Raw genomic sequence first — 57,398 nt, forward strand, 5'->3', positions numbered from 1 at the left:
CGTGGGGGGGTGGGGCCCGCACCGCCCGACGACGGCACGTACCCGCCTACTCGAAGATGAACGTGCAACTGTTGGAGCTGATGGTGCTCCCGAACTCCAACTCGGGGACGGTGTTGCCGGACTCGGCGGTGAGCTCCTGCAGTTCGAGGATCGCTTGCATGTGTTCTCCCGGTGTTCTTCCCTGTTCTCCGGAACCCGTTGCCCCGGAAGCTCGACAGCCGTCAGGCGGTGCTGGGCAGGCCGGTCGATTCCGCCCACGTGACGGCCTTCCCGGACAGGCCCGCGGCGGCGGGATCCGCCGCACGGGCGTAGCTGTCCAGCGCCACCAGGACACCCGCCGTCCCGCTGGCCAGGTCCATCGACAGGCGCAGCAGCCGGTGACCGGGAAAGGCCACCGTCCGTCCCGCGCCCGTCGCGTCGCCGCGGCGCACGGCGTGCAGGGCCAGTCGGCGGACGTGGTCGGCACCGGCGCCCGCTGAGCCGGGCTGTCCCATGTTGCCGGCCTGCACCATCACCAGCCCGGCCCTGCCCTGGAGCAGTCCCGGCTCGACGATGAACGGGCTCCGGCACGCGCGGACCACCCCGGTCTGCCACGTCGCCAGACGTTCATCGGGCACCCGCCGCAGGTAGAGCGCGAGTGCTTCCGCCAGCCCACCGCTCCCCTCCCCCAGGTACGGCATCGAGCGGACGCCCTGGACCAGGGCGACCTCTCCAGCCGCGTCGACGCGGCAGTGTTCGAGGTCGGCCTCGATCGCCCGACCGGCCAGACGCAGGTAGGCGTCGTCCCCGGTGTCCTGGTGCCTGCGGAGGAAGAACAGGGCCGCACCGGCGAGTCCGTGCATGAGCCCGGCCCTCGCGCCGTCCGCGGCAGGCGTGACGTCGCCGGACGTGGACACGATCACGGCGAGCCGGTAGTCGATCGCGGCCAGCGCGTCCTGCCAACGGGAATCCCCTGTGACGACAGCCATGTAGCGGAGCACCAGCGCGATCCCCGCCAGGCCGTCGTGGAGGCCGACGGAGTTGACGTCCGCCGTCTTCTCCCCCGCCTTCTCCAAGATCTCGCACGCCTCCTGTTCACGACCCAGTCCGTGCAGCACCAGCGCGACGCCGTGGAGCCCGTCCCACAGGCCCGCGCGTGCCGGAGTGCGCCGAGCCGCCGCCAGGAGCCAGTCCACGTGGTGCTCCTCGACCGGACGTCCGGTCGAGGCAAGGGCGTACAGCACTCCTGCCGCGCCGTGAGCCATCGTGTAGCCGCCGTCGTGCAGCGCCCGGGGATCCCCTGGGAACAGGCGGTCCTGCCGCTCGGGAGTGGCCGAGGCGGCGATGGCTCGGGCCATCGCGTCGGTCAGGGACCGCATCTCCGCCCCCTGTGGATTCGCCGCCGCGTCGGCGAACTCGGTGTTGCGCCGGGACCCGAGGGGGGTCGCCGAGGGCGGGCGCAGGCGTTCGGCCAGGTCGGTGGTCACCTGCTGGGGCACACCGAAGATCTCGGTCACCGCTTCCGGCAGCTCCACGGCCTTCTCCGGGTCCAGGTCGAGCATCTGCGTCAGCGGCAGGAACACCGCCACGCGCAGGCAGTCGAGCGCGTAGAGGTCCCGCGACCTGCCGGACAGGGCGTGCTTGGCGACGAATCCGGGACAGGCGATCGTCGGTTCCGGGTCCAGCCCCGGCCGGTAGGCGACCTCGAAGTCGACCAGCGCGACACGACCGTCGGGACGCACCATGACGTTGCGCGGATGCAGGTCGGCGTAGACGTAACCCCTGTCGTGAATGGCGGAAATCGCTTTCCCGATCTGGTCGACGATGTCCAGCGCGGTGTCGACGTAAGCCCGGTATTCGTCCGCACCGGCACCACCCCTGGTGGCCGGGTTGTGGACCGACAGGAATTCCATCAGCGTCAGGCCTTCGACGTACTCCTGTGCGAGGAAGTGGTGTTCCCAGCAGGTGAAGACCTTCTCGGGCGTGGGGACGAAGTCGAGGTCGCCGAGGTCCTGGAGGGTCCGGTGCTCGCGGTGCAGGCGGGAAACCGCGTCGTGCCCGGCCCCGTCGAGCCCGGCGAACGGCCGCGCTTCGCGGAGGACGACCGCCTTGCCGGACGCCGGATCCTCGGCCAGGTAGATCCCGCCACCGTTGGAGAAGTGCAGCGCCTTCCGCACGGTGTAGGGCATGGGCCCCGTCGTTTCGGACTTGGCCATGAGCTGCTGTTCGGCCAGGTAGTCCGGGAGTTCCACCCACGGCGGCGTCCGGAAGGACGGTCCGCGGGAATCCGGGACGAGCGTGCCGTCCGGTCGACGCACGGCCAGCACCCGTCGACCTCGGTCGTCGACCGCGTACATCTCGTCGAAACCGCCGTACCGCACGTAGAGGGGACCGTTCCGCCACCGCAGGTCGCTCAGCACGTACGGCCCTCGTTTTCCCTCCAGGGCGGTGTTCAGCTCGTCGAGCACGGCACGCAGCTCCACCGGGTCGACGGGGTAGATGGTGATCAGCTTCCCGCTCCTCCCCCTTGGCGCGTTCTTGCTGTTCTGCCGCAGGTGCGTTTGTCGGCGGGTCAGCACCTTGAAGGGGACCGACCGGGCGAAGCAGTACTTGGCGACGATCTCGATCGCGGCGTCCGCGTCCGCCTGCGTGACCGAGACGTGCACCTTCCACCCCTGTTCGGGCAGGGTGGCGACCGACGGCCGGAAGAACGTCCACGTGCTGTCGTTCGTCATCACCCACCCGTCGGGTTCTCGACGCTCGACGAGGGCGTGCCCGTCCGCTCCGCTCACACCGGGGTGGTCGTAGAAGTCCAATCCGTGCTGGTAGTACCAGAAGTAGTCTTCCATGCTGCGAACCACACCTGTCGTGTTGCCGTGGAAGTGAGGCCTGGGAACGACGATGGCATTCGGGCTGGAGATCGTGGAACGCGGTTCCGGACTTCGGGCCGTGCACCAGTGTGCCGCCGCGCGCGGGCCGTCACAATCTCCCGAAGTCCGGTCTAACGACCTGGAAATTCGGCTAACAAAGCGTCTTACGTGGTTCAGCATGACCGCGGGCACGACCGCCACGACACCCCCGTTCGCCGCAGTTCCCCCGCGACGGCAGACCTGCGCTCCGTCCGCTCACGAGCGTCAGGTCGTCCGACCGACGGGCCTAGTCGCCTGCCGACGGGCGGCGCACACTCCCGATCTTCCGAACGATGTCGTCGGCGAAGAGCTGCGTCTCCTCCACGGTGTGAGCGCGGATCGCGCGGCTGAGCAAGGACATGGCGCCCAGGGCGCGCAGCACCGGGGGCATGATCAGCTCGACGGTGCAGTGGAACTCCGAGGTCTCCGCGGTCCGGGCGTTCGCCGACATCGTCCACCGGACCTGGATGGTCGCGGGCACGAGGTGGAACAGGTACACGCGGCTGCGCTCGGACAGCATCTCCACGCGGGACGGCTCCGCCGAGACCTCCTGGTAGTGCTGGATGATCAGGTGTCCGCCGATGGCCTCGACGTTGACGGTGCCGCGGACGCCGTCCTGCACGAACGTCCCCGCGGCGCGATGCCCCCGTGCGCACGCCTGGTACTCGGCGTCGGTCAGCGTGAAGAGCCAGTGCTCCAGGTCGACCTGGTCGATCGGGGCGTTCAGGGTCGCGTGTCCGGTGTGCTTCATGTTCTTCTCACCTTTGCTCGTCATGTGGGCATATTCGTGGAACAGCGCCATGCCGAATCCGGCAGCAATCGCTGTTTCCCTGGGAAAAATCAGAAGGGCAGTGTCATCGAGTAGCTAGCTAAACACCTGTTTGGCCAACTGTACCGCCAAGGAAAACAGTTGTAAAGTGTGAGCATGGAACCCACCGCGGACCGACACCGCAAGCCCAACCCGCGAGGCGCGGGCGGTGAACTGCGCGAGGAGATCGTCGGGGCGGCCACCCGTCTCGTGGAGGCCACCGCCGATCCGTCCGGCATCACCCTGCGGGGCGTGGCCCGTGAAGCCGGGATCACGGCGCCGTCGATCTACCCCCACTTCGACAACCTCGACGCCGTCATGGCCGCGGTCGTCGACCGGGCCTTCGACGAGCTTCGCTCGACCCTGGAGGTGGCACGAACCGACGACCCGGTGGAGCGACTGCGCGCGTTGTGCCGCGCGTACGCGTCCTTCGCCGTGGCCAACCCCCGGCTCTACGGCCTGTTGTTCAGCCAGGAGAAGGTGTCCGTCCTGCGCCAGGTCGAATCCGGCCTGCTGGCCCCGAAGTCGGTGGACACCATGCCCGGCGCCCACGCCTTCGCCCTGCTCGTCCACGCGATCAGCGCCTGCGTCGAGGTCGGCAGGTCCACCAGCACCGACCCGCAGCGCGACGCGACACTCCTGTGGACGGCGCTGCACGGCTACGTCACCCTGCTGCACTCCACGGCCGACTTCCCGTGGCCCGCGCGCGACAGCATGCTCGACCAGTACGCGGACCGCCTCGCCTTCCTCGTCCCGTGAGGACGCGGGAGGTGGAGCCTCAGGTCCGGCGGACGACCGACCGGTCGCGGTTCCGCTGCACGGTGTGGACCACGAACAACGTGAGGAGCAGCAGTCCCACGCCGATCCCCGTGCCGGACAAGGCGACGACGAGCTGGGTGGTGTCCTTCTGGATGCCCGGCCCCAGGTCGGTGGAGATGGGCTTGACCTCGGGGGCGACGGCGCCCGCGCGCTCCGACGGCAGCTCGGCGGTGAGGGCGGCGACGGGGTTGATCATGCCCGCGCCGACCTTGTGATCCCTGCCGTCGTGGTTGCCGGGGTGCTGGGCGGTCATCGTGAGCCGGTCCATGACCTGGCGGGCCGTGAGGTCGGGGAAGCGTTGGCGCACGAGCGCGGCGATGCCCGAGACGTAAGGCGCCGCGAAGCTGGTGCCCTGGATGGTCGTGAGGGCCCCGCGCTCGTCGGCGTTGGCGTTGGTCAGGCCCTGGCCCTTGGGGTCGAGGGTGATGATGTCCTCGCCCGGCGCGGCGAGGCTGATCCACGGGCCCCAGACGCTGAACTGGGACGGTTCGCCGCGGACGTCGATGGACGCGACCGACAGCACGTCGTCGCCGTACCAGGGCGGCGAGGCGATGACCTTGACCGTGTCGGTGTTCTGGTTGTCGTTCTGCACGGGGCAGCCCGTGCCGTCGGTGCCGAGGTTGCCCGCGGCGGTCACGATGACGACGTTCTTCTGGTTCACCGCCCAGTCGATGGCCGCCTGGAGCTTGCGCTCGCCGGTGCTCGGCGTTTTGGGGGTGTCGCAGGAGGTCAGCGAGATGTTGATGACGTCGGCGCCCTTGTCGACGGCGCGGACGATCGCCTTGGCGAGCGTGGTGACCTTGCCCGCGGTCTTGCGCGGGTCGGCCGGATCCTTGGACTCGTACCGGTCGCTGGTCTGCCGGATGGCGAGGATCTGGGCTTCCGGTGCCGCGCCGACGAATCCGGTCGAGTCGTCCTTGCTGGCCGCGGCGACGCCCGCCACCTCGGTGCCGTGACCGTCGCAGTCGGTGGTGCCCTTCTCGTCGACCACGTAGTCGCCACCGGCCTCGACCCGGCCCTCGAGCCGGGGGTGCACCTCGACCCCCGTGTCGATGATCGCGATCTTCACGCCCTTGCCGGTGGCGAACCGGTGAGCGTCCTCCAACCGCAGCACGATCTGCGCGTGCGGCTTCGACAACACCGAGCGGTTGCCGGTGTTGGACGCGATGCAGCCCTTGCTGTTCTTCGTGTACGTGGCGTCCGGTTCCGGCTCCGCGGGCGAGTCCAGCAGGCTCCGGTCGACGGGCGGCGGCACCGAGTTGGCCTGGGTCGACTGCGCCGCGGGCTGGGCGGCGGCCACGGCCGGGGCGAGCGACAGCGGGCCGGTCACGAGCAGCAGCGCGGTGGCCGCCGTGGCGCTCCCCTTCTTCAGGGTGCGGGAAACAGGCACGGTGGTGAGCATCCTCGCGGGAGTCAGGACGGAATCTATCGCTGAATGATTTTACCATGACCTATCGGCGATAAACCGTCAATGTGATCAAGATGAACCCGTGGGACCGCTAGTGTGCCGGTCCCATGGAATGGCTCAACCAGTTGCACACGGCGGCGGCGCACGGGATGGCGAGCGAGGTCGCGGCGATCCTGGGGAAGACCGATGACGTTGACGCGATCTCCGACGGCCGCACGGCGTTGTGGCGGGCGGTGTTCGCGAGGAAGCACGAGAACGCGGACCTGCTGCTGGCCGCGGGCGCGGATCCGACCCGTCCCATGATGTCGGGCTGGTCGCCCGCACGGCTCAGCCTCGCCACGGACCACCCGATCACCACCGACGAGGTCCTCACGCCGACGGAACAGGCCGCGATCGTCGAACGGGACCGCCTGGTCGCGGCACTCGGCAGGTACCCGGAGACGGGCGGCTTCAGCATCGCGTGCGTCGGCGGCATCGACTCCGACGAGGCGGTGCGGCGCCTGGAGGCCGAAGTCGTCGCGGCAGAAGAGGTTCCCGATCTCACGGACTGGTGGGACGAACCGTTCGGCGACGACACGGAGGTCGCGATCGGTTTCACCGACGTGCCGGGCGGGTGCGTCGTGGTGCAGCCCTGGGGCCGCGCGGCGTCACTTCCGGCGGTCACCCGTCCACTGTCGACGGACACGGTCGTCCACGCCTTGTACGACAACCCCAAGAGCGGCAGCCAGGGCAGCGTCGACCGCGACGGCACGACCGTGGACCGGGACCTGGTCCCCGGCGGTTGGAGCGCGGCAGGCAGCACGGCCGAGGTCTTCCTGGCACACCTCTACGCGGGCCGCCCCGTGGCGTACTGCTGCGCGTTCGTGGCACTGCGGCCGGAGAACGCCGAGGCGTTCACCAAGCCCGCCCGGTGGGCGATCCTGCCCGACCGGATCCGCTGGGACCTCTGACCCTATCGCCGACAGTCCTTGACTCTCTATCAGTGATAGGCAAGGCTGGGTGCCAGTTGCCTATCACTGAAAGGGGCGAACGTGGACACGACATCCAAGCCCTCGCTGAAGGTCCTCGTCTGCGGTGGCGGCATCGCGGGCCAGGCGGTGGCGTACTGGCTCGCGCGGGGTGGTCACGAGGTCGTGGTGGTGGAGCGCCACCCGGCGCTGCGCGCGACCGGCGCGCAGATCGACCTGCGCGGACAGGGAATCGACGCGGTCGAACGCATGGGGCTGCTCGACGCCGTCCGGAAAGTACTCGTGCACGAGCCCGGCGTGGCGTTCGTGGACGAGAACGGCAAGCGGTGGGGCGCGATCATGGCCAACACCTCCGGCAAGGGGCGTCAGACCTTGACGTCGGAGTACGAGATCATGCGCGGGGACCTGGTGCGCATCCTGCACGAAGCGGTGGAGGACGACGTGAAGTTCGTCTTCGGCATCGACGTCGAGAGCTTCGAGCAGGACGCGGACCGCGTCGTCGCGCGCTTCTCCGACGGGACCAGCGACGAGTTCGACGTCCTGATCGGCGCCGACGGCCAGGGGTCGCGCATCCGTCGCGACCTGTTGCCCGCCAACGGACCCGACCCGTACTGGCCGGTGGGGATCCACATGGCCTACTGGTTCATCCCGCGCGACGCGACCGACGACGACCTCAGGGAGACCTACAACGCGCCCGGTGGCCGCATGATCATGCGGCGCAGCCACAACGCCACCGAGACCCAGGTCTACTTCGCGCTCTGGGAACGGTCCGAGGAGGCCACGGCCGTCCACCGCCAACCGGTCGACCGGCAGAAGCGGTTCTGGGCCGACCGGTTCCGCGACGCCGGGTGGCAGACCGAGAGGTTCATCGCGGGCATGGGGACGGCCGACTTCTTCTACTCCCACGAGGTCACGCAGGTCCGCATCCCGACCTGGTCGCACGGCCGGGTCGCGCTCGTCGGCGACGCGGGCTACTGCGCCTCGCCCTACAGCGGCATGGGAACCTCCGCCGGACTGGTCGGGGCCTACGTCCTGGCGGGCGAGATCAACCGGAACCCCGGCGATCTCGCGACGGCGTTCGCCGACTACCAGGAAGCACTCCGGCCCTTCGTCGACAAGGTCCAGGCCGCGGTCAACCCGAAGGTCCTGCGATTCGGGTTCCCACGGGGCAAGCTCGGCGTCAACGCCCTCCTCACGATGGGCGCGGTGGGTACCTTCCTCAAGATCCCCGAACTCGCGGCCCGGTTCGCGAAGGAGGATCGAGGCGGCGCCTGGCCGCTACCGGACTACCCGGAACCGCGAACCGATCGAATCAAATGACCGACAGAACAGATGACAGGTGAGCCCTCGACCATGAAGACAATCGGACTGCTGGGTGGAATGAGCTGGGAATCCACCGTGACCTACTACCAGGAGCTCAACCGCGGCGTCCGGGCCAGACGCGGCGAACTCCACTCGGCGAAGTGCCTGATGGCCTCGGTCGACTTCGCGGAGGTCGCGAAGATGCAGGAACGCGGTGCGTGGTCCGAAGCCGGGGCGTACCTGGCCGGTTACGCGCGCGACCTCGAACGCGGTGGAGCCGAGTGCGTCGTGCTGTGCACCAACACGATGCACCGCGTCTTCGACGACCTGCGCGACGCGGTCTCGATCCCCGTCCTCCACATCGCCGACGGCACCGCGCGGGCGCTGACGAACGCGGGCGTCCGCAGCGTCGGCCTCCTCGGTACCCGGTACACGATGGAGCAGGAGTTCTACCGCTCCAGGCTTGTCGAGCACGGCTTGACGGTCGTCGTCCCCGACGAGCGCGAACGCGGGATCGTGCACGACGTCATCTACCACGAGCTGTGCCTGGGGAAGGTGCTGGACCAGTCCCGTGCCGCCTACCAGGAGATCGTCAGCTCGCTCGCGCGCAGGGGCGCGGAAGCGGTGATCCTCGGGTGCACCGAGATCGGGCTGCTGCTGAACGCGGACAACAGCCCGCTGCCCGTGTTCGACACGACGCTCCTGCACGTGGAGGCCGCGTTGGACTGGGCACTCGAGGAGTCCTGACCGACGGCAGCGGACCCGTGGGCCGCGACGACGTGCCACAGCACGTCATCGCGGCCTGATCGCGTCTCGCCCCGGCGCGGCCGAGCGGTGGTGGCGACCTCGGTCGCCACCACGTCGATCCTCCTCACGCGCCGACCAGTTCGCTCAACTCGGCGCGGGTGCGCACGCCGAGCTTGCGGTAGACGCGCGTCAGGTGCTGCTCCACGGTGCTGACCGTGACGCGCAGCGAACCCGCGATCTCCCGATTGGTGAAGCCCCGCAAGACCAACCGCGCCACCTTGGTCTCGGCCGCGGTGAGCCCACCGTGCTCGAACCGGTGCTCCTCCGGCACGTCGACTTCGTCGAGGCCCGGCTCATCGGCGGACATCTCGGCCAGCGCCAGCCCGCCGCCGCGCCCGCGGGCCAGCTTCACCGCGCGGCGCAACACGGACCGGCCGAGAACCACGTCACCCGCGACGCGGTGGCGTTCGGCCAGCACGGCCAACGTCCTCGCCTGCTCCAGCCTGTCGCCGCAGCGTTCCAGAACGGTCGCCGCCACACTCAGCAGGGCGTGGGCCTCGTCACCGGAGAGCGTCCCGGCTTGGGCGCGCAGCGCGAGCCCGCGCGTGCGGGAGTCCGACGCGGGGACGTGCGCGAGCTGTTCGACGGCCCACTCGTGGGCTTCCTCGAAGTGGCCGAGTTCGGTGAGCGCCTCGGCCAGGTCGACCCGCCAGGGCAGCAGTCCGGGCAGCTCCAACCCCCAGCCATTGAGCGCGTACCCGCAGGCGCGGAAGTCCGCGATGGCCGCTCGAACCGCGCCGGTGGCCAGGTGGTGACGACCGCGAGCACGCAGGCGCAGCAAGCCGTAGGGGGTGAGCGTGCAGTTCTCCGGCAGCGGCCGGAGCAGGTACCGGCCCACTTCCTCGTGCCTGCCCTGCTCGGTCAGCGCGAGCAGGCGCACACCGACGGCGAGCCCGGCGGGCACCGAATCCGCCTCGTCGTCCACCAGTGCGAGCGCCTCGGCGGCCTGGGCGACCGCGCCTCGCAGGTCGCCGCAGGACAACGCGTGCGCGGCGGCGGCACTGAGCACCGCCGTCCGGAATCGGGCGGGCAACTCGACACCGGCCAGTCTGGCGAACGCCTGTTCGTCGGGGTCGAACTTCTCGGTGGCCAGCAACGCGAACAGCGCCAGGTGCAGGAGTTCGAGGTCCACGGATCGTGCGATGACCTGCTCCACCAACTGCTGCGCGCACGCGACCACCAGTCCCACGGACCCGGTGCCCAACGCGGAGACCAGCTCGGCGGCGGCCCCGACCCACGGACGGCTCGCGACCACCCGCTCACAACCCGACCCCGCGCCCGTGCCGCGTGGGGCAGCGACGACACCGGGGTAGAGGTGGTGCGCCCAGACGCGGGCGATGGCCGGTTCCACCCGATCGGGACCGACTTCCTCGGCGAGGTCGAGCACCCGCGCGGCACCGTCCGGACGGCCCTGCCAGGCCAACCTGCGAGCGAGCAGAGCCAACGACGGGACGGACAGGTCAGCGGCGCCGATGCCCGCCAGGGCGTCGAACTGCCTGCCGACCTGGCTCGCGCCCAACCACCAGCGCACCTCGGCCAGCCGGACCTCGATCTCCGCCAACGGCGTTCCGCCCTCGTCCACCGCGCCGACCAACGCCGCGAGTATCGACAATTCCTGGTCCCGTTCCGCCAGACGCACAACTCCTCCTTCACACCTGCCGAATCCCGCGTTGGTACTCACTGCCCACAAATTGCCAATTGACCCCCAGAGCCCGATCACGAAACACGTCGAATTCCAGTCATAACTCTTACCTGGCTGCGATGGCCTTTTGCGGAGACCTCGAACTCGTCGATGCCCCATCACTGATAGGCTGCCAGGAGTGATGAAGTTGGACCGCGACACCATCGTGAACGAAGCGCTCACCCTCCTCGACGAGTTGGGGCTCGACGCGGTGAGCACCAGGCAACTGGCGAAACGCCTTGGCGTGGAACAACCTTCGCTCTACTGGCACTTCCGCAACAAGGCCTCACTGCTCGACGCGATGGCCGAAGCCGCCATCGCGAGCCACGCCACAGCACCGTTGCCAACGCCGTCGGACGACTGGCGCGACTGGCTCGCAGAGAACTCACGCAGCTTTCGGCGCGCGCTCTTGGCACACCGGGACGGCGCACGACTCCACGCCGGAACAACCCCTCAGGGCACGGACCTCTCCCGCGCCTTGCACAAATTGCAGTTCCTGGTCTCCGCCGGGCTTCCCGAGCACGACGCCCGAATCGCGATGCTCACCACCAGCCACTTCACGGTCGGCAGCGTCCTGGAGCAACAGGCGGAGGAGAACGACGACTCCGAAGGTCCCGGCCTGGACCGAGCGGAAGCGTTCGAAGCAGGTCTGGCCTTGATCGTCGACGGCGTCGCGAACCGACCCCGCTGACTCAGCCCCTGCGTCCGACGTCGCCGCGCGCGATCTTGGCGAGAGCGAGGAAGGCGATGACCACGACCGTGAAGAGACCCACGACCATCGCGGTTTCGTTGATGGCCGCCGTACTCCACACAGCGCCTGATTCGTCGACGACGGTGTAGGTGTCGGCGCCGATGAAGTACGGGACGAAACTCAGTCCCAAGGACGCGTAGATCAGCGTCGGCTGGACGAGTGAAACGTCGTTCACCGTCCGAATGCCCTGCGGAGCCCCGCTTTGCGCTCGACCGAGGATGAACGCCAGGATTTGGAAGTACAGATAGGTGACGAACCACCAGCCGAGGTAGTTGGTGTAGGGCACACCGAACACGCCGCCGCCGTCGTGCCACGTCCAGTTCCCCTCGACAGTCGAGGCCTGCGCGTCCGCGGCCACGTCGAACATGGTGATGACGGCAGCGGCCAGCATCGGCAGGATGACGAGGTTGACCTTGCCGACGCGCTCCCGCCGGTCGAGGCGTTCGTCAGCCCTGTCCAGCACGATTGACGCGCAGAGCCAACTGACGTAACCGAGTCCGAAGTAGACCGGGCCCACGAGAATTGGGACGTGCAGGAACTTCAGGTCTCCGTTGTAGTGGTAGTCGCCGAACGGAAACCCGGTCTCGACGCTCAGGTTCTCGAAGAAGTTGCTCACCACGAAGGTGACGACGAAGAAGGTGAGAAACCGCCTCCAACCGTAACGACGAAGCCCGTGCAGGAACGCGAACGGGATCGTGAGCGGCAGGACCACGGACGCGGCGGCCGTACCCGTGAGGGGCAGGAGCAACGCGACGAGCACAATCGCTACAACGAGTACCCACTGGACGACGTCCAGGACCTTTCCCCGGAACTGGGCGCCCGCCTGCGGCACCTGGACGTCGGTGGCGTGCGTCATCGCCATGACTTCGGCCTCGATTCTTTCGGAAGGCTGCAAAAGGACATGGCGGCATCACTGGTTCAGGCCCTCAGCCGGTTGAGGCCCTTGCCGTGTGCCACACCCGTACAGCAACCTTTCACTGATAGATTCCGATCATCTCCTATCACCGATAGGCTGTCAAGATGGCGAAGCTGAACCGCGAGATGGTGATCAACGAGGCGCTGGACCTGCTGGACGAGGTCGGCCTGGACGGCGTGAGCACCAGGCGCCTGGCGAAGCGCCTCGGCGTCGAGCAGCCTTCGCTCTACCACCACTTCCAGACCAAGGAGATGCTGCTCAACGCCATGGCGACGGCCGCGATGGCACCTCACTCCACGGCTCCGCTGCCGAACCCCGCGGACGACTGGCACGCGTGGTTCCTGGACAACTCGCGCAGTTTCCGCCGAACGCTCCTGACACGACGGGACGGCGCGAGACTGCACGCCGGAACCAATCCGCAAGGCGCGGACTTCTCCCGCGCCATCCTCAAGCTGCGGTTCCTCGTCGCGTCAGGACTGCCTGAACAGGACGCCCGGATGGCGATGCTCGCCGCCAGCCACTTCACGGTCGGCAGCGTCCTGGAGGAGCAGGCCGCCGCCGTCCAGGACACCACCACCGACGACGAACCGAACTTTGACCACGAGTCGGCGTTCGAAGCCGGGCTTGCACTGATCCTCGACGGCCTGACCACTCGCCGTCCTCGCGATGACCAGCCGTGAGCAGGTCGAGTTATTGGTCTCGCATCATCGCGACCGGCCTCAGCACCCTTCCCGGAAGGTGATCAGGATCGGCGTCGACTCGGTGTGCTTGCCGTCGGTCGCCCACAACTCCGAGTGGTACTCCCCCGCGGGCGCCGGTCCGATCGCCACACCGGCGAAGACGTTGATGATCGCGGAACCGGGCGGGTTCACGTGTGAGCCGGGAGGGAGGACGGACGAGCCCTTGAAGACCGCGTTCGGCGGCAGGTTCGAGATACCGGTCGTGATCGTCTTGGACCACTTGCCCACCACGGAGCCGATGAAGTAGGCACCCGGATGACCGAAGTCCGGGTCCACGCACATCCCCTGGTCGAACTTCTCCATGCTCCACGTCGCGGCGACCGCCGGAGCAGCGCCCGCCGCGACCAGTGCCAGGCTGGCCGCGACCGTCACCGTAGCCTTGAGTGCTCGCAAGGGTCCTCCTTCACGCAGAAGAGTTGTGCAATCACCGCCAGCAATGTCCCAGCGGATACCCTTCGGCCGGAAGCGACCATTCGACTCAGCGGACTGCGCGCCCGTCCGTCCACAGCAGACTGAGCACGGACCAGTCTCGCCCCCTGGGGCGGCACGGCTTGACCGACCTGCGGTTTCGGGCAGGCTGAAGCGCAGACACCGACGACGGTCACCGACTGCCCGAACGGCCAATGTTCGCCAAGAAAGACGTCTCGATTGGCTTCGCGCCTAGCCGACGAGCGACCCCGTCAACGGAGACCGGTCACGCTTCCACAGCACGCACAGCACTTCCTGGCGGCCGGGCGCGGCGACGTCGTTGTAGGCCTCCCACTCCTTCTGGGTGGGCACGAGGCCGGTGAAGCCGAGAGCGTCCTTCGCCTTGGGCTCGACGGCCTTGAACTGCTCGGTGCAGTAGTTCTGCGTGAAGTCGGCGAGCCACTGCGTGCCGGGGTAAGCGGTGTCCTTCGGCTTGTCCCACAGCGGGGTCGCCGCGGAGAAGAGCTGGATGCCGTGCGGGCCGTCGCACGGCGCCGTCGTTCGCACCGGCGAGCCCTGCATGAGGAAGTCCTTGGCGCACTGGGTGCCCGAGAGGTTCCACTCCGGCACGTCGCCGCCGCGGCCGAACATGGCGATTCGCCGCGATGGCAGGGGCGCGCCGACCGGCAGGGACGCCGGGGCGGTCCACTCGGTCGAGTCCTCCTGGCTCTGGCTCGCCGTCGGGCTGGACGTGGTGTTCTTGGGCTTGAGGGCCTGGTAGCCGGCGAACGCGACACCCGCGAGCATCGCGACGCCCAGCACGACCGCCGCGGTGACGATCACCGTGTTCTTCTTCTTGCCGTTGCGCGGCAACGGAACGGGCGCGGCGCCTTGGACGATCGCGGTGAGCATGTGCCGCGCTTGCGGGGCGGTCAGGCGGCGCGCCGGGTCCACGGTCAGCAGGCCGCGGATCACATCGGCGAGCGCGGGCGAGGCCCGGCGCAGCACCGGCGGCTCGTTCATGACCGCGTGCAGGGTCGACGCGGTGGAGGTGCGTTCGAACGGGCTGACGCCCTCGACCGCGTGCGCCATCGTGACGCCGAGCGCCCACAGGTCCGAGGCGGGTGAGGCTTCCCAGCCGCTCAGCCGGTCCGGTGACATGTACGCGGGCGACCCGACGATGCCGCCGTTGTGGGTGAGCCGCGGGTCGTCCATCGCTTGAGCGATGCCGAAGTCGGTGAGCTTCACCACGCCGTCCGGGCTCACCATGATGTTGCTGGGCTTGACGTCCCGGTGCACGATGCCCGCCTGGTGCGCGGTCTCCAGCGCCCCCAGCACCTGCAACGCGACGTTCGCCATCCACTCCGACTCACGCGGTCCGCGCCGCTGCACGATGGAGGCGAGGTCGAGCGCGTCGATCAGTTCCATCGCCAGGTAGATGCGCCCGTTCTCCCGGACGATGTCGTAAACGGTCACCACCGCGGGGTGGTTCAGCCGACCGGCCGTCCGCGCCTCCCGGAGCATGCGCTCCTCCAGCACCGCGAACTCCTCCGCGGCGATGCCCTGAGGCGGGTGCAACTCCTTGAGCGCGACCGCCCGGCCGAGCAACTGGTCCTGAGCACGCCACACAACGCCCATCGCACCGCGGCCGAGCTCGACGAGCAGCGCGTAACGGTTGGCAACGACCTGCTGTTGCTGCACGGATCAACCTTCCTGGACGCCCACGGACCCCGCGAGCACAACGACCGCGTCCCGCGACTGGCGCTCGCGCGGCAGAGCACTCACCCGTCTCCTGGTACCAGGAGGCGCTCGGTCACGTGGCTTGGCACTGTGGAACACCACAGCGATGCGACACGATGTCGGCTGGCGTTCGATGCCCTGCACGAACTGTCGAGCCGGCGGACATCATAACCGCCCTGTCAGCACCTTCATGACGTCACAAGATCCCATATTCGACGGCTCTGCCACCGATCAGCCTAACCGACCGCGTGTCCGCTGGAAATCTCCATCTGCTGCTACGTCCGGAACGGGCTGGGACCCCCCTGGGGCTCGGTATCAAGGACACCGAGGCCGACCCGGACTTCCTCCGTTCCCGAACTGAAGCCGGCAGGCTCGATCCACCGACCTCGGCCGGTGGATCGAGCCTGCCGTCGCCGCGGAGCCGCCGAACCGGGGTTGACCTTCAGTTCTTCGGGTCGAATACGTCGCAGGTGCCCGACCCGTAACCGAGGAAATGCTTCTGGTTGCCCAGCCAACCCCACCTGTCGGGGAAGTTGTTCCAGTTCGGCACATCACCGGTGTTCAGGTAGTGGTCGCCGATGAAGGCCCAGTGCCTTCCCCCGTTCTGCCAGTCGACCGTCCACACGTACTGATTCCCGGCGACGCCACACCGGCCGGACGTGTCCTTCGCCCAGGCCCAGAGAGCGACGCTGTCGCCGTTGCGGAGCGTGTAGATCTGATTGCTGCTCCGGTCGAGCACTTGAACCCCGCCCGACGGGGCCGAGGTGATCGTCGTGCAGGCGTACTGGAGGTTGTCGACGAACGGCTTGCACTGCCAGAGCCCGACACCGTCCGCACTCGCCGGACCCGGCGCCATCACGATCGCCAGCGCCATGGCCAATACGACGATCGGAAACCGAAGAACTCGTCGCCATCGAGGTTTCACGCTGTTCACCTGTTCTCTCCTGTCCGCTGTTGAACGAAGTGTTCTGAAGGTGGTGGCTTCGCCCACCGCACCGGCCGCCGCCGCCTTGGTCCTGGACTCGCGAAGACGGTGCGCTCCTGGCTCGTCAGGGCTTCACCATGTTTTGGCAATCGCCTGGTCAGCGGTCGTAAGACGGTGTGCGGGCGGAGTAGGAAGGGGCCCAGGGGGAGGTGGCGTCGTGGCGACGGAGCTGCGTGTGCTCGGACCGGTCGAGCTGCGGGTCGACGGTCGGGTGGTGGAGGTCGGTCACGCGCGGCAACGGTGCGTGCTGGCGGTCCTGCTGGTGGAGGCGAACCGGGTCGTCACGATGGAGCAACTGCTGGACCGGGTGTGGGCCGATCGGTTGCCCTACAAAGCACGCAACGTGGCGAGCAACTACGTGTCCCGGCTACGACGGGTGCTGACTGGTGATGTCGCCGTCGTGCGGCGGAGCGGTGGGTACGTGCTGGAGGTGGATCCGGAGGCGGTGGACCTGCACCGGTTCCGCCGGCTCGTGGAGCAGGCACGGGGGCGAGAAGACGCCCAGGCGCTGGCATCGCTGGAGGAGGCGGCGGGGCTGTGGCGAGGTGTGCCGTTCGCCGGCCTGGACACCCTGTGGCTGGCTGCCGTGCGCACCGGCCTCGAACGGGAACGCGTCGCCGCCCGGCTCGACCGCGTCGACGTCGCGTTGCGCTGCGGCAGGCACACCGAGGTGCTGCCCGAGCTGTCCGCGCTGGCAGAGCAGGACGACCTGGACGAACGCGTCGCCGCCCAGTTCATGCTCGCCCTGCACCGCGCCGGACGCACCGCCGCTGCCCTGGCCCACTACCGGCGTCTGCGCGCCCGGCTGGTCGAGCAGCTCGGCACCGAGCCCGCCTCTGCCCTGCGGGATCTCCACCAGCGCGTCCTCGACGCCGACCCCGCCCTCACCCCGTCCTCGGCAGTGATCAGCGGCACCGCGGCCAACGCGGAAAACCCGGTGCCCCGGCAGTTGCCCGCGTCACCATGGTGGTTCACCGGCCGCGGCGCCGAACTGACCCGCCTGGACCAGGCGTTGACCATCGAGCCGGAGCAGGGCCCGCAGCGAACCAGCACCACCGGTGCCACGGTGGTGATCTCCGCGATCGGCGGGGCGGGCGGGATCGGCAAGACCTGGCTGGCGCTGGCCTGGGCGCACCAGCGTGCCGAACAGTTCCCAGATGGGCAGTTGTTCGTGGACTTGCACGGGTTCAGCCCCACTCAGGAGCCGATGGCCGCTGATGTGGCGGTGCGCGGGTTCATCGACGCCTTGGGCGTCGACCCCGGCCGCGTCCCACCCGGCCTGGACGCGCAGGCCGCGCTGTACCGCAGCCTGGTCACCGGGAAGCGGGTGCTGATCGTGCTGGACAACGCCGCCACCGCCGGCCAGGTCGTGCCGCTGCTGCCGGGCAGCCCCACCTGCACCGTGCTGATCACCGGCCGCACCAGGCTCGCCTCGCTGATCGACCGGCACGACGTCCGCCAGTTGACCCTGGACGTCCTGGCCCGCACCGAGGCCCGCGCGCTGCTCGCCGCACGCCTCGGCGCCGACCGCGTCGCCGCCGAACCCGACGCCGTCGACGAGCTGGTCGACCTGTGCGGCGGCTACCCGCTCGCGCTGTCGATCACCGCCCGCACCGCCGCCACCCACCCCGGCATCCCACTGGCCGAGGTCGCCGCCGACCTGCGCGAGTTCGGATTGGAGATGCTCGACCACGACACCGACCCCGCCGCGAGCCTGCCCGCCGTCCTGTCCTGGTCCCTGCGAGCACTCACCGACGACCAACGCACGGTGTTCGCGCTACTGGGCATCACGCCCGGCCCCGACACCAGCCTGCCCGCCGTCACAGTCCTCACCGGACTGTCGTCGGCCCGCACGCGCAAAGCGTTGTCAGCGCTGGAAGAAGCGTCGTTGCTGGAGCGACGACCGGGCGGCCGGTGCGCGATGCACGACCTGATCCGAGCCTACGCCGCCACCACCGCCCGAGACCTGCCCGACGAAGTGCGGGAGGCGGCTCTCGTGCGCGTGGTGGACTTCTACCTGCACACCGCTTACGCCGCCGACCGCCTCCTGGCCCCCACTCGCCAGCCCTTGGACCTCGCTCCGCCCGCACCCGACGTGGAGCCACATCCGCTGCGCGACACCGAAACCGGACTGGCATGGATGAAGGCCGAGCACGTCACCCTCCTGGCCGCCCAGCGCGCCGCGCTCGCCCTCGGCCGCCACGACGTCGTCTGCCACTTCGCCTGGGCGCTGGACACCTTCCACTACAGGCAGGGGCACCGACGTGCCACGCTCGTCGCGTGGCAGGCTGCGGTGGAGGCCGCCGCCCATCTGCCCGACCCCACCACTCTCAGCCGCGCCCACCGGCTCCTCGGCTACGCGTGTTCCCGGCTGAGCCTGCACGACGAGGCCATCGAACACCTGGACAAGGCCCTCGCCCTGGCCGCGCACCACCACGACCCCATCGAACAGGCTCATACCAACCGGGCGCTCGCGTACGCGTGGGAACTGCGGGGAGACGACCGGCAGGCCATGGATCACGCACGAAGCGCCCTCGACCTCTACCGCACCCTGGGCCAACCGGTGCGGGAGGCCATCGCGCTCAACCAGGTGGGCTGGTACGCCGCACGCCTGAACGACTTCGACACCGCCCGCGACCACTGCCAGGCCGCTCTCACCCTGCACCGGACCCACCACAACCACGAAGGCGAAGCGGCCACCCTGGACAGCCTCGGGCTGATCGCCCACCGCACCAACGATCAACAGCAGGCAGTCACCCACTACCAGCAGGCACTCGTCCTGTACCGCGCACTCGAAGACGCCTACCGCGTCGCGGACACCCTGGACAACCTCGGCCACCCCCACATCGCCCTCGGGCAACACGACCGGACCCGCGCGATCTGGCAGGAAGCACTGGAGCTGTACCGGGAACAAGGCCGCGACCACGACGCCGCACGTGTACAACAGCAACTCGACGACTTTGGTTCGGTACTGGGATCGACTTCTGTATGAGCGTCGTCGAAACAAGGCGAACACCCTCGATAGGGTCCCGTGGGTGCCGTTCACTCTTGCTCACCCTGCGGCGATCCTCGCCTTTTCCCGCGGTCCACTGGTTCCGTCCGCACTGGTCATGGGATCGATGGCGCCAGACCTGACGTACTACGTCCCCCTACCGTGGCTCGATCCCACCCACACCCTGCTCACCCGCACCCACCACGCGTCGTCGGTGTTCTGGCTCGACCCGTTGCTAGCCCTGGCCCTGCTCGTGGTGTTCCACGTGCTGCTCAAGCGGCCCGTGGTGGCGCTCTTGCCTCCGGCCGCCGCGGGACGCGTGTGGCAGTCCGCGGAACGGTTCGTCTGGCGCCGGGCAACCGCGGTCTGGTGGATCGCCCTTTCGCTGATGATCGGCGCAGCGACCCACGTGGCGTGGGACCGCCTGAACGGCGCGTTCGGCGAGGAGCACTCGACAAAACTGGACCTGGCAGGCGGCGTGCTGGGCTTCGCCGCGCTCCTCGCCTGGACGTGGCGCTGGTGGCGGGTGACGTCGGCACAACCGATCCCGACCGGTCTACGGCTCCCGACCCGGCTCCGCACGGTGGTCTGGGGCGCATTGGTAGCAGCGCCGCTGGTGCTGGGCACTGTTGGCGCGGTGAGCGGTGTCCGGGAACTCATGGCGGCCAACGAGATGGACTACTCCGACCTCCCGCCCCACATCGTTCCGCCGACGTTCACCGCGACAGACATGGCGGAACTCGCTGTGAGGCGGTTCGCCGTGAACGGTGTCGCCACCATCTGCGTCGTACTGGCGATCTACGCCGTCGGCTGGCAACTGAGCCGTCTCGCCACGACCAGATCAGACCGGGGAGGAAGTACCAGCGCTTCCTTATATAAGTAGCACCTGTTAAAATCTGGTTCGTGCACGGGTTCGCGCCGGTTCCACACCGTCGACCCCACATCACTGACCGAGGTTAAGGACCAAAACGTGAAGGACGTGCTGGACGAACTGGCCGCCGCGCGCCGGACCATGGGCAAAGCCACCCTGCCCGCAGGCGACGCGTACACGATGGAGTTGCGACGTCGTTACGACGCGCCGGTCGACGAGGTCTGGCACGCCATCACCGACCCTGAGCGCCTCGGCCGCTGGATGAAGCCGGTCACCGGAGACCTCCGGCTCGGAGGATCGTTCGAGCTGGACGGCGGCGAGCACGGCGAGATCCTCCGGTGCGAACCGCCGCGGCTGCTACGGGTGTCCTGGCTCTTCGGGCCGGACGCCGACGAATGGCCGGGCACGAGCGAGGTCGAGGTGCGCCTGTCCGCGGGCCCTGCCGGGGACACCGAGTTCGAACTGGTCCACGCGGCGGCCGTCGGGGAGCCCATGTTCCCGACCTACGGCCCCGGTGCCGGTGGCGTGGGCTGGGACCTGCACCTCCTCACGCTGGCCCGGTTCCTGGCCGACGGTGAGACGCTCGATCACGAGGAGTTCCAGACCTCACCCGCGGGACGTGAGTTCGCCACGCGCAGCGCTGCGGCGTGGGGCGAAGCTCACCTGGCCGCGGGTGGCGATCCGGATCACGTGGCGGCCGCGGTCGAGGCCACCACCGCGTTCTACGTCCCCGGAAGCAACGAGCGCTGAAGTACATCCGGATCGACTTGCCCCGCGAGCAATTCGGCTAACCCGGTCGCCGGCGCGCCGGGTTGCTCAAGTACGTCGCGGCGAGTTCGCGGAAGGCCGTGACCAGTGGGCATCGGTCGGCGGCACGGGAAACGACGACGACCTGACCCGGCGCGACACCCTCCAGGGGGATCGTGGTCAGGTCGGGCCGAAGGCTGGACGCCCGGATGCCCGCGGGAGCGATGGACACCGCCTGGTTGGCCGCGATGAGTTCGAGCTTGTCCTCGATCGTCCGGACCAGGGGGCCGTCGGGCGCTCGACGACCGTCGGGTCGCGGATCGACGCGCCAGAAACGATTCCACTCCGGGTCGGGCATCCGCGGCAGCGGTTCGTCGGCGATGTCGTCGAGCGTGACCGACTCCTTGCCCGCCAACCGGTGGTCGAGGGACACCACCAGCACCCTGGGCTCCTCGTAGAGGACGGTCACGTGCAGCCCGTCGGTAGGGACCGGCAGGCGGGCCACGACCACGTCCACCCGGCGCTCCAGGAGCGCGGTGGCCGGTTCGTCCCAGGCCAGGTGCAGCGCGCGCACCTCGGTCCGCGGATACCGGTCGCGCATCTCCCGCGTCACGGGCGTGATGATGAGGTCGGTGGCGTACCCGATGGTGATCCACCCCGGCTGCGCGGCGGCGCGGGTGGACATCACCGTCCGGCTGACCGAGCGCAGCAGGACCTCGGCCTCGCGCTGGAACACCTTCCCGGCCTCGGTGAGCCTGCTGCCCCGCGTGGTGCGGTCGATGAGGCGGACGCCCACTTCCCGCTCCAGCAGACGGATCTGCCGACTCAGGGACGGTTGCGCCACCCGGAGGTCGGACGCGGCGCGGCCGAAGTGCTCGTGCTCGGCGACGGCGAGGAAGTACCGCACCCGGCGCATGTCCAAGTCCACGAAGGGCTCCGACGGGGTGACCATGGCGCGAACCCTAGCACCGACGACCACCGGCACACGGCTCGTCACAACGTCCTGATCAGCGGTGATGCCCGAAGTGGATCGACCGTTCCGCAACGGGTCTTTGCCCAGCCCCGACTCGCTGGTGGACAACTGGAGGTGAAGGTCGTCGTCGCGAGGCCAACGCCTTGAGAAGGAAGCGGAGCAATGAGCACGAACGCCACACCGGACACGGTCCTGGACGAGGAGGAGATCGAGCGCACCTTGAAAGGCATCGCGCGGCACGAAGCCGTGCTGGGCCCCGACCGTTCACCCCTCCTGAGGACTCCCGGCGACCACGGTCTCGAGTTCCACACCGTGTGGTTCCCCTCGCAGGACGGAGTACCCCTCGAAGCCTGGTACATCCCCTGCGAGGGGTCGAACAAGCTGATCATCGCCAACCACCCGCGCTGGTTCAACCGCTACGGCCTGCCCTCGCACCTGGAGCCGTGGAAGTCGGGCCTCTCGGAGAGCGGCAACGACGTCGAGGTCGACTTCGGACCCGACTACCGGATCCTGCACGACGCCGGCTACCACGTCCTGACCTACGACGAACGCAACTCCGGGCACAGCGGCGCGGCCAACGGCGGCGTGAACAGCGGTGGGCGCTACGAGGCGCGCGACGTCGTCGGCTCGCTCACCTTCGCGCGGAACAGCCCGGATCTGCGGGACCTGAGCATCGGATTGTTCAGCCGCTGCCAGGGCGCCAACGCCTCGATCTTCGCGATGGCCCGGCATCCCGAGCACTTTGACGGTGTGCGGTGCATGGTCGCCGCACAGCCGTTGTCGGTCGGCGTGCTGCTGCGGCAGACCCTGGAGAGGCTCGGACTCACCGACCGCATCGACGACCTGGACCGCGAGGTCAAGGCGATCTCGAGCTTCGAACTCGCCGAGATGTCACCGGTGGACGCGGCCAAGCACGTCACGGTGCCGACCTTCCTCTACCAGGTGCGCGACGACGTGCTGACCAGGCCGACCGACGTGCAGGCGATCTTCGACAACATCCCGGCCGAGAAGCACCTGCGGTGGATCCTCGGAACGACCCGCCGCTGGGACGGTTACCTGCACTTCCAACGGGAGCCCGAGCAGGTGTTGGAGTGGTTCGCGAAGTACCTGGACTGAACGAACGACCACCTCGTTCGCGCGCCGCACATCCGGCAGGCGCGACGACCTACCACCGTTTTCCGACAGGAGCCCAACCGTGACCACCACCGAACCGAGCCTCCAGACCGTTCTCCTCCGTCGCATGGACGAGTGGAAGAAAGCCTTCGAGGCCAAGGACGTCGACAGCGTGATGTCGTTCTACGCGGACGGCGACGACTTCAGCGCCTTCGACCTCATGCCGCCCATCGAGTTCCGCGGCGGTGAGATGTGGCGCGAGAACTGGGCAGGCTTCTTCGCCGTCTGCGAGGGACCGCTATCCCTGGAGTTCTCCAACGTCGAAGTGCACGCGTCGCACGACCTCGGGTTCGCGCGGCTCATGGTCCGCATGGTCGGCACCATGAACGGCGAGGGCCTGGACATGTGGGTGCGAACCACCAACTGCTTCCGCCTGATCGACGGCGAGTGGCTGATGATCCACGACCACGTCTCGATGCCGTCCGACCTCGCCACCGGCCGGACCCTCACGCACCTCTCCCCCACCAAGCCCTTCGGATAAGGGCAGGCCCCGCGGACGTCATCGGCCAACGAGCCCATCACGACGACGACCTGGTCTCCGCGGCCTGTGCGGGCCGCGCAGACCAGGTCGTGGCGGATCAGAAGTTGGTCAGGCTCACCGTGATGGAGGTGGGGGCGGTGTCCTGCACGTAGGACGCGAAGCTGGCCACGTCGTCGAACGCGAACCCGTAGGCGTTGCCGTCCACGGTGTTGAGGTGCATCGCCTCGGAGAAGCGGTTGCTGATCCGGTCCCGGTAGAACGACCCGCGGTCCGTGGTCGGCTGGGTCGTGCTGGTCAGCAGGGTCGACCGGTTGAACGCGGCGCCGAGGATGGCGGCGACCGGCCCGGTCCTGCCGTCGTTGGGCGCGCTGAGCGCTCCGTTGCAGTACAACAGATCCAGCGTCGACGGCTTGGCGAACGACGCGACGCCGTCGGAGAAGGTGAACCTGCCGTCGACGACCCGGCCGGTGAAGCTGCCCGCACCGGTGTTCACGGTCAGGGTCTCCGACGAGTACTTGTTCCACACCGCGTCGATGTAGGGGTCGAAGTAGTTCGCCGGGAAGATGCCGCTGTCGATGCCGTGTCCGGGCGCGATGATCCGCAGCTTGTCCTTGACGACCAGCTTGGCGAAGGTCGGGTCGGCCGCGACGTGGTCGAAGATCCTGTCGCGGCCGCCATCGACGAGACGTCCGGTGTCCTGAGTGGACGAACCGACGAGCTTGATGGCCAACGGGATGCTGAACATGTCGACCATCGTGGTGTTGCAGAACATGCCGCCGTCGTTGTGCGTGAACTCGATCCAGTCGTGCAGCACCGAGAAGCTCGGGTCACCCGACACCCAGCCGGCGGGGTGCTGGAGCGCGGCGTTGCCGTTGCCGTCGGTGACGACCTTGAACCTCACCTTGTCCACGATGGAGAAGTAGACGCGGCCCGACATGTTCGCCGGGATGGCGAGATGCGTGTCGCCGTCCTGCACCATCGGGATCGACAGGTCCGCGAACCCCTCGGAACCGTTGTTGGCAGCCGAAACCGGGGTGGCGGCACCGTCACGGGTGACGAAGACCTGCTGCCCGGACTTGAGGTCCGTTCCGACGATGTAGGCGTAGATCTGCTGGTTCGTGTACCGGTAGGTGTGGTTGACGATCGTGAGGGGCAGCGAACCACCGGCGGCCTTGGCGACGGCGTGACGGGGGGCCGCCGTCGCGAGGCTGCCGAACGCCGCACCCATCAGCGGTGCGCCCACCACAGCCGCGGACATGCCACCGAGGAAGGACCTTCTGCTCAACATTGTGTACGAATCTCCAGGGGACGAGGAGGAAATCGATCCTGCTGCTCGCAGAATGCCGAGGTCGATTTCCCATGTGCTTGTGCGGCCCCATCAGAGTCGACCGACCTTTGGCACGCAATGCCGCGAACGGCCCAGCGCACACGGCCGAATGGCCCTATTCAAAGCGTTGAACAGCACGATCAGATCACGGGCAGGCAACGAAAATGTGTGCCCGTGCAAACATGGAAAATGCATCTGCAAAGCGCCGAAGGCCATTTCGGGGCGGATAACACTTTTTCCACCACAGACTTCCGACCCTGCGGTACCCCTTTTCCGCCCCGTCAGAAACCGGGGAACACCCGGCGCAGGTCGTCGAGCGTGACGGTGCCCTCGGCGGTGACCCCGTTGTCGTACGGTGCCTTGAGACGGCCGGTGATCAGCCGGATCAACGCTTCCGGCGGCCCGTTGAACGTCGCCGAAGGCGACTCGAGGTGGCCCACGACGGTGACCGAGTCGTCGATCACCAGCCCTGCCCCTGGTATGGCGAGGGACACCGGACTGGCGAGCTCGGCGGGCTTCGCCAGGAAGCCCAGCATGAAGCCCACCGGCCCGGCCAGGAGTTCGAGCAGCACCGCGGCCGAGTCGGCGTCCACCCCGGCGTCCGGGTCGAAGGCCACGCGCACGTCCCACGAGTGGTTGGCCACCTCGCTGAGCCGCATGCCCAGCGCGGTCACCAGCGGAACCGGCTCCGGCAGGAAACCGAGGTCCACGGTCATCGACGAGCGCTGCTCGGGGGTGAGCGCCTCGACCGTGTCGAGCCAGCGGCCGTTGTGCTCCAGAAAACCCTCGACCTGCGCACGCGACGCGGACGCGTCCCAGCGGGCCCAGATCGTCTGGTTGTCCTGGGACTCCACAGTCTCCCCAGCGGCCCGCGCGATCGGCGCACGACCGATCTCCGCGCCACTGCCGAGGTGGGAGAAGGCCTGGGCGACGGTCCATTCCGCGGCACCGCTGGGAGCGGCCAACTGGTCGTCGGTGAGGCCGCGGGCGAGGTCGGCGAGCACGTCGTGCTCGGAACGCAGGGCGCTGATCGTGCGATCCACGAGTTGACTCATGCCGTGCTCAACCCCCGAATGGCCCCGCGTGTTCCGCTGATCCCCGGTCGCACGATCCGCGCCACCTCAGCACGACCAACGCATCTCGCACTCCTCCCCCCGCGTTACCTTGCGGCCAAACGATTCCATGTCGTAACGACACCGAAGAGCACGGCGATCACCCCGGTGAAGGGGGCAACGTGCGGTTCTGGGCTTTCCTCTCGTACTCGTGGTCAGACCGGCCGAAAGCGGTCGAACTCCACCGCAAGCTGGAGAGGTTCGTCGTGCCAGGCCACCTCCGGCGTGCCGTGGCCCAGCGGGGAACACCAGGCAGGCGCCTGCGTCCGGTGTTCCGCGACGACGACGAGATGGCCGTGTCGGGCCCGCTCACGGAGCGGCTTCGGGAGGCCGTCGACCAATCCCACAACCTGATCCTGCTGGCCTCTCCGGCATCCGCGCGGTCGCACTACGTCAACCTGGAGGTCGTGCACTTCCTGGCGCAACGTGATCCCAAACGCCTGATCGTCGTCGCCATCGGCGAGGACAAGACCGTGAAACCGGAGTTCCCCGCCGCCCTGGACGTCATCGACGAGCCGCTCTGGCTGGACCTGAGGGGCTCGCGAAAGCTGACCCGCCGCAACCTCGTGCGCATCGCCGCGGCGGTGCTCGACGTGGAGTTCGAGACGTTGTGGCGCAGGCACGTCCGCTACCTGCGGCGGCTCGCGGCGCTGTGGTGCGCGCTGCTGCTCGTCGTCGGTGTCGTGGTGGGCACGGCGATCGTGCGCCAGGCGGAAGCGGTGAAGCGCAGCCCCGAGCAGCAACGCGCGCAGTTCATCGAGTGGATGACTCAAGACGTGAAGTCGGTCGATCTGCCAATCAGCGAGGTCAAGCTGAACGTCACCCGTGTCGACGACCTCGACGACGACGGCTTGATGGAGTTCTTCGTCGTCAACGAGACCCCCGAGTTCTGCGGTTCCGGTGGGTGCGCGTTCGCCGTTTACCGGACCGCGTCGCCCGGCGTGTACGTGCGAGTCCTCGAACTGCTGGGCACCTCGACGGCCCGCGTGCGCCCCGTGCAGAACGGCCTGAAGGAGATCATCGTCAGCGAGCTCGCCGTGAGCAGGGAGCCGCTGTACACCGTGTACACGTTGCAGAACGGGAAGTTTGAGCTCAAGCAACACGAGTTCTGCGACGGACTGGTCTTCGAGGTGTGTGACGAACCTGCTGTGATCACGCCGGTACCGCAAGATCGCGCACCCGTTGTCGACCAGCGCGCCGTCCCCCTGGAACGACCGAAGGCGAATGCGCGCACCGTGCGGATCGGTGCCGTGGACACGGAGTACGAGCCGGGCAGCCACCCCTTGGAGGCCATGGGTCCAGTAGCCGGCGGCGAGTGGTACCTGGTCGAGGTGTGGAAGGGGTCGTGCGGATTCGTACCAGCCTCCGCCGTGCAGCCGCGCTGACGCCCTCCTCAGCCTCACAGCAACTCGACCGCGAGATCCCGCAGGCGCCACATGGCGGTGGGCGGTCTCCACAAGGTCCGCGTTACCGGGTCCTCACCGCAACGCCTCAACGACCCGGACGTCGCGCCTGCCGAAGGTATCTCGATCGAATCAGCGTTTATTCGAAGCAGATACTTCGAGAGCCCTACACGGGGAGGGCCGCGGCTCGCTCTGTACCGGATTCAGACTCACGATATGGGGATTATCATGATCAGGAAGGACACCAGCGCTCCAGCCACGCCTCCACCTCGCCTAACCCGGTCGCTACCGGCTCCCCGCACCAGTGCGCCGCGAAGGCGTCCTGCGTCTCCTGGTCCCCTCGGTCGACCCGTCCTCGATTGTCGGTTTTCACTGCTGGCCTTCGCGATGAGTCACCTACCCAACGCAGAATCGGTGCGACCACAGCGCCACCAAAGGGCAATGCGCTTCTCCCCGGATAACCTGCGCCGAGTCGGGCGGGAGCGGCCGCGATTGGTTAAACCCGGCGTCAACCGCCAGCGCGTCAACGCGTGTCCGAACACCGCCTTCGCCCGTTCATGCTCACGTGCCACCGCGTTCCCTCCCGTATGTCGATCTCAGCAGTCGAATCTAGATCACGCCTCGATGAGCTTGATGAAGTTTGGCCTTCACCCGGCGTCCTTGCTGGGTACATCGGCAGACCGCTGACACCATGAGCAGCGTCGGCTCGAGCAACGCCCACGGGCCATCGGGCAGGGCGCGCCGAGAGCGGCGCCCGGTTGGGCCGCGGTGGTGATCCCGTACAGCTCCACCAAGGATGCTGTTGCTGGCCGCCAGCGGTGCCCGCAACCGAGCTCAACGCTCCAATAAGACGGTAGATCGATTCAAGACTGGTCGTCCCGGCCTGCCCGTGCCGGGTTCCCGAGTCGCTGCCGCACCTCGGCCGCTCTGATCTGCTCGTGCCGCGAGTAGGTCGTGACCGCGGCGCCCACGACCGCGACGATCGCGAGGAGCACGCCGTGGGTGAGGCCCGGCACGCCGATCGGCGAACTCCAGCCGAAGCCGAGGTTCGAGGCCAGGGCCTGCACGATCACCGCGATCGTGAGCAACGGCGCTGTGGCGAACAGCAAGGTGTGCAGCATCGCCGCGCGAACGGTGAACTGATGCGCGCTGATCATGCGCCAGCACGCGTAGATGAGTGTGATCGCGCCAATAGCGCCCGGACCCACCGCTCCGTTCAGCATCTTGAGGCCAACAGTGGCCTCTTGCTCCGCGTAGGCCTGGTCATAGGTGACGGTTGGGCTGTCGCCGCCCAAGTCCAAGCACACGTGCCCCGGCCGCATCGGCTGACCGCCGCAGGTGGGCGGTCCCTCGAATGCGACGAACTGCGCCCACACGCACATCCCGAGGGAAGCAGCCAGGAAGATTCCGCCGAGCACGCGGAGCATTCCCGCACCTGTGCGTTGATCATGGTTCATGAGACGAAATGGTTTCCGGTCAAAGCGCGTGAGCCGATCATCGACATGGCGTTGAGCTTCCAATCACTCGATCAGGCGTAATTCGAATCGGATTCGCCGAACTGATCCGGCGCGCAGACCCACCGGCTGAACTGCGGAGAAGAGGACGCCCCGTCGTGCCCGACCCCTCGACGGGCACGACGGGGCACGGGGTCACCAGCGCTGTGCGGGACCGTCGTTGCGGTCGAAGGCGCGCAGGCCGAATTCAACGCTGTCATCCACGGCCCGGCCGGTGGTCTTGTTCACCAGGGTCACGGTGTTGTCACCCCAGACCGTCCCGTACCAGTCCTGGTACGCCAGCTCGTTGCACGGGAAGCTGCGCAGGCCGGCCTCGAAGCTGTCGTCCAGGCAGTTGCCGGTCGCCTTGTTCCTGATCTGGACCGAGCCGTCACCCCACGCCTGCACGAACCACGCCTGGTGGTCGTTGTGGTAGTCGGGCATGACACGAAGTCCGAACTCGCTGTCGTCGAGAACCCGACCGGTAGCGACGTTGTGGTACCGGTCGATGGCAGCGTCCTCAGCCGCGTTCGCGGTCGTCGCGGAAGCCATGGCGGCGAGCACCAGCGCGCCGGTGGTGATCGTCTTGCGCATCTTGTCCTCCTCGGTGTCCCGGCCGGGGTGGCCGGGTGTCACCACCGTGCCGACCGACCCCTGTGAGAACCCTGCGTACCTGGTCAGTGGCATAGCGTCACCCTGTCGAGCACTCCGGGCAGCTCCTGCGGGAGCCGATACACACCAGGTGGGGACCACACAGGCAGAGCCTGCGCCTGCCTTCGGCGTGCTGGGGGTCGTTCAGGCACGGGTCGCGGGCGAGGCGATCGACGTCGGCCAACCCCGTCAGCGCAGTGTGCTGGCGGCGCTGCTCGTCGACGTGAACCAGGTGGTGCCGATCGACGAACTGGTGGACCGGGTGTGGGGCGAGCAGCCGCCCACCCGCGCCAAGCACGCCCTGTACAGCCATCTCTCCCGCCTGCGCCACGTCGTCACGCCGGCGGGAGCGGCGCTCACCCGTCAGGCCGGGGGCTACCTGCTGACCGCCGACCCGGCCTCGGTGGACCTGCACCTGTTCCGTGAACTGTGCGCACGCTCCCGTGCGGGCGGCCACCAGCTCGACGCGGTCGACCAAGCGCTGGCGCTGTGGCGTGGTCGGGCGTCCGAAGGACTGGACACGCCGTGGTTCTCCGAGGTGGCGCGGCGGCTGGACCAGGAGCGCGTCGCCGCGGAACTGCACCGCAACGACCTGCTGCTGCGCCTGGGCCTGCACGCCGACCGGTTCGCCGACCTCGACGCCACCGCCACCGCGTACCCGCTCGACGAGCGCGCGGCGGGCCAGGTGCTGCTCGCGTGGTACCGCCGCGGTCGGCAAGCCGACGCGCTGGCCCACTACCGGGTGATCCACGCCCGGCTCGCCGAGGAACTGGGCACCGAGCCCGGTCCCCCGCTGCGCGAACTGCACCGGCGGATCCTCGCCGGGGACCCGCTGCTCGTGTCCGACCGGCCGGTACCGCGGCAGTTGCCCGCCGTGGCACCGCACTTCGTGGGTCGTGCCGCCGAACTCGCCGAGCTCGACCGGCACGACACCCCGCTGGTGGTGATCGTCGGTACCGGCGGCGCGGGCAAGACGGCGCTGGCGCTGCGCTGGGCGCACGACAACGCCGATCGTTTCCCCGATGGCCAGATGTACGCCGACCTGCGCGGATTCGACCCCACCAGCGAGCCCGTTTCGCCGGAGATCGTGGTGCGCGGGTTCTTGGAGGCGCTTGGCGTGCCCGTGCACAGCGTGCCATCCGGTGTGGAGGAGGCGGGCGCGCTCTTCCGCAGCGTGCTCGCCGACCGCCGCGCTCTGGTCGTGCTCGACAACGCCGCCGACGCCGCGCAGGTGCTGCCGCTGTTGCCCGGTGGCGCGCACTGCCTGACCTTGGTGACCAGCCGGGACCGGATGTGTTCCCTGGTCGCCAAGCAGGGCGCCGACCACCTCGGCGTCGGCGTGCTGACCGAGCCCGAATCCGTTGCGCTGCTGGGCGAACGGCTGGGGCGCGGCCGGGTCGACGCCGAGCCCGACGCGGTCACCGAACTCGTGGCGCGCTCAGCCCGGCTGCCGCTGGCGCTGTCGGTGGTGGCCGCCCGCGCCGCGGTGAACCGGAGCTTCTCCTTGCGAGCACTGGCCGACGAGCTGCGCGACGAGCACGAGCGCCTCGACGTGCTGGACGCCATGCTGGACGTGCGGGCGGTGTTCTCCTGTTCCTACCGGGTGTTGAGCCCGGACGCCGGGCGGTTGTTCCGCCTGCTGGGCCGTCACCCCGGTGTCGATGTGGACGTCCACGCGGCGGCTTCCACCGCGGGTCTCCCAGTGGCGCGGGTGCGCGTGCTGCTGGCCGAGTTGACGCGCCAGCACCTCGTCGAGGAGCGTGCGCCGCACCGGTACGGCACGCACGACCTGTTGCGCGCCTACGCCGTGGAACTGGCGAGTGCGTGCGACACCGAGGAAGTGCTGACCGCGGCCCGGTTCCGGCTGGTCGACCACTACTTGCACGCCGGCTACCACGCCGAGCGACGGCTGTCCCCGCACTGGCCTCCTCTCACCCTCCCGGCGCCGGGCGACGGTGTGGTGGCACGAGAGATCACCAGCTACGACAAGGCAATGGGGTGGTTCACCGTCGAGCACACCGCTGTACTCGCCGTCCTCGGGGACGCGGTGCGCCACGGCTGGGACGCGCACGCCTGGCAGCTCCCCTGGGTCCTCACCTCCTACCTCCACCGGCAGGGCCGGTGGAGGGAGAAGTCCGCCGCCCTGCGCACCGCGCTGGAGGCGGCCGAGCGGTTGGGTGACCAGGACGCCCTGGCCGCGACCCATCACCTGCTCGGCCGCACGGCGACCGCGTTGGGTGAGCGCGCTGACGCGCTCGACCACCTCAACCACGCACTGGCCCTGCACCGGGCACGCGGCGACGAGGTCGGCCAAGCGGTGGTCCGCTTCTCGCTGGCCTCGGAGTACGAACAGCGCCACGACCTGCGACGGGCGATGACCCACGCCCGGTGGGCACTCGGGCTCCACATCCGCACCGGAAACCGGACGTGGCAGGGTTTCGCCCTGACCGCGTTGGGCTGGTACTCGACGTGCCTCGGCGACCACACCCAAGCCCTGGCCTACTGCCATGAAGCGGCGAGGTGCATGGACGACCGCGACGGCCTGGCCCACAGCTTCCAGATCATGGGCTGCGCCTACCACCAACTGGGCGACCACGCCGAATCCGTGACCCACCACGGGAAGGCGATCACGCTGTTCCGCACGTTGGGCGACCAGTACCGCGAAGCAGGGGGCCTGGTCCTCGTCGGCGACGCCCACCGAGCCGCAGGCGAGGAGCCATCGGCGCGGGCAGCATGGACACGGGCCCTCGCCATCCTGAAACGCCTGGGGCACAACGACAGCGCGTCGATCCGTGAGCGGCTGGACCAGGTGCCGGTCGCCGCGCCGTGACACGACGCCCTGTGGTGGCTCGGCTCGCTGAGGCGGCCTTGCGCCTGCTGCCCATGAGCGACCGGGACAAGGACGTGGAGATCTTGGTACTGCGCCACCAGATCACCATCCTGGAACGCCAACTGGGCAAGACCCAACTACGGTACCGGGCGAGTACCGCTGGGTCGTCGAGCAGACCTTCGCGCTGCCGCACTGGTTCCGACGCCTACGCATCCGCTGGGAGATCCGGGACGACAACCACGAAGCGTTCGGGCTTAGTTGAAGTAGTCCCATGCAAAGCGGTTAGGCACGTTGTTGGCCGGCGGGCAAGGGGCGAGTTCGAGCTTATAGGTAGTATCAGAGATTGAAAGGCATCGTTGGTTTGGCGCTCGATCTCGGAAGACGACGTGTCCATTGACGCCGAGTGCGTCCCAGAGCTGGTATCGCCCCCACTCGCCCTGGTAGCAATTTATCGTACGGGGCTGCTTGTCGTCATAAACGACGGGTGTGGTAAGGCACAAGCCGGTGGCGCGGTTCATCAGCAGGAGACCACTTGACGGCGCGCTATAACCCCATAGTTGGTAGGTACCGCCATTGCAGGTGAGCACGTACGCCCACTGTTGATCCCCATCCAGGCACAGATCCGGGCGGGCGAGATTGCGGTATCGGGTTGACGGCCATGGCGGATCGGTTGCCGGTCCCAGGTCCGGCGTGGTTCGCGACAGGTGAGGCACTGCGGCCAAGGCTGACGCAGGTCCGGCCGCTGCGCTGGCCGCGACAACGACCAACCCGGTGAGTAGCGCCGACAGGACTCGACGGATGGACACGGCAACTCCTTCGATCGATCGCGTGGTTAGCGAAATGAACGTTCATGCGACAAGAGTCCCTGCAATAACGATGAAAGACATGATCTTCGCCGCATGCGAGCCTCCCCGTATTGGTTGTCTCGTGCGCCGAGTGTCGATCGCAATGTTCTGACCTTTTGTTTACTCGCTCTCAGGTAGTTACCGTCGAGCCCATCATCGCACTGCCGTGTCGATCAACTCCGATGATTCGTCGTGGAGCGATCTGCGGTCATCGCTCGCGCGGTCACTTCCGGTTGACAACCGCCGGAGCACCGGCGTCGAGCACAACGCTCGCCATCGAAGCCGCCTTCCCGATGCGGTTCGTTCCGCCGTAATGAACACGGTGGACTCCTGAGTCATCATGGCTTCATCACGTTGTGGCAATCGCCTGGTCAGCGGCCGTGAGGTGGTGTGCGGGTGGAGCGGAAGAAGGGCCTGGGGAGGTCCTTCGTGGGGACAGAGCTGCGTGTGCTCGGGCAGGTCGAGCTGCGGGTCGATGGCCGAGTGGTGGAGGTTGGTCACGCGCGCCAGCGGTGTGTACTGGCGGTCCTGCTGGTCGGGACAGAACGAGGTAACAATGGTCAGCACCGACTACGTTCACGTCGTCAGCCAGGAGGAGTTGCAGCGGCTGCTCGACATCTCTGACCGCAGGCTGGACAAGCTGCGGCGCAAGGACATGCCTGCCACGGCGGAGCCGCCGGAGGGAAGTCCGACCTCTGGTGGCCGATCGCCGAGATCAAGCGGTGGATCGCAACCAATAACCTTCGCGAGCCGCACGAGATGACACTGAACTAGTGGCTCGGCGCCACCGCCATCGCCGGGAGACGCACCAGTCCGTCACCCCGGCCGGATCGGTCTCGACGTACAGCCGCTGATGCGGATGGCACTGCTCTACCCCGTCGACCACGTAGCGCACCGCGCTCTGGTCAACACCGCACAGGTCATCGCGAACCGCGAAGGAGCACACCACGACGTCGCCCTCACCGCGCTGTTCGCCGTGGACGAGGTCGGACTCGTCGACGAGTACGGACACGCCGCATGACGTGCGGTGATCATTCTCCCGAGCAGCACCAACAGCGAAGATCGTTGCCGGACACGACATCAGGGGCGGGCGGCTGGAGTTTTTCCGCCATCGTGCTCGCCGGCGAGCGCGATGGTGTGCTGAGCGGCGGTGGCGCGTACGCCGGCGAGCACGATCGAAGTGATCCGTTGTGCGTCTGCTCGCGTCAACTCGCGAGTGCCACGGCTGACCAGCAGGTGCACCGGACCGCTGAGCATTTCGACGAGGAGGTGGGAATCGACCGCTGGAAGCTCCCCGGTCTCGATCGCCGCCTTGATCCGCTGGCTCAACGTCGCCAGGCGCTGAGCGATCGCGTCGTCGACGACGGCTCGCAGGTCGGGATTGTCGTGGGCCGCGCCGACGACGTTGAGCAGAGCCCGTCCTTGCCTGCTGGACAGGGCCGCGGCGATGGCCTCGAGGAAGTCGACGAGGTCGGCGTCGATGTCGCCTGAATCGCGCAAAGGCGCCACGTCGGCGCTGAAGGTGGCGAGTGCGTCGGCCACCAGCGCGGTGCGGTCGGGCCAGTTGCGGTAGACGCTGGTCTTGTTGACCTCGGCCAGCTCGGCGACCTGGTCGTAGCGCAGGCCGCCGATCCCGTCACGGGCGATCAGCTCGGCGGCGGCCTCGAGGATCCGGTGCCGCACGCGCGCTGTGCGCCCGCCCGGACGGCGCGCCGGTTCTTGCTCGGATCGGTCCTCGGCCACGGCCCGCAGCCTACAGCGGCTGCGTCGCGCTCAATCGGGCGTTGCGCGCCTCGATGTCCTCCCAGGTGGCCGGGACCACGAGGTCTGCCCCGCCGCGCGCGAACTCCTGAGCCGCCGCCGCGTGAGGACGCTGGCGCCGCTCGTAGGCGTTGAAGGCCGCCTCGACGTCGTCGCTGTGGCGACCGAGTTCCTCGGTGAGCGTCCACGCTCCGAGCAGGGCCAGCGAGGTGCCGCGCCCAGCCATGGGGGTCGCGCAGTGCGCGGCGTCCCCGATCAGCACGACCCGCCCCTGGTGCCAGGTCGACATGTGGATCAGGGCGATCGCGTCGAAGTAGAGCTCGGGGTCGCACAGTGCGGTTTCGAGCAGCTCGGGAACCTTCCAGTCGTCGATCCCGGCGAAGGCCTCTGCCAGAACGCGCTTCTGGGCGGCCAGGTCGTGGTAGTCGTAGTCGATCGGGCCGGACCGGAATTCGAAGATTGCCAACGCCTTGTCGCGGTAGCGGGCAATGCCCGCGAACCGCCCCGGCAGGTTGAGGATCTCCGTCACGCGGGTGCCGTCAGGACTCTCCTGTCCGGACGCGTCCCCGATCGCGACGTACACCCCGAGGGGCTCGGCGAACTCCCCTTCCGGGCCGAAGACCAGCCTGCGCACCGCCGAGTGCACCCCGTCGGCGCCCACGACGACGTCATAGGAGGCCTCGCGGCCGGAGGCGAAGGTGACGGCGACCCGATCGCCGTGATCGACCAGCGCCGCGATGGACTCCTCGAAACGCAGATCGACCTGCTCGGGCAGGGCCTGCCGCAGGATGATCATGAGGTCCTCGCGGGGGAGTTCGACGTCCTCAGCGGTCTCGTTGATCTCTTGCGTTCCCAGGGAAGCCACAACCGCACCGGACCGGTCGACGAACTTCGTCTGCTCGGTCATCGAAATCCGGTGTTCGTGGATCTCGTCCACGATGCCCATCTGCTTGGCCGTCTCGAGCGCGTCGCCGCGCACGTCGATGGGAGAGCCGTTGACGCGCAAGTGGTTCGCCCGCTCCACGATCTCCACCACGTGCCCGGCCCGCGCGAGGTCGATGCCCGCGCACAACCCGGCAGCTCCCGCCCCACTGATCAAGATCCGCATGTTCGCTCCTTCGCCATCCCGATATACTCCGCAACTATAGCCACAATCTGTTGCTTTAAGACAACTCGGGCCACCACTCCCAGCTCGCCCCTCGATGGACACCGCGACAGCGTGAAGCTATCTTAAAGTGACCGAACGTCTCTTTAAAGAGGACAACACCCGGTGCTCGAGCACGACCAACCACACGTTCGAAACTCCTGGAGGCAGCAGTGACCACCACCCCGAACAGGGTGAAGACCGGCGAGATCGAGATCGCCTACGCGGAGTCCGGCGCCGGAGAGCCGGTGATCCTGCTGCACGGCGGCGAAAGCACCCGCGTCCAGTACGACACGTTCCGGCCCCTGCTCGGTGGCGGCATCCGAGCGATCGCCTACGACCAGCGCGACTCCGGGGAGTCGGTCAACCCGCCCACCCCGTACGACATCCGCACCCTCGCCGAGGACTGCGCCGCGCTCATCAGGGGACTCGGATACGAACGAGCGCACATCTTCGGATCCTCGTTCGGCGGCTTCATCGCCCTGCAGGTCGCGGTGTCGGTGCCCGAGGTCGTGCAATCGCTGACGGTTGGCGCCACCTTCTCCGATGCCTCAGCCCTGCGAGCGCCCGTGGCCTCGGAGATCGTCGCGCTGTCGCCGTCGCAGCGCGACGCGCGGATGCTCGCCTTCGCCCTGTCCGAACGTGGACAAGCCGACGAAGCGGTGGTGGCCGAGCTCAAGTCGATGCTGGCCCACCGCTCACCGGAAGTGGACGCGCGGCGACTGGCCGCGATCCCGGGATTCGACCTCACCGACCGCCTGCCCGAGATCACGGCACCCACTTTGCTCCTCTACGGCGAGGATGATCCCGTGGCCCGCCCCGAAATCGGGCAGAAGATCGCCGACGCGATCCCTGGCGCGAGACTGGAGGTGATCGCTGGGGCGCGGCACGGGATCACCGTGGAGTTCGCGCGGGAAACCGCTCAGTTGCTTCGCGATTTCGTGCTCGCCCATCCAACCCGTCCAGCGCAGTGAGATCCACGCTGAGCAGATGACGCCGGTTGCGACACAACTGCGACGAGTCCAGGACGAAGTGCCGACTCGGACTCAGCACCGTTGTCGTCATGACCGAACTCCACCCCGGCCGGCAGCCACCCAAGGCTCATGTGTTGGCGCTGGACGGGTTGCGCGGTGTGGCCGTGCTGGGCGTCCTGCTGTTCCACGCCGACCTCCTGCCCGGCGGTTTCCTCGGCGTCGACCTGTTCTTCACCCTGTCCGGCTACCTGATCACCGCTCTGCTGCTGCGGGAGGTGGAACGCGGCGGCTTCCTGTCACTGACGGCGTTCTGGGGCAGGCGAGTGCGCCGTTTGCTGCCTGCTCTCGTCGTCGTGCTCGTGGTGGTGACGGTGGTGGTCCGGGCGATCGGGCCGGACGACCTGGTGCGCACGACGCTCGCCGATGGGCCGTGGGTGCAGGCCAACCTGATGAACTGGCACCTGCTCGCGGAGAACTCGAGCTACTGGGACCGGTTCGGCGGACAGCGGGTCTTCGAGCACCTGTGGAGCATCGCGGTCGAGGAACAGTTCTACCTGGTGTGGCCGGTGGTCGTGCTGTTCCTGGTTCGCCCGGGTGGCAGGCTGGAGCGGCGGGTCGCCGTGGTCGCCGCTCTCCTCTCTGTCGCCTCACTGGTGTTGATGGTGCTGCTCGCCGACGCGGCGGACGCGACGAGGGTGTACACCGGCACCGACACGAGGGCGTTCTCGGTGCTGTTGGGTGCCTTGGTTGCCACGCGGCCGGTGCGGGTGGCGTTGCTGCACGCGGTCGGACGGTGGACTGGTGTGGTGGTGGCGCTGCTCGTGGCCTGTTTGGCTCTCATCTGGGTGCTCGCGGATGGCGTCGGCTCGGCGTGGCTGTTCAGCGGAGGTCTCTTCGCACACTCGTTGTTGGCGGCGCTGCTGATCGGGCTGATCGCACGAGCACCGGGAACGCTGGTCGCGAACGGCTTGGCCTGGCGCCCGGTGCGGTGGTTCGGTGAGATCTCCTACGGTCTCTACCTCTGGCACTGGCCGGTGTTCGTGTTGCTGGGCGCGGGTCAGGGCTGGGTGCGCACCGGCGGGGCCTTCGTCGTGTCGGTGCTGCTGGCGGCGTCGTCCAAGTACCTGGTCGAGGATCCGATCCGCTTCCGAGCCGCCTGGGCTCACGGACGTACCGGCGTGGTCGTGTTCGCCGCCGCCATGGCCGTGCTGGTGCTGCTGTGGGTGTTGCTGCCCTTGCCCGCACCGCCCGCGATCGACCTCACGAAGCTCACCTGATGAGAGGGCAGGTCCGGTCGACTTCCGACGCCGGAGTCGTTTGGGTGAAACGGATCCGCACCTTCATCGTTCGTGTGCCGCCGCTCTGCACGTGCACACCCAGTGCCGTGCAAACGATCTGATCGATGCCGAGCGGGGTGACGTCTTCGGCGGTCAGCGGCAGCAGCACCCGGATGAGGCCCGTCTCGGTGGTGACGACGACCCTGGTCACCGAGGTCTCCGCGATCTCGGTGTGGCGCGACGCGTCCTGCCCTGGCCTGCTCAACAACAGGGACAGCGCTTCCGAGACCGTGCCGAGGCGCTCGGTCCGCAGCACCGAGGGCTGGAGTTCCCCTCGGGCGTCGACGAAGTAGAGGGTCGTCCCCTCGGCGACGCCGGTCGGTGCCTCTCCGCTGTCGACGATCCCGGACGGCTGCACGCCGCATCCGGAAGCCAGCAGCGCCACCGCTAGAAAGATCCGTTTCACCGCTCCCCCGCGTCTCGTGGCAGTGTCAGCACGAACCTCGCCCCGCCGGACCTCAGGTTGCTCACCGTCAGATCGCCTCCGTGCAGGCGCGCGTTCTCCTGCGCGATCGCCAGCCCCAAACCACTTCCGGGTGTGCGGGCGCGGGCCGTGTCCGCCTTATAGAAGCGGTCGAAGACGTGTGGCAGAACGTGGGCGGGAATCCCGGGGCCGTTGTCGCAGACCTCGATCCGCACGGTGTCAGCGGTCGCGGAGACGGTGACGCGGACCGGGGGTGCGCCGTGCCGCAGCGCGTTGCCTGCCAGGTTGGCCACGACCACGTCCAGTCTGCGGCGGTCCAGTCTCGCGAACAGTCCGGCAGGCGCCGTCAGCTCGACCTCGTCCAGCCACGACCGGGCTCGCAGGCACTGGCGGACCGCGGTGGTGACGTCCACGTCCTCCACGCGCAGCTCGGCCGTACCGGCGTCGAACCGCGACACCTCCATCAGGTCTTCGACCAGGGTCACGAGGCGCTGGGTCTCGGTGATCGCGAGCTGGGCCGACTCCCGCGCGTCGGGTTCCATCCGATCGGCGGTCATCGCGAGCACCTCGACCACGGCGGTCAGCGTGCTCAACGGCGTCCTCAGCTCGTGGGAGACGTCCGCGGCGAACCTCCTGGCATCGGCCTGCATGCGCCGCATCGCCGCCATCGACGTCTGCACCGACCCGGCCATCTCGTTGATCGTCACCGTCAGGTCCGCCAGCTCGTCCGAGCCCTCCGGCCGGGATCTCGCCTCCAGGTCACCCACGGCCAGTCGGCGCGCGGTATCGCGCAGGTTCCGCACCGGCCGCAGCACGCTCGACGCGGCCAGCCACGCGAGCAGCACGGCGAACGGAAGTGCCAGTGCGGCCGTGAGCCCCGCGGTTCTGGCCATGCCGTCGATCTCGTCGTCGACGGCGGAGAGATCGCGAGCCACGTAGACCTCGATCCCGGACGCGGTGCGCGTGCCGTCGACCGCGGTGATCATCACCGGTGTGCCGATCAGCAGCCACGGCCTGCCCTCGGCGACGGCCCGCTGGGAGACCAGCCGAGAGCGTGTTCGCACGGCATCACGCAGTGAGTCCGTGAACAGGTCAAGGCCTTCCGCGGCACGGAGATCACCGCGGGTGACCAAGGCGTTCGGGCCGACCGCGGAACGCAACAGCTCCAGAGCGTCCTGCGTAGGCGGAAAGGTGAGACCAGGCGCGATCGTGGCCACCTGGTTCGTGACGGCCTCCGCGAGGCGCCGCTGGGACGACTCGACCAGGGCGGTGCTCGCCGATCCGGCACTGGACCACGCCGCGGCGGCCGCGCCCAGCACGGTGACCGTCACGAACGCCACCAGCAGACGGGGCCGGAGCCCTCCGCGCCACCGTCGTCCGATCACAGGGGCCCGAACCTGTAGCCGAACCCGCGGACGGTCTGCACGTACCTCGGCGCCGTCGTGTTCGCCTCGATCTTCGCCCGCAACCGCTGCACGCAGTTGTCGACCAGCCGCGAGTCACCGAGGTAGTCGTGCTCCCACACCTCCTGGAGCAACTGCTCCCGGCCGAACACCCGGCCTGGCGCTCGGGTGAGCGTGAGGAGCAGCCGCAGCTCGGTCGGCGTCAGCGGCACTTGCTCGCCGCGCAGGCTCACGGTCAGGCCGGAGGTGTCGATCCGCAGCTCGCCGTGTGCCCGCACCCCTTCGTTCGTCCCGGCGGTGCGGCGCAGCACCGCCCGGATCCGTGCGTCCAGCACGCTCGGTCTCGCCGGCTTGACCACGTAGTCGTCCGCCCCCGCCGCCAGACCGCCGACGACGTCGAAGTCGTCATCACGGGCGGTCAGCATGATCACCGGAGTGCCACCGGCCGCCCGGATCTGCCTGCACACCTCGAAACCGTCCACCCCTGGCAACATCAGGTCGAGCACGACCAGGTCCGGAGCGGAAGATCGATAGGCCGCCAGCCCGTCCTCACCGGTGGGCGCGGTGCTCACGTCGTGTCCGAGCCTGCTCAGCGCGAGCTCCAGCCCTCTGCGGACCAACGGGTCATCCTCGACGAGCAGAATCGCAGCCACGGTTCCAGTATGGACAGCCGCCCACCTCGTCGCCGACCGTCTGAACGCCCTGCGACAGAACCGCGACAGAACCGTGGAACCACAAGGACACGTGCACGACACCGTGGAGTCCATGACCACATCACGCACTCTCGCCCTCGGCCTGTCCGGTCTCCTGGTGCTCAGCGCCGCCTGTTCCGCCACCTCGGTCTCCAGCACACCCCAGGATCAGCGGAACGAGGGGATCGGCCTCGGCAAGGTGCTGTTCAGCGGCGACTCCATCGCCGTCGGCCAGGCCATGCCCCTGAAAGCCGCCCTCGACGCGGGAGGCGTCGAGTTCCAGTCGATCGCCGCCGAAGGCGGAGGCAACGTCGTGGGCCCGTTCTCGGACGAGAGCTGGCAGAAGATCTCCGGGGCCATCGCCTCAGCCAAGGCCTCTGTCGTGATCCAGCAGCTCACCACCTACGACTGGGGCACCGAGGACGAACAGCGGGCGGGATACCAGAAGCTCCTTCAGGCGGTGACCGCAGGCGGTGCCAAGCTGGTGCTCGTCACCGCCCCGCCGATCAGGCCCGACGACTTCTACCAACCGCACATGGCCGAACTCGACCGTATGCCCGCCGTCGCGAAGTCCGTTGTGGACACGTCCTCCGGCCAGGCCGTGCTGCTCGACGCCGGAGCCGTGTGGGGCGAGTCCTACGAGCGCGACAAGGACGGCAAAGCGGATCGCAGCGCCGACGGCATCCACACCTGCCCGCAGGGAGCCGCCCGGTTCACGCGGTGGCTGCTCGCCGAGCTCAAGAAGCTCTACCCCGGCTTCTCCCCCGCCGACCCGCAGAAGTGGGCCAACGCCGGGTGGTCCGCCGACAAGCACTTCGCGCGGTGCTGACCGGGTAAAGGCCGACAACGCGCGTCTCAGGCTGACGTCGAGGTCAGGGCGTGTGCATCCGGTCGACCTTGATGGTGAGGACGACCCGCTGTTGTTCACCGGCGCCAAAGCCGGGATAGGGCCGGCCGATGTACTTCTCGGACAGCTCGTCGATGTGTTCGCGGGCTCCGTCCTCGGTGATGTCCACTACGCTGCCGCGCAGGGCCCAGTACCGCGCGGGCGCCGCGGGGTCGGCGATGCCGAGGGCGATCCGCTGGTCACGCCGGACGTTGCGGGTCTTCTGGTGGGTGTCGACGGTGTTGATGAGGACGTGCACGCCGTCCGTGCCCGCCCAGGTCTGGGAGATCTGCGGCGATCCGTCGGGCATGAGCGTGGTCACGAAGCAGATCGCCTTGGCGTTGAGGACGTCGATCAGGTCGCCGGGCAGAGCCGTCATGGGACTGGCCTTCATTTCGTCTGGTCGTTGTAGAGGTGGTCGATGACCGTCTCGTCCGGCTGGTCGCCGGACAGTTCCGCGTGGCGCAGTCCCGTCAGGGCGATCCGCAGGGCGCGCCGCCACAACCGCGGAGCGTGTTGGCGGGAGGCGTCCATGACGCTGCCCACCATCACGTGCACCGCGGCGAAGTCGGCAGGCGTCGCCCCTGCCGGTAGCTGACCCGCCTGCACGGCCCGGTTCACAAGGCCGGCGACCAGCGGTGTCATCTGCTGATGCGCCCGCTGCACCAGGCCGGTGGCCTGGTCGCGGCTTCGGAGCAACTCCCCCAAGCCCCGGCTCTGCGCCTCGATCTCGAGTTGCCGTTCGAGGAACCAGCAGAGCCCGGCCCACGCGTCGTCGCGCAGGGAGGCCTGCCGGGCGAGGTCGATCACCGTGTCGATGTGCTCGCTGAACAGGGCGTCCAGCAGGTCCTGCCGCTGCGGGAAGCGGCGGTACATGGTGCCCATCCCGGTGCCGGCAGCCCTCGCGATGTCCTCGTACGGGACGTCCAGCCCTCGCGAGGCCATGAGCTCGCCCGCTGTCCGCAGCAACAACTGCCGGTTGCGCTCAGCATCCCGGCGCAGAGGAGGAACGGCTTCGGTCACCTGCCCGACCCTAGTCAAACGGAAGAGAAATTCCAAGTTGAAGACTTCTTCCACTTCTGCCTACGATCATGGCCTCCCTCCTCCACGACCCTCACGGAGCACCCTGTGTCCTTGACACCCGCCCACGACGCGGTCGAGCCGTTCCCGATCTCCGTTCCCGACGTCGATCTGCTGGACCTGCTCGACCGCCTGGCCTCGACGCGCTGGCCGGACCGGGAGACCGTCCTCGACGGCAGCCAGGGACCGCGACTCGACCGCATCCGCGACCTGTGCGATCACTGGGCCACCGGCTACGACTGGCGGCGCGCCGAGCGGGACATCAACGGCTTCGGCTCGTCCCGCACCACCATCGACGGGATCGATATCCACTTCCTGCACGTCAGGTCTGCGGAACCACACGCCGCTCCCCTGCTGCTGTGCCACGGCTGGCCCGGCTCGATCCTGGAGTTCCGCGGCCTCGTGGGCCCGTTGACCGATCCGGTCGCGCACGGGGGCGACGCCCGTGACGCCTTCCACGTGGTGATCCCCTCGATGCCGGGCTTCGGTTTCTCCGGCAAACCGACCACGACCGGCTGGAACACCTCACGCGTGGCCGACGCGTGGCTCACCCTCATGCAACGCCTCGGCTACGGCGCCTTCTTCGCCCAAGGCGGTGACTGGGGTGCGGCCGTCGTCGAGCAGATCACCCGCAAGGCGCCCGAGTCGTGCCGGGGCGCGCACTTCACCCTGCCGCTGGTGTTCCCCACTCCACAGGAACTTGACGAGGCGACCGACGAGGAACGACAGATGATCGCCGGCGCTCAGCGCTACCAGGACCAGCAGAGCGCGTACGCCCAGGAGCAGGCGACCCGGCCGCAGACGATCGGCTACTCGTTGGCGGACTCACCGGCCGGGCTCGCTGCCTGGATCTACACGCTGTTCCAGGACGTCACCGACAGCGGCGGCAACCCCGAGGACGTCATCGACCGCGACGACATCCTCGACGACGTCATGCTCTACTGGCTGCCCAACGCCGCGGCGTCCTCCGCCCGGCTGTACTGGGAGGAGGCCTCCGGCGGCGCCACGCCGCCCGGCCCACCGCGGCCCAACCCCGTGCCCGCCGGTTTCAGCATCTTCCCCGGCGAGGCCGTGCAAGCGTCCCGGCGCTGGCTCGAGCGGCGCTACGAGACGGTGCTGCACTACGCCCGACTCGACCGAGGCGGCCACTTCGCGGCCCTCGAACAACCAGACGTCCTCACCGACGAGATCCGGGCAACCTTCCGATCACTGCGCGACTCCTAGCCTCGAGCAAGGCTCGTTCCGCTCGCCTGGCGCTGACCAGCGACGTTCGTCATGCGGTGAGGCAACCTGAACGTTTTGGGCGCGCGTTGGCAAAGACGGGGTGTAAGGGCTGAGCGAACCCGAGGAGCTTCATGTCGTCAGACGCGGAACTGATCGGCAGATCGCTGCGTGGGGACACCGCTGCCTTCGTGGAAGTGATCAGCCGTCACGAGGCCGCGATCGGGAACTACCTGGCGCGCAGGGTGGGGCGCCAAGCCGCCGAGGACGTGCTCGGCGATGTGTGGGTGGCGGCCTACGAATCCCGTGCCACCTATGACAGTTCGTACCCCGAAGCCAGGCCTTGGCTGTACGGCGTCGCACTGAACAGGTTGCGGCGGCACTGGCGGTCCGAACCGGCCGAGGAGCCGGCGTCGGACCTGAGCGGTGTGGCGAACGACTGGGATCCCTGGCCTGCGGTAGATGCCCGCGTGGACACGCAGGCACATCTGCGAAGCGCGCTGGCTCGGCTCAAACCGGAAGAGCGGGAAGTGCTGGGCCTGGTCGCCTGGGAGGACCTGACCGTCGCCGAGGCGGGGCGGGTGCTCGACATCCCCGCAGGCACGGCCCGGCGCCTGTTGCACCAGGCGCGCAAGGCGCTGCGTGAGGCCCCCGAGGTGGCCGCGCTGTTGCGAGTCCCGACAACGTGAGAAGACACCCCATGGATGAAATGGATCTGATGAAGAACATGCGTGACGTGCCGTCCCCGAGTCCTGAGGCCTATGACCGTGCTCGCACGGCGCTGCACACGGCGATGGCGGAACCCGTGGACACGGTCGTGCGACCGAAGCGGTGGATGTCCTGGACCAAGGTCGGCGTCGCGGCCGTGAGCGCGGCGGCCGTCGCGGCGGCCGTGGTGATGGCGACGACGGGCGGCACCGTCCCGACCGGTCCCTCCGACGCGGCCCTGCCGGTGGTGGTCGAGTCACCGCTGGTGAAGCTGGCCTCCGCGGTCAAGGCGGCAGGCACGCTGCCGGGAGAGGCGTCGCTGATCATCAACACCAAGTTGCTGCCGGACGGGCCGCAGCTCTTCTACACCGTCTACACAGACAAAGGCCAGGTCTTCACCGGTGACTCGCCGCAGAACCTGGCGGCCACGGTCGCCAAGGGCGCCGCCGAGCCCGATTCGCCGTTCAACGCGAAGGTGACGGCGGCGGCCCGCCTCGCCGCGAACGGCGACGTGGAGAAGGCCAAGGTCGACATGATCACCGCCGCGGGCAACGCCTTGGGAGTCGGTCTGAGCCCCGCCGAGGCGGACAAGGCGTGGGAGCAGGCGATGGCGGACTTCGAGGAGAAGTTCCGCGGTTCCGGCAAGGAGGTTCCCGCCCGGCCGACGGGCGAGGAACTGGAGAACCGCATCAACAACCACCTGTTCAGCAACGCCACGCACGCGCTGTACATCGCCGCCTCCGACGCGGAGGTCCGCGCGGGTGTGCTGAAGCTGCTCGCGACCATGAAGGACGTGGCCATCGGCAAGACCGACGTCGACGGCCAAGCCGCGCTGACCCTCACCGCGGCTCCCGCCATCCAGGGGGGCGACACCACGTACGTCCTCACCGTCAACGCCGACAACGGGCTGCCGATCCGTTCCGAGGGCATCCCGGTCAAGGACGCGGCGGAACCGTCCAAGCCCTGGGTGGTGAACTACAAGACGGCCCGCGTGACCCTCGCCGACGTGGCCGCGGGCAAGATCTGATCCTCGTACCGCACTGTCCTGGGAGGGCCGACACCATGCCGGCCCTCCCAGGACAGTTCCGTCTGTGCGTTCGACTTCAGGTCCTGCTGGTCTGTCGGAGTAGTGCCAGCGGTATGGCACACGCGCCATGCCCTCACGCAGATCCCGTCAGCCGCGGGAACAGACGTGCGCTGTTGCGAGTGGTGAGCTCTCGCCACGTCGTCCCACCAGGCTGAGGCGCTTGGTCGATGCTCGCCAATTGCCGGTCGACGCCGGGTGGCGGAGTCCAGCAGTAGTCGGTGCCGTAGAGCAGCCGCTCGGTGCCGAACGCGCGGTCGAGGGCGGGGACCTGGTGCGGGAACGGGGTTCCCGCCATGTCGAACCACAGCCGGGAAAGCTGCTCGGGCACGGACGGCGCGGTAGTTCCCGAGCCGAGAACGGCGCTCATCATCTGCATGCGTTCGGCGACGAGAGGCAGGACCCCAGCTCCGTGGGTGAAGATCCACTGGATGTCCGGGTGGCTGACGAGGACTCCGGTGAACACCAGGTCGCTTGCCGCGCGGGCGGAGTCGAAGAGGAATTCGAGCATCGGCCGCGGCCTGCCGAGGGAGATCTCCTCAGCGTGCGGTGGCGACGTCGGGTGGACGAACACCACTGCCTTCCGCCGGTTCAACTCGGTCCACAGTGGAGCGTAGCGGGCGTCCCCGAGGTACACGCCGTGCGTGTTGGTCTCGATGGCGACGCCGTCGCTGCCGAGTTCGTCGAGAGCGCGGGCGAGCTCCTCGAGCGCACCGTCCACATCGGGCAGTGGCAGCGAGGCGAAGTGGCCGAAGCGGTCCGGGCGGCGCAGGCGCAACTCGGCGCCGACGTCGTTGACGTGCCGCGTGAGCTTGCGAGCCGTGTCGTCGTCGCCGAAGTGCGTGCCCGGTGAGGAGATCGACAGCATCGAGGTGGTGACACCCCAGCGGTCCATCAGGGACAGGTGTCCGTCCGCGGTCCAGGTCGGCCAGCCGGGCATGCCGTCCGGGTTGGCGATGCCTGCGGCGATACCCGCCTCAACGTACTCCGGCGTCACGAAGTGCGAGTGCACGTCGACAAGTCCGCTCATCGGACACCCTTCGAGTTGTTCTTGTTCGTCTTCATGACCTTCGCCCCTTGGCTGCCGCGGCGCGCCACCTGTTTCGATGAGCGGTACGCCGCCACGAAAAACGTTAACTAGAAAGATTATCGATAAGTCGGATAATCTTCACGATCCGCTATGATCAGCGGATGCCGGATCCCAAGCCTGCCACCCGCACCGAGCAGGTCTACGCGGAACTGCGCAACGACATCGTGCGTGGTCTGTACACACCAGGGCAGCGGTTGCGCCTGGTGGAGCTGGCTGAGCGTTTCTCCGCGAGCCAGTCCGTCGTTCGCGAGGCGCTCACCCGGCTTGCCGAGCAGAAGCTCGTGGTCGCGTTGCCCCAGCAGGGTTTCCGGGTGATGACGCTGACCCGCGAAAGCGTGGAGGAGCTGACCGAGGCGCGGGCCGAGATCGAGGCCACCGTGCTTCGCCTGTCGATCGAACGCGGTGACATCGCGTGGGAGAGCGCTGTTCTCGCCGCGCACCACCGGCTGTCCCGCAACGGCAGCGAGGTGGACGCCGGGGGCAGGCTCAGCGAGGAGTGGGCGGCAGCCCACGAGGACTTCCACCGGATGCTCCTGGCAGGCTGCGGCAACTCCTGGCTGATCGACCTGGCCACCACCCTGCGCGCGGCCGCGGTGCTGCACCGCAACTGGGCCACCTCGGTCGCGCACGACTACGAGCGCGACGTCGCGGGCGAACACCGAGCGCTGCTCGACGCGGCACTCGCCCGCGACGTCGATCTGGCGGTGGACGTGCTGGCCGAGCACATCAGGCGCACGGGAGCGGCGTTGCTGACGATCACCGACGAGGACGACGCCTAGCGGCGCTGCGGATCCAACTCCCTCACCGGGGCGGGCACCTGGTCGAGCAGGTCACCGACCGCCGTGGCGATGTCATCCGCCGCTCCGAACGTGGCGAACAGGTAGTGATCGGGCCGTAGCACGAAGCCGATGTGACCGGACTCGGCGAGGTGCGCCAGAACGCCGCCGTCGACGTCCACCTCCGGGGTCAGGTGCAGGACCGCGGCACCGAGTTCATCCAGCCGCGCGAGCTGACCGGCGGACAAGAACCCGCGCGGATCGGCGGTGGCCGCCACGACGAACACCGGCCCCAGCACGTCGTCGAGCGGACCGACGTGGCTGCCGGTTGCCAGTCGCGGCTGGAAGGTCGCCACACCCACACCCGATGAGGGTGCGCCCGAGAGGTCGCGGTGCAGCAGCCCGTCGGTCAACGTCGACGGCGGGAGCGCGGGCAACGCGCGGGCCGGATCGGCTCCGTTGCCGATCATGAACGCGTCCCGCTCGGCCGCGGCCGCGGGGTCGCTCACGCAGATGACCTTGCCCAGTTGGACGGACATGCCGATCGCGTGCTGGACGTGCGCCTTCCGCTCACGGGTGTAGGTGTCGAGCAGGTCGGCTCCGGCCACGTCGCGCAGGACCAGGTCGAGCTTCCAGGCCAGGTTGGCCGCGTCGCGGATGCCCGAGCACATGCCCTGCCCCGCGAACGGGGGCATGAGGTGCGCCGCGTCGCCCGCGATCAGCAGCCTGCCCGAACGCCACCGCTCGGCGTAGCGCGCCTCGAAGGTGTACACCACGTGCCGATCCATCAGGGCGTTGTCCCTGGTCACGCCCCACGGCTCCAGCAGCGCCCAAGCGGTGTCCTCGGAGGCCAACTCCTCGACCGTCTCGCTGGGCAGTCGCATGAATTCCCAGCGGCGACGCCCGAGACCACCCGAGACCGCGGTGGTCGGGCGTGCCGGATCGCAGACCTGGAGGTTCGTCGGATTCCACGGCCGCTGCTCGTGCGGGATCACGTCCACGATCAGCCAGTCGTAGTGGAACCCGAGGTCGGTGACCGTGGTGCCGAGGTGGTCGCGGACCGTGCTGTTGGCGCCGTCGCACCCGACCACCCAGGACGCGCGGAACGTCGTCTCCCCGTCCGGTCCGTCGACCGCGACCGTCACGCCGTCGCCGTCGTCGTCCACCCCTGTCACGGTGGTACCGGTCAGCAAGGTCACGGACACCTCGAGGGCCGCGGCATCGGCCAGCGCCCGTTCCAGGTCCGGCTGGTGGAACATGGTGGCGACCGGCCAGCCCGACCGGCCGATACCGCTCCAGTCGAACCGGAGCAGGCACTGCCCGTCGGCGTTGCGCCACTCGTAGAGCTCGGCGGGCTGCCCGATGGTGCGCATGGCGTCGGCGACACCCGCCTCTGCCAGCACCCGAGCGGTCTCGTCGTCGAAGTGCACCGCTCGGGGACGTGCGTAAGGCTGTTCCCAGCGCTCAAGAACGGCGACGCGGTGGCCCCGCTTGCCCAGCAGGTTGGCGAGGGTGAGACCGACCGGGCCCGCGCCGACGATCAGGACGTCGTAGTCAGGTGGGTTCTGCCTGCGGTCCATGGCGCCTCAGCCTTCGTGGGAACCGGTCATGAGCTCGGCCAGGTCTTCCGGCGCCAAGAACGACGGAGGCGGCGGCGGTCCCCAGTTGTAGAGACCTCGCGTCCCCTCCCAGACGCCCGGCTTCCACAGCGCGTCGTCGACGATGCAATCCAGGTCGGAGTAGTACTCGGAGAAGTTGCCCGCGGGATCGCGCAGGTACCAGAAGAAGTTCGAGCCGACGTGGTGGCGTCCGAGCCCCCAGACGTGCCTGCTCGGGTCGGTCTCCAGCATCCTGGTGGCTCCGCGGCCGACCTCGTCGACATCGTCGACCTGCCACGAGGTGTGGTGCAGGAACTGCACGGGCGCCTTCTGCACCAGGACGTTGTGGTGGTCGGTCGAGCACCGCAGGAACGCCGCGAGTCCCGTCACCGTGTCGCTGACCTTGAAGCCGATGCCCTCGGTGAAGAAGCGCTGGCTGGCCTCCTGGTCGGTGGAGCCGACCACCACGTGGCCGAGCTTGCGCGGGCGAACGGCGCCCGTGCGCAGCACACCGTCCGCGCGGGCACCCGTCCGATCGAGGCGGCCTGGTCCGTTGTACCGGGGCACGGGAGCGGCGTCCTGCCGGAGGCGGTCGGCGATGGAGACGACGACGCGTGTGCCCGTGCCGAGGTCGATCGCCGAGACGGAGGTGCTGGTGCGTTCGACCTCCACGTCCAGGCGGCGCAAGCCCGCCGCGACGCGGTCGAGGTCGTCCGGGTCGTCGGCGCCGACCCCCAGTTCGACCAGCCGCCGCCTGCCGGAGCCCGTGATGCGCAGTTGCTCGCCGCCGTCCGCGGTAGCGAACCGGTGGTCGTCGCCTGCCTGGCGTTCCAGGCCGAACTCGGCGTAGTAGTCGGCCGTCCGCTCCACGTTCGGGACGCCGAGCGTGATACCGGTGAGGCGGTGCAGAGCCATGTCGGGACTCCTCGGAAACGGTGGCGGACACTCGACAGTGACAGACCCACGTCGACAAAACAAGAACTTATCGATATTTTCTGCTGACCTGCGATTTTGACGGAATCTCGATATTATGGTGCTACGGTCCGCCCCAGGAGCGCAGGACCGACAGGGGACTTCGTCATCTCCCGGTTCGCGGCTTCGGCGTCCGGCCGCCATGAGATCGACGTGAGCGACCACGTCGACGTGGTGCCCGCAATCCTCTGCGGCCACAGGGAAGTGATCAGCTTCGGCTACCCGTGCCCCGGTGTCGCCGCGGACAGCAACGCACGGGAGATCGCGAGGCTGGACGTGCGCAAGGCGACGCGGGGAGCCAGCTTGGTGCAGACCTCCTCGGGAGCGACGAGCGAGATCGCGCCCAACGCTTCACTGCCACGTCCGAGGATGGGAGCCGCGACCGTCGACACCGTGGCAGGTCCGTCGTCGACCGGGTTGGGCCCGCTCATCGCGCACACGCCCTCGGTCCTGACCATCGCCATCAGTTGACGCACGTGCACGGGACGCGAAGACTTCGCCAGAACGTCCTCGCGCACCTGCTCCGCCGCGTGCGCCAGCAGGGCGATGCCGATCCCGGTCGTGTCCAGCGGGAGCCTGCCCCCGACGCGGTACTTCACCGCCGTCGCCCCCAACGCGGACAAGCGTTCGACGAGCACCGCCTCGTGACCGTCCAGCACCGCGAGCAGGATGTGCTGCCGAGTGGCGCGGTGCAGGTCCTCCATGAACGGCAGCGCGGCGGCACGCAGGCCGTGACCGCGAGGCGCGAGCGACGCGATCTCCAGCATCTGGAGCCCCACGACGAAATCGCCGTTCTCCAGACGTTCGAGTGCTCCTACGCCGACCAACTGCGCGGCGATCCGCGATGTCGTGCTCTTCGGCAACTCGGCGCGGGACGCGAGGACGTGCAGGGGCAGGCTTCCGCCCGAGGTGGTGAACGCCCCGAGAATCTTGAACGCCCGCTCCAGCAGGGGCTCCCCCTGCCGGGGGCGGCCGGAGCGACGTGCTTCACCTGCCGTACCACTCATCGAAACAGGCACTGCGCGTCGGCGTCCACAACCCGAATGCTAGCAGCGTGAGATTCGAAGGGACTTATCCGGGAGTGCCGCTCCGATCGGCACTCGATCAGGTCGGCCGCACATTCCTCGACGTACTCCGCGTCGCGATTGTCCCCTGACGTTCGAAACGCGTCACCCGCCACGGTCACACCGACCATCCCGATGGTCACCTACCGATACTTCGACACATCGACGGAGTCGCATGAATCCCACCGAGAAGAACGACACCACTCCGACAAGAGGTGGGACCAGTCGTCGAGCGGTGTTCTCGCGCGTCGCGGAGGGGGTGCTGGTCGGCCTCCCGTGCGTGCCCCTCACCGCGGTATCGGGCACAGCTCTGCTCGTCAACGTCGCCGTCGTCCTCTGCACCATCCCGATCGGACTTTTCCTGCGCGCCAAGGTGATGCGGCTACGCGGCCGGAACCCCGGAGGCGTGCTGGACGGCATCCGCACCGTCGGCAGTCGCCTTCTGCCCACAGCCGCCGCGGTGGCCCTGTCACGCGCGCTGGTCGACGACTTCCCCGAAATTCCCTTTGTCATGGCGGTGGTCGTCGCACTACTCGTCATTTTCTTCGGACAACGCCTGAGCGGCAACGTCGGCGACTGACCGATCTCCACCGAGAAATCATCCGAAATCAATCGCGACTCGATCGAGTGACATGCCCGCGGCCATTCCCCGTGCTACGGTCGCGGTCGCAGAAAAGGAAAAGGTAACATGACCAAGGACTACGACGCATTGCGCGCCGAGCGACTCGACCAGGTGAGCAAGAAGTACCGCAAGCAGATCGCTCGCACCCCGAACGCGAAAGACGTCGGCGTCAAAGCCATGCGAGCGGGCATGAAGATGGCCATGATGACGGTCCGCCGAGCCAAGGGCGTGTCCGTGCGCGACATCGAGATCCCCGGTCCCGCCGGTCCGATCCCGACTCGGATCTTCACCCCGGACGGGGTCGAGGGGCCGCTCGGCGTGGCGGTGAACCTGCACTTCGGCGGGTTCGTCGCGGGTGGTGGCATCAGCACGTTCGACGGCGCCCACTCCACCCTGGCCCTGGCAGTGGGCTGTGCCGTCGTCGCCCCGGACTTCCGCCTGCCTCCCGAGCACCCCTTCCCCGCCGGGATCGAGGACGTCTGGGCAGTGACGAACTGGGTGGCCGACAACGCCGCCGAGCAGGGCTGGGACAACTCGCGCATCGCGATCGGCGGCGGGTGCAGCGGCGGCAACCTCGCCTCGGTCATCGCCCTGATGGCTCGTGACGCGGGCGCGCCGACCCTCGCGTTGCAGTACCCGTGGTCCTTCCCCACCGACGCCCACTGCGACACCGAGTCCCAGCGGGAGTTCGCCGAGGGGTACGGCCTCGAAGCGGCCGACAACCAGTTCCTGATCTCGAAGTACATGGGCGAGAACGGATCGAAGGACGACTGGCGTGTCTCTCCGCTGCTCGTGCCCTCGGTGGAAGGCGTCGCCCCGGCCGTGATGGTCGTCGGCGAATGGGACATCCTGCGTGACGAGGTGGTCCAGTACGCGCGGCGCTTCGAAGAGGCAGGCGTCCCGGTGTCCTTGCACATCATCCCGTTGGAAGGTCACTTCCCGAACCCGGACAACGACAACGCAGGGGAAACCGTGCTGCACAAGGCGTTGAGCGACCGCATCGGATCCACTCGATGACGTTCGACGTCGTGGTGGTCGGCGCCGGGCACAACGGTCTGGCGCTGGCCGCCCTTCTCCGTCGTGCCGGGCTGACCGTGGCGGTGGTCGAGCGGTCGGCGTCGACCGGTGGCCTGGCGACGACAGTCGAGCCGTTTCCCGGCCACCTGCACAACCCCCACGCCAACTACCTGTCCTACCAGGACGTCATGCCCGCCGGACTCGAACTGCCAGGACTGCGCACCGTCGTGCCCGAGACCCAGCACGGCGTGGCCTTCGCCGACGGCAGGCCGGGAGTGGTGCTGCACCGGCCCGACCTCGCCGACAGGACCCACCGCGGCCTTTCCGCGCTGTCGCGCACCGACGCCGACACCTACAGGGAGATCAAGGCACGAGCCGACACCCTCACCCCCGCCGTTCGCACGGTGCTGCACCAGCCGCCGACCCGCGAGTCGCTGGGCACGCACGCGGCCACCGTCACGGCCACGTTCGGGGGATTGGTCGGGCCTCTCGGAGGTGGAACGGCGTCCGCTGTCATCGACGACCTGTTCACCACCCCGGACCTGAGGTTGTTGCTGCGCCTGCTGACCATCGAACTGGGAGGTGCGCTCGACGAGCCCGGCGGAGACCTGTCGTTCCTGGGCTTCACCCTGTGGATGATCGGCCGCAGGGCGATGCCCCTCGACGGCATGCGCTCCTACTCCGCGGCGCTGACCGAAGCCGCGACGGCGGCAGGCGCCCACGTGCACCTGTCCACCGGGGCCGAGTCACTGCTCTTCGACGGCGACCGGGTCACCGGGGTCCGGAGCACCGGTGGCGAGCGAATTCACGCACGGCACGCTGTCGTGTCGACCCTGACGCTCGAACAGACCTTCACCGGACTCCTGCCGGACAAGCGGCTGTCCGTGGCAGACCGGTTGGCCCTGGACTCCTTCCAGCGCGCTCCGACGACCACGATCGTGAGCCAGGCCTACGCCCTGACCACACCGCCGCGGTACCGATCAGCACGTCACCAGCCCGATCTGGACCGCTGCCACCAGACCTTCATCGGCTACGAGTCCACCGACGACATCACGGAGCACACCCAGGACCTGGACGCCGGCCTCCTGCCCCGACCGCGGGGCGCGGTACGGGTCAACTCGCTGTGGGACAGCCTCCAGGCTCCGACCGACTCGCACATCGGGGCGGCGGACACCCACTTCCCCGACCCGGCCACGATGGCCGCCGAGGACTGGAAGCAGGTCGCGAGCACGTTTCCCGAAGCCCTCCTCGAAGTCTGGCAAACGGCGGCTCCCGGTCTGAAGGCGACCGCTACGACCTTCTCCGGGCCGGGCGACAATGATCGGAAGATGCTCACACGGCTGGGAAAGTCCCAGTACCGCACCGCGATCCCCGGTCTCTACCTGGCGGGCACGGCAACCTACCCCGGCGGCGGAGTCCACGCGGCCTGCGCGGCCAACGCGGCAGGCGTGATCGTCGAAGACATCCAGCACCAGCTCACCTGACCCAGCGCGACGAGAAGCCTGGCCACCTGGTCTGCGACTTCTTCGAGGTTCCGACCGTGAGCGGCACCCGCCTGTACGTGCTCGCGGTCATAGAACACGGCAGCCGCCGAATCCGCGTCCTGGGCGCCACCGCGCCCCCAACCGCGGCCTGGGTCACCCACGCCGCGAAGAACTTCCTCACGGACCTCGCCGACGCGGGCAGCTCCGCACGGTTCCTGCTCCGCGACCGCGACGGGAAGTTCCCCGCCCTGCTCAATGCGGTTCTCGCTGACGCGGGCATCCAGGTCGTCCTCACCGGTGTCCGACTACCGCGGATGAACCCGATCATCGAACGCTGGATCAAGACCTGCCGCCACGAACTCCCCGACCGCACCCTCCCCTGGAACCAACGACACCTGCTGCACACCCTGCGCGAGTGAAACGACGATTTCGGTTACGTCCGTCCGGGCAGGAACGGCTGACCGGACGTCTGCCCGAAGGGGCGTATTTCTCGGTTGGTGAAATGCACTGTTCGAGATGTCGATCTCAACAGTTGGCGCCCAGCAACACGATGAGGATTGAATGCTCCATTCGGAGCCTTTCAGATCGGACTTGGCTCCGGTTCACTGTCGTGGGTCGGGGCGCCAGGGAAGAAATCCAGTTGCCACGCGACGCGTGGGCACATAACGTGATCGCCCATTCAATTCGCGGCCACGCGTCTCGTACCAGCATTGTTCATCAACGAAGGAGTGCGTTTATATGCGAATTCTGACAAGATCGACACGATTTGTCACGATAGGAGCACTGGCAGCCGCGCTCGGGTTATCGCCGTTTTCCTCGGCCTCCGCCGAAACCGGTCCCGATCGGTTGGAGGCAGCCGCGGCGAATGTCTTCTGCGTGCAGGACCATCTTCAGGCCGCCGGTTGGGAGGGGCCGTTCTGTCCGTCGAACGGCCAGACCGTCACGCTGGGCACGACCGGCCAGAACCGCCGGATGGAGGCCCTGCGCCTAGGGATGACCGTCAACAACGTCGGCATCTGCCTTGAGGCACACGTTCAGAACATCGGCTGGCAGGGATGGGTCTGCCGGGGTAGCGGGCTGTACGCCGAGGTCGGCACGACGGGACAGAGCCTGCGCATGGAGGCGCTTTCTCTCCAGGTGCCTGTCGGAACCATGTGCGCGAACGCCTACGTGCAGAACATTGGTTGGCAGGGCGTGCGATGCGGTTCGAACAACGCGATCGTCACGGTGGGCACAACCGGGCAGAGCCTGACGATCGAGGCGCTGCAACTCACCTACACGCTTTGACACCCTTGCCGGATCGCACACGGCTGAAATGAACAGGTGACGCCTTGGCGAGGCACCGAGCCGGTGCCTCGCCCGGAGATGCTTACCAGCAAGCAGCGGGGGGTCCTGCCGCCGAGCCCGACAAACCGGGACGAGCCGGCGACTTCAATGATCGAATCGCCGCCTTACAGGTAACCCTGGTACTGGACCGCCGGTATTGACCTCGGTTGAACAACACACGCGTCAGTTCAGAAAAGGTTCGCGTATTCCCAGCCCAGCGAGTAGGCCTTGGGTGGCGTCAGCCCAAGTGCGTGAGCCTCGTGTCGTTGGTCAGGTCCGGCTCGTCGAGCAGCCGCAGGTCGACCTTGCGCCTGCCGAAAACCTCATCCTGTGCCGCTCGAAAGTCGTCGCCGCTGGTAGAGCCGGGAGGCGTCACCGCGCTGGGAGCATGTCTGGTGATCGTGTCCCTGCTGTACAAGGTAGCCAGGAAGCTGCTGTCTGTCCCGTCGGTGGTGCTGCGCAGCGAGACGGCCAAGGATGCCGAACTGCTCATACTGCGGCACGAGAACGCGATACTTCGTCGGCAGTCGACGGGTCCGGTCCGCTACGAGCCCGCTGACCGGTTCTGGCTCGCCGCCCTGTCCGGCTTGGTGGATCGTCACCGTTGGCGGGAGGTCTTCCCGGTCACGCCGGGCACCCTGCTCGCCTGGCACCGCAGGTTCGTCGCCTGCAAGTGGGACTACACCGCACATCGACGCATCGGCCGTCCATCGACACGAGCAGCGATCAAGACTCTCGTAGTACGACTCGCCAGAGACAACCCCCGGTGGGGAAACCGCCGCGTTTACGGTGAACTGGTCAGGCTCGGCCACCGCATCGCCCCCTCGACGGTCTGGCAGATCCTGCACGACGCGGGCATCGACCCTGCACCTCGCCGCACCGGTCCGACCTGGCGAGAGTTCCTCACCGCCCAAGCCGAAGGCATCATCGCGGCTGACTTCTTCCACCTCGACACTGTGCTCGGCACACGCCTCTACGCCCTGGCGTTCCTCGAACACCACACCCGGCGCCTGCACATCACCGGCGTCACCGCCCACCCGACCCAGGCATGGACAGCGCAGCAGGCCAGGAATCTCGCCGCCGACCTCGGACACCGAATGGAGTCGCTCCGATTCGTGCTCCGCGACGGCAAGTACGGCCACACGTTCGACACCGTCTTCCACGCCGACGACCTGCGCGTACTCAGGAGCGCGCCACGGGCGCCCCGCATGAACGCCCACTGCGAGCGGGTCATCGGCACCATCCGACGCGAACTCCTCGACCATATCCTGATCATGGATGAGGGTCATGCACGGCAAGTCCTGAAGACCTACGAAGAGCATTACAACGGACACAGACCCCATCAAGCCCGCGACCAACTAGCACCCGCGGGCTAGCAACACCCCGCCGCGGTACACGACCCCGACACCCGCAAAGTGCTCCGCACTCGCATCCTCGGCGGACTCATCAACGAGTACAGACATGCCGCTTGACCAGCAGCGACGACTTTTCGAGCGGCACAAGGTCTGCTGCATGTGCCGGTACGCGGCCAGCGCGGTGTCGTTGACCGCCGTTCCGCCGCCTGCCAGCGCGGACAGCTGAACCCGGCTGCCTGGCCTGGGCTATATAACGAGCGG

53 protein-coding genes are annotated in these 57,398 nt (G+C 68.3%); 27 read left to right on the top strand and 26 right to left on the bottom strand.

All coding sequences use genetic code 11. The features are described 5' to 3' along the window. Positions 1-221: 221 nt before the first annotated feature. Positions 222-2,828: a class III lanthionine synthetase LanKC gene (lanKC, locus tag NZH93_RS26440; protein WP_259625901.1), complete on the bottom strand. Its 2,607-nt coding sequence runs from the start codon at positions 2,826-2,828 to the stop codon at positions 222-224. 307 nt (positions 2,829-3,135) lie between these two features. Further along, a complete protein-coding gene (locus NZH93_RS26445) occupies positions 3,136-3,663 on the bottom strand; it encodes a hypothetical protein (protein ID WP_259625902.1) in 528 nt (175 codons plus the stop codon). Between the two features lie 150 nt (positions 3,664-3,813). Here NZH93_RS26445 and NZH93_RS26450 point away from each other — a divergent pair, with 150 nt between their 5' ends. Beyond that, entirely contained in the window at positions 3,814-4,455 is a 642-nt protein-coding gene (locus tag NZH93_RS26450) for a TetR/AcrR family transcriptional regulator (RefSeq protein ID WP_259625903.1), read from the top strand. 19 nt (positions 4,456-4,474) lie between these two features. Here the strand turns inward: NZH93_RS26450 and mycP are convergent, their stop codons facing one another. Beyond that, positions 4,475-5,905, bottom strand: a complete 1,431-nt coding sequence (gene mycP, locus NZH93_RS26455) for a type VII secretion-associated serine protease mycosin (protein WP_259625904.1) — start codon at positions 5,903-5,905, stop codon at positions 4,475-4,477. Between the two features lie 125 nt (positions 5,906-6,030). Here mycP and NZH93_RS26460 point away from each other — a divergent pair, with 125 nt between their 5' ends. The 3 genes from NZH93_RS26460 to NZH93_RS26470 all read left to right on the top strand — a co-directional run bounded on the left by NZH93_RS26460 (position 6,031) and on the right by NZH93_RS26470 (position 8,940). Continuing rightward, entirely contained in the window at positions 6,031-6,873 is an 843-nt protein-coding gene (locus tag NZH93_RS26460) for an ankyrin repeat domain-containing protein (protein ID WP_259625905.1), read from the top strand. Positions 6,874-6,954: 81 nt separating this feature from the next. Further along, positions 6,955-8,211, top strand: a complete 1,257-nt coding sequence (locus tag NZH93_RS26465; protein WP_259625906.1) for an FAD-dependent oxidoreductase — start codon at positions 6,955-6,957, stop codon at positions 8,209-8,211. Between the two features lie 33 nt (positions 8,212-8,244). After that, positions 8,245-8,940, top strand: a complete 696-nt coding sequence (locus NZH93_RS26470; protein WP_259625907.1) for an aspartate/glutamate racemase family protein — start codon at positions 8,245-8,247, stop codon at positions 8,938-8,940. 124 nt (positions 8,941-9,064) lie between these two features. Here NZH93_RS26470 and NZH93_RS26475 read toward each other — a convergent pair whose 3' ends face one another. Further along, a complete protein-coding gene (locus NZH93_RS26475; RefSeq protein WP_259625908.1) occupies positions 9,065-10,639 on the bottom strand; it encodes a helix-turn-helix transcriptional regulator in 1,575 nt (524 codons plus the stop codon). A 184-nt stretch (positions 10,640-10,823) separates the two neighbouring features. On the opposite strand from NZH93_RS26475, the gene NZH93_RS26480 reads away from it, so the two are divergent. Further along, the gene (locus NZH93_RS26480; protein ID WP_259625964.1) at positions 10,824-11,372 is read left to right on the top strand and encodes a TetR/AcrR family transcriptional regulator C-terminal domain-containing protein; all 549 of its coding nucleotides are present in this window, start codon (positions 10,824-10,826) and stop codon (positions 11,370-11,372) included. A 1-nt stretch (position 11,373) separates the two neighbouring features. Here NZH93_RS26480 and NZH93_RS26485 read toward each other — a convergent pair whose 3' ends face one another. Then, positions 11,374-12,294: a carotenoid biosynthesis protein gene (locus tag NZH93_RS26485; protein WP_259625909.1), complete on the bottom strand. Its 921-nt coding sequence runs from the start codon at positions 12,292-12,294 to the stop codon at positions 11,374-11,376. Positions 12,295-12,452: 158 nt separating this feature from the next. On the opposite strand from NZH93_RS26485, the gene NZH93_RS26490 reads away from it, so the two are divergent. Continuing rightward, the gene (locus NZH93_RS26490; protein WP_259625910.1) at positions 12,453-13,028 is read left to right on the top strand and encodes a TetR/AcrR family transcriptional regulator C-terminal domain-containing protein; all 576 of its coding nucleotides are present in this window, start codon (positions 12,453-12,455) and stop codon (positions 13,026-13,028) included. A 39-nt stretch (positions 13,029-13,067) separates the two neighbouring features. On the opposite strand, the gene NZH93_RS26495 is transcribed toward NZH93_RS26490, so the two are convergent. The 3 genes from NZH93_RS26495 to NZH93_RS26505 form a co-directional block, all read right to left on the bottom strand. Continuing rightward, on the bottom strand, positions 13,068-13,481 hold the full coding sequence (locus tag NZH93_RS26495; RefSeq protein WP_259625911.1) for a DUF5980 family protein: 414 nt from the start codon (positions 13,479-13,481) through the stop codon (positions 13,068-13,070). A gap of 267 nt (positions 13,482-13,748) precedes the next feature. Further along, positions 13,749-15,197, bottom strand: a complete 1,449-nt coding sequence (locus NZH93_RS26500; RefSeq protein WP_259625912.1) for a serine/threonine-protein kinase — start codon at positions 15,195-15,197, stop codon at positions 13,749-13,751. Positions 15,198-15,678: 481 nt separating this feature from the next. Next, on the bottom strand, positions 15,679-16,227 hold the full coding sequence (locus tag NZH93_RS26505; protein ID WP_259625913.1) for a hypothetical protein: 549 nt from the start codon (positions 16,225-16,227) through the stop codon (positions 15,679-15,681). Positions 16,228-16,378: 151 nt separating this feature from the next. Between NZH93_RS26505 and NZH93_RS26510 the strand changes: the two genes are divergently transcribed. From NZH93_RS26510 to NZH93_RS26520, 3 genes are all read left to right on the top strand, one after another. Further along, the gene (locus NZH93_RS26510) at positions 16,379-19,213 is read left to right on the top strand and encodes an AfsR/SARP family transcriptional regulator (RefSeq protein WP_259625914.1); all 2,835 of its coding nucleotides are present in this window, start codon (positions 16,379-16,381) and stop codon (positions 19,211-19,213) included. A gap of 43 nt (positions 19,214-19,256) precedes the next feature. Then, positions 19,257-20,096: a DUF4184 family protein gene (locus NZH93_RS26515; protein WP_259625915.1), complete on the top strand. Its 840-nt coding sequence runs from the start codon at positions 19,257-19,259 to the stop codon at positions 20,094-20,096. An 87-nt stretch (positions 20,097-20,183) separates the two neighbouring features. After that, entirely contained in the window at positions 20,184-20,834 is a 651-nt protein-coding gene (locus tag NZH93_RS26520; protein WP_259625916.1) for an SRPBCC family protein, read from the top strand. A gap of 37 nt (positions 20,835-20,871) precedes the next feature. Here NZH93_RS26520 and NZH93_RS26525 read toward each other — a convergent pair whose 3' ends face one another. Further along, on the bottom strand, positions 20,872-21,783 hold the full coding sequence (locus NZH93_RS26525; RefSeq protein WP_259625917.1) for a LysR family transcriptional regulator: 912 nt from the start codon (positions 21,781-21,783) through the stop codon (positions 20,872-20,874). 183 nt (positions 21,784-21,966) lie between these two features. Here NZH93_RS26525 and NZH93_RS26530 point away from each other — a divergent pair, with 183 nt between their 5' ends. Further along, positions 21,967-22,920: an alpha/beta hydrolase family protein gene (locus NZH93_RS26530; RefSeq protein WP_259625918.1), complete on the top strand. Its 954-nt coding sequence runs from the start codon at positions 21,967-21,969 to the stop codon at positions 22,918-22,920. Positions 22,921-22,999: 79 nt separating this feature from the next. Further along, entirely contained in the window at positions 23,000-23,458 is a 459-nt protein-coding gene (locus NZH93_RS26535; RefSeq protein ID WP_259625919.1) for a YybH family protein, read from the top strand. Positions 23,459-23,555: 97 nt separating this feature from the next. Here NZH93_RS26535 and NZH93_RS26540 read toward each other — a convergent pair whose 3' ends face one another. Then, positions 23,556-24,716 carry a beta-1,3-glucanase family protein gene (locus tag NZH93_RS26540; protein WP_259625920.1) on the bottom strand — a complete coding sequence of 387 codons (1,161 nt, stop codon included), beginning with the start codon at positions 24,714-24,716 and terminating at the stop codon, positions 23,556-23,558. Positions 24,717-25,066: 350 nt separating this feature from the next. Then, the gene (locus NZH93_RS26545; protein ID WP_259625921.1) at positions 25,067-25,840 is read right to left on the bottom strand and encodes a maleylpyruvate isomerase family mycothiol-dependent enzyme; all 774 of its coding nucleotides are present in this window, start codon (positions 25,838-25,840) and stop codon (positions 25,067-25,069) included. A gap of 179 nt (positions 25,841-26,019) precedes the next feature. Between NZH93_RS26545 and NZH93_RS26550 the strand changes: the two genes are divergently transcribed. Beyond that, the gene (locus NZH93_RS26550) at positions 26,020-27,282 is read left to right on the top strand and encodes a toll/interleukin-1 receptor domain-containing protein (protein ID WP_259625922.1); all 1,263 of its coding nucleotides are present in this window, start codon (positions 26,020-26,022) and stop codon (positions 27,280-27,282) included. Between the two features lie 881 nt (positions 27,283-28,163). Here the strand turns inward: NZH93_RS26550 and NZH93_RS26555 are convergent. Further along, on the bottom strand, positions 28,164-28,727 hold the full coding sequence (locus NZH93_RS26555) for a hypothetical protein (RefSeq protein ID WP_259625923.1): 564 nt from the start codon (positions 28,725-28,727) through the stop codon (positions 28,164-28,166). Between the two features lie 222 nt (positions 28,728-28,949). After that, complete coding sequence (locus NZH93_RS26560) at positions 28,950-29,480, bottom strand: RICIN domain-containing protein (protein ID WP_259625924.1); 531 nt, start codon at positions 29,478-29,480, stop codon at positions 28,950-28,952. A 94-nt stretch (positions 29,481-29,574) separates the two neighbouring features. Here NZH93_RS26560 and NZH93_RS26565 point away from each other — a divergent pair, with 94 nt between their 5' ends. Next, on the top strand, positions 29,575-32,274 hold the full coding sequence (locus NZH93_RS26565) for an AfsR/SARP family transcriptional regulator (protein WP_259625925.1): 2,700 nt from the start codon (positions 29,575-29,577) through the stop codon (positions 32,272-32,274). 254 nt (positions 32,275-32,528) lie between these two features. Here NZH93_RS26565 and NZH93_RS51290 read toward each other — a convergent pair whose 3' ends face one another. Then, positions 32,529-33,080 (bottom strand): ricin-type beta-trefoil lectin domain protein, encoded by a 552-nt coding sequence (locus NZH93_RS51290; protein WP_372506836.1) that lies wholly within the window; start codon positions 33,078-33,080, stop codon positions 32,529-32,531. Between the two features lie 898 nt (positions 33,081-33,978). Here NZH93_RS51290 and NZH93_RS26575 point away from each other — a divergent pair. Beyond that, positions 33,979-34,140, top strand: a complete 162-nt coding sequence (locus NZH93_RS26575) for a hypothetical protein (protein WP_259625926.1) — start codon at positions 33,979-33,981, stop codon at positions 34,138-34,140. 59 nt (positions 34,141-34,199) lie between these two features. On the opposite strand, the gene NZH93_RS26580 is transcribed toward NZH93_RS26575, so the two are convergent. Both NZH93_RS26580 and NZH93_RS26585 read right to left on the bottom strand, forming a co-directional pair. After that, positions 34,200-34,862 carry a TetR/AcrR family transcriptional regulator gene (locus NZH93_RS26580; RefSeq protein ID WP_259625927.1) on the bottom strand — a complete coding sequence of 221 codons (663 nt, stop codon included), beginning with the start codon at positions 34,860-34,862 and terminating at the stop codon, positions 34,200-34,202. A 10-nt stretch (positions 34,863-34,872) separates the two neighbouring features. After that, complete coding sequence (locus NZH93_RS26585; protein WP_259625928.1) at positions 34,873-35,988, bottom strand: FAD-dependent monooxygenase; 1,116 nt, start codon at positions 35,986-35,988, stop codon at positions 34,873-34,875. A gap of 209 nt (positions 35,989-36,197) precedes the next feature. Between NZH93_RS26585 and NZH93_RS26590 the strand changes: the two genes are divergently transcribed. Next, the gene (locus NZH93_RS26590) at positions 36,198-36,998 is read left to right on the top strand and encodes an alpha/beta fold hydrolase (protein ID WP_259625929.1); all 801 of its coding nucleotides are present in this window, start codon (positions 36,198-36,200) and stop codon (positions 36,996-36,998) included. 89 nt (positions 36,999-37,087) lie between these two features. Beyond that, positions 37,088-38,275, top strand: coding sequence for an acyltransferase family protein (locus NZH93_RS26595; RefSeq protein ID WP_259625930.1), 1,188 nt, complete (start codon positions 37,088-37,090; stop codon positions 38,273-38,275). Here NZH93_RS26595 and NZH93_RS26600 read toward each other — a convergent pair. From NZH93_RS26600 to NZH93_RS26610, 3 genes are read right to left on the bottom strand one after another with little or no spacing between them, the layout of a single operon-like run. Next, positions 38,268-38,720: a hypothetical protein gene (locus NZH93_RS26600; protein WP_259625931.1), complete on the bottom strand. Its 453-nt coding sequence runs from the start codon at positions 38,718-38,720 to the stop codon at positions 38,268-38,270. The two genes, NZH93_RS26595 and NZH93_RS26600, sit on opposite strands and share 8 nt — an antisense overlap. Positions 38,721-38,737: 17 nt before the next feature. Then, entirely contained in the window at positions 38,738-40,090 is a 1,353-nt protein-coding gene (locus tag NZH93_RS26605) for an ATP-binding protein (RefSeq protein WP_259625932.1), read from the bottom strand. A gap of 50 nt (positions 40,091-40,140) precedes the next feature. Further along, positions 40,141-40,815 carry a response regulator gene (locus tag NZH93_RS26610; protein ID WP_259625933.1) on the bottom strand — a complete coding sequence of 225 codons (675 nt, stop codon included), beginning with the start codon at positions 40,813-40,815 and terminating at the stop codon, positions 40,141-40,143. A 112-nt stretch (positions 40,816-40,927) separates the two neighbouring features. Here NZH93_RS26610 and NZH93_RS26615 point away from each other — a divergent pair, with 112 nt between their 5' ends. After that, positions 40,928-41,683 carry an SGNH/GDSL hydrolase family protein gene (locus NZH93_RS26615; protein WP_259625934.1) on the top strand — a complete coding sequence of 252 codons (756 nt, stop codon included), beginning with the start codon at positions 40,928-40,930 and terminating at the stop codon, positions 41,681-41,683. A gap of 43 nt (positions 41,684-41,726) precedes the next feature. Here NZH93_RS26615 and NZH93_RS26620 read toward each other — a convergent pair whose 3' ends face one another. Both NZH93_RS26620 and NZH93_RS26625 read right to left on the bottom strand, forming a co-directional pair. Beyond that, positions 41,727-42,119: a TIGR03618 family F420-dependent PPOX class oxidoreductase gene (locus NZH93_RS26620; protein ID WP_259625935.1), complete on the bottom strand. Its 393-nt coding sequence runs from the start codon at positions 42,117-42,119 to the stop codon at positions 41,727-41,729. Positions 42,120-42,130: 11 nt separating this feature from the next. Further along, complete coding sequence (locus NZH93_RS26625) at positions 42,131-42,763, bottom strand: TetR/AcrR family transcriptional regulator (RefSeq protein WP_259625936.1); 633 nt, start codon at positions 42,761-42,763, stop codon at positions 42,131-42,133. A gap of 105 nt (positions 42,764-42,868) precedes the next feature. Between NZH93_RS26625 and NZH93_RS26630 the strand changes: the two genes are divergently transcribed. From NZH93_RS26630 to NZH93_RS26640, 3 genes are all read left to right on the top strand, one after another. Then, positions 42,869-44,044, top strand: a complete 1,176-nt coding sequence (locus NZH93_RS26630) for an epoxide hydrolase family protein (protein WP_259625937.1) — start codon at positions 42,869-42,871, stop codon at positions 44,042-44,044. Positions 44,045-44,175: 131 nt separating this feature from the next. After that, complete coding sequence (locus NZH93_RS26635) at positions 44,176-44,730, top strand: RNA polymerase sigma factor (RefSeq protein WP_259625938.1); 555 nt, start codon at positions 44,176-44,178, stop codon at positions 44,728-44,730. A gap of 11 nt (positions 44,731-44,741) precedes the next feature. Further along, complete coding sequence (locus NZH93_RS26640) at positions 44,742-45,776, top strand: hypothetical protein (protein WP_259625939.1); 1,035 nt, start codon at positions 44,742-44,744, stop codon at positions 45,774-45,776. 133 nt (positions 45,777-45,909) lie between these two features. On the opposite strand, the gene NZH93_RS26645 is transcribed toward NZH93_RS26640, so the two are convergent. Next, positions 45,910-46,863: an amidohydrolase family protein gene (locus NZH93_RS26645; protein WP_259625940.1), complete on the bottom strand. Its 954-nt coding sequence runs from the start codon at positions 46,861-46,863 to the stop codon at positions 45,910-45,912. Positions 46,864-47,024: 161 nt separating this feature from the next. Between NZH93_RS26645 and NZH93_RS26650 the strand changes: the two genes are divergently transcribed. Next, on the top strand, positions 47,025-47,702 hold the full coding sequence (locus NZH93_RS26650; protein ID WP_259625941.1) for a GntR family transcriptional regulator: 678 nt from the start codon (positions 47,025-47,027) through the stop codon (positions 47,700-47,702). On the opposite strand, the gene mhpA is transcribed toward NZH93_RS26650, so the two are convergent. The 3 genes from mhpA to NZH93_RS26665 all read right to left on the bottom strand — a co-directional run bounded on the left by mhpA (position 47,699) and on the right by NZH93_RS26665 (position 51,276). After that, positions 47,699-49,279, bottom strand: coding sequence for a bifunctional 3-(3-hydroxy-phenyl)propionate/3-hydroxycinnamic acid hydroxylase MhpA (gene mhpA, locus NZH93_RS26655; RefSeq protein WP_259625942.1), 1,581 nt, complete (start codon positions 49,277-49,279; stop codon positions 47,699-47,701). The genes NZH93_RS26650 and mhpA overlap by 4 nt on opposite strands. Before the next feature lie 6 nt (positions 49,280-49,285). Further along, the gene (locus NZH93_RS26660) at positions 49,286-50,212 is read right to left on the bottom strand and encodes a VOC family protein (RefSeq protein WP_259625943.1); all 927 of its coding nucleotides are present in this window, start codon (positions 50,210-50,212) and stop codon (positions 49,286-49,288) included. A gap of 275 nt (positions 50,213-50,487) precedes the next feature. Beyond that, the gene (locus NZH93_RS26665) at positions 50,488-51,276 is read right to left on the bottom strand and encodes an IclR family transcriptional regulator (RefSeq protein ID WP_259625944.1); all 789 of its coding nucleotides are present in this window, start codon (positions 51,274-51,276) and stop codon (positions 50,488-50,490) included. Between the two features lie 232 nt (positions 51,277-51,508). On the opposite strand from NZH93_RS26665, the gene NZH93_RS26670 reads away from it, so the two are divergent. The 5 genes from NZH93_RS26670 to NZH93_RS26690 all read left to right on the top strand — a co-directional run bounded on the left by NZH93_RS26670 (position 51,509) and on the right by NZH93_RS26690 (position 55,743). Next, entirely contained in the window at positions 51,509-51,913 is a 405-nt protein-coding gene (locus tag NZH93_RS26670; RefSeq protein ID WP_259625945.1) for a hypothetical protein, read from the top strand. Between the two features lie 108 nt (positions 51,914-52,021). Next, a complete protein-coding gene (locus NZH93_RS26675) occupies positions 52,022-52,972 on the top strand; it encodes an alpha/beta hydrolase (RefSeq protein WP_259625946.1) in 951 nt (316 codons plus the stop codon). Further along, positions 52,969-54,456, top strand: coding sequence for a phytoene desaturase family protein (locus NZH93_RS26680; RefSeq protein WP_259625947.1), 1,488 nt, complete (start codon positions 52,969-52,971; stop codon positions 54,454-54,456). Before NZH93_RS26675 ends, NZH93_RS26680 begins: the two co-directional genes overlap by 4 nt. A 56-nt stretch (positions 54,457-54,512) precedes the next feature. Continuing rightward, positions 54,513-54,875: an integrase gene (locus NZH93_RS26685; RefSeq protein WP_259625948.1), complete on the top strand. Its 363-nt coding sequence runs from the start codon at positions 54,513-54,515 to the stop codon at positions 54,873-54,875. Positions 54,876-55,194: 319 nt separating this feature from the next. Continuing rightward, positions 55,195-55,743: a hypothetical protein gene (locus tag NZH93_RS26690; protein ID WP_259625949.1), complete on the top strand. Its 549-nt coding sequence runs from the start codon at positions 55,195-55,197 to the stop codon at positions 55,741-55,743. 277 nt (positions 55,744-56,020) lie between these two features. On the opposite strand, the gene NZH93_RS26695 is transcribed toward NZH93_RS26690, so the two are convergent. Then, positions 56,021-56,158 (bottom strand): hypothetical protein, encoded by a 138-nt coding sequence (locus tag NZH93_RS26695; protein WP_259625950.1) that lies wholly within the window; start codon positions 56,156-56,158, stop codon positions 56,021-56,023. A 19-nt stretch (positions 56,159-56,177) separates the two neighbouring features. On the opposite strand from NZH93_RS26695, the gene NZH93_RS50830 reads away from it, so the two are divergent. Beyond that, entirely contained in the window at positions 56,178-57,158 is a 981-nt protein-coding gene (locus NZH93_RS50830; RefSeq protein WP_259625951.1) for an integrase core domain-containing protein, read from the top strand. Positions 57,159-57,398: the final 240 nt, after the last annotated feature.

It is taken from the genome of Umezawaea endophytica, from assembly GCF_025061645.1.
In the GTDB taxonomy this organism is placed as follows: Bacteria; Actinomycetota; Actinomycetes; order Mycobacteriales; family Pseudonocardiaceae; genus Umezawaea; species Umezawaea endophytica.

What these genes read in the sequence shown, in the direction of transcription:
- lanKC (WP_259625901.1), bottom strand. Translation starts at nt 2,828, where the DNA reads ATGGAAGACTACTTCTGGTACTACCAGCACGGATTGGACTTCTACGAC.
- NZH93_RS26660 (WP_259625943.1), bottom strand. Translation starts at nt 50,212, where the DNA reads ATGGCTCTGCACCGCCTCACCGGTATCACGCTCGGCGTCCCGAACGTG.
- NZH93_RS26555 (WP_259625923.1), bottom strand. Translation starts at nt 28,727, where the DNA reads ATGCTCCGCGTGCTCGGCGGAATCTTCCTGGCTGCTTCCCTCGGGATG.
- NZH93_RS26560 (WP_259625924.1), bottom strand. Translation starts at nt 29,480, where the DNA reads ATGCCACTGACCAGGTACGCAGGGTTCTCACAGGGGTCGGTCGGCACG.
- NZH93_RS26680 (WP_259625947.1), top strand. Translation starts at nt 52,969, where the DNA reads ATGACGTTCGACGTCGTGGTGGTCGGCGCCGGGCACAACGGTCTGGCG.
- NZH93_RS26595 (WP_259625930.1), top strand. Translation starts at nt 37,088, where the DNA reads ATGACCGAACTCCACCCCGGCCGGCAGCCACCCAAGGCTCATGTGTTG.
- NZH93_RS26480 (WP_259625964.1), top strand. Translation starts at nt 10,824, where the DNA reads ATGAAGTTGGACCGCGACACCATCGTGAACGAAGCGCTCACCCTCCTC.
- NZH93_RS26640 (WP_259625939.1), top strand. Translation starts at nt 44,742, where the DNA reads ATGGATGAAATGGATCTGATGAAGAACATGCGTGACGTGCCGTCCCCG.
- NZH93_RS26470 (WP_259625907.1), top strand. Translation starts at nt 8,245, where the DNA reads ATGAAGACAATCGGACTGCTGGGTGGAATGAGCTGGGAATCCACCGTG.
- NZH93_RS26485 (WP_259625909.1), bottom strand. Translation starts at nt 12,294, where the DNA reads ATGGCGATGACGCACGCCACCGACGTCCAGGTGCCGCAGGCGGGCGCC.
- NZH93_RS26540 (WP_259625920.1), bottom strand. Translation starts at nt 24,716, where the DNA reads ATGTCCGCGGCTGTGGTGGGCGCACCGCTGATGGGTGCGGCGTTCGGC.
- NZH93_RS26490 (WP_259625910.1), top strand. Translation starts at nt 12,453, where the DNA reads ATGGCGAAGCTGAACCGCGAGATGGTGATCAACGAGGCGCTGGACCTG.
- NZH93_RS26665 (WP_259625944.1), bottom strand. Translation starts at nt 51,276, where the DNA reads ATGAGTGGTACGGCAGGTGAAGCACGTCGCTCCGGCCGCCCCCGGCAG.
- NZH93_RS26530 (WP_259625918.1), top strand. Translation starts at nt 21,967, where the DNA reads ATGAGCACGAACGCCACACCGGACACGGTCCTGGACGAGGAGGAGATC.
- NZH93_RS26675 (WP_259625946.1), top strand. Translation starts at nt 52,022, where the DNA reads ATGACCAAGGACTACGACGCATTGCGCGCCGAGCGACTCGACCAGGTG.
- NZH93_RS26615 (WP_259625934.1), top strand. Translation starts at nt 40,928, where the DNA reads ATGACCACATCACGCACTCTCGCCCTCGGCCTGTCCGGTCTCCTGGTG.
- NZH93_RS26450 (WP_259625903.1), top strand. Translation starts at nt 3,814, where the DNA reads ATGGAACCCACCGCGGACCGACACCGCAAGCCCAACCCGCGAGGCGCG.
- NZH93_RS26460 (WP_259625905.1), top strand. Translation starts at nt 6,031, where the DNA reads ATGGAATGGCTCAACCAGTTGCACACGGCGGCGGCGCACGGGATGGCG.
- NZH93_RS26575 (WP_259625926.1), top strand. Translation starts at nt 33,979, where the DNA reads ATGGCACTGCTCTACCCCGTCGACCACGTAGCGCACCGCGCTCTGGTC.
- NZH93_RS26645 (WP_259625940.1), bottom strand. Translation starts at nt 46,863, where the DNA reads ATGAGCGGACTTGTCGACGTGCACTCGCACTTCGTGACGCCGGAGTAC.
- NZH93_RS26525 (WP_259625917.1), bottom strand. Translation starts at nt 21,783, where the DNA reads ATGGTCACCCCGTCGGAGCCCTTCGTGGACTTGGACATGCGCCGGGTG.
- NZH93_RS26690 (WP_259625949.1), top strand. Translation starts at nt 55,195, where the DNA reads ATGCGAATTCTGACAAGATCGACACGATTTGTCACGATAGGAGCACTG.
- NZH93_RS26650 (WP_259625941.1), top strand. Translation starts at nt 47,025, where the DNA reads ATGCCGGATCCCAAGCCTGCCACCCGCACCGAGCAGGTCTACGCGGAA.
- NZH93_RS26670 (WP_259625945.1), top strand. Translation starts at nt 51,509, where the DNA reads ATGAATCCCACCGAGAAGAACGACACCACTCCGACAAGAGGTGGGACC.
- NZH93_RS26445 (WP_259625902.1), bottom strand. Translation starts at nt 3,663, where the DNA reads ATGACGAGCAAAGGTGAGAAGAACATGAAGCACACCGGACACGCGACC.
- mhpA (WP_259625942.1), bottom strand. Translation starts at nt 49,279, where the DNA reads ATGGACCGCAGGCAGAACCCACCTGACTACGACGTCCTGATCGTCGGC.
- NZH93_RS26635 (WP_259625938.1), top strand. Translation starts at nt 44,176, where the DNA reads ATGTCGTCAGACGCGGAACTGATCGGCAGATCGCTGCGTGGGGACACC.
- NZH93_RS26585 (WP_259625928.1), bottom strand. Translation starts at nt 35,988, where the DNA reads ATGCGGATCTTGATCAGTGGGGCGGGAGCTGCCGGGTTGTGCGCGGGC.
- NZH93_RS26545 (WP_259625921.1), bottom strand. Translation starts at nt 25,840, where the DNA reads ATGAGTCAACTCGTGGATCGCACGATCAGCGCCCTGCGTTCCGAGCAC.
- NZH93_RS26620 (WP_259625935.1), bottom strand. Translation starts at nt 42,119, where the DNA reads ATGACGGCTCTGCCCGGCGACCTGATCGACGTCCTCAACGCCAAGGCG.